Source organism: Patescibacteria group bacterium (assembly GCA_023473585.1).
Lineage (GTDB): Bacteria > Patescibacteriota > Microgenomatia > JAMCYU01 > JAMCYU01 > JAMCYU01.
This window is the reverse complement of the sequence record JAMCYU010000004.1, coordinates 1-56,943: the sequence shown is the minus strand read 5'-3', so window position 1 is coordinate 56,943 and position 56,943 is coordinate 1. Positions and strand designations below refer to the sequence as shown.

The following is a 56,943-nucleotide window of genomic DNA, read 5'->3' as shown; positions in this document are numbered from 1 at the left end:
AAAAAATATTTCCGTGAAAGACGTTTTGGAAGCGACATATGATCTTCTCCACGACAGTTTCATGAATCCTGTGAGGTTTAGTTCTTAGCGACGTTCTAATGTAGTGCCTACCGGATTCGAACCACGATAAAATTTTACCTCCTCTTAATATTTACAATTTCGCATCGGGAAAAACGATTTTACGGGGTAAACCGGTGATTTACTGGCTTTCCAAGTTTCTTATTTCTATAGCGTTTTTATTAAGTACCGCGTGTGGGATTCGAACCCACGATTTGATGGCTGAAAACCATCCGTCCTGGGCCTCTAGACGAACGCGGCGCGTTCTATTAATTTTTCTATAAATTTTCTACTTTTAAGGGATTTTAAATAATATTCTCTTTTCTTTGCTTCTGCAAGATTATTATAAATTTCTCTATATACAATTTTAAAAGGGCCTTTACTTTTAGTAAATCTGGAATAACCCTTTTTATGTTTTTCTAATCTCTTCTCTAAATCGCTAGTGCTACCAATATAATACATTCCCTTTGTATTTTGTAAAATATAAGTGGCAATCATTTTTGTTATCCTTGGCCGCTAGCCCCGATGATCGTTGTCATCGGGATCCCGATGGAATCTACCATCGGGAACGAAGGCGCCGCATAACAACAAATATTATACCTTAATTAAGATTAAGATATCAACAAAAGCCTAATCCTTTACTTATCTTTCCAGCTTCTGTCTTAGACCGTTTAAAACGTCCTTCGCCGTTTCCTGTCCGCCCAAACCAAAAGCCAAACCTCCGGCCAAGGCCAACATGGCGATAATGCCCGTAAATAATGTCTGAATCAAGACTGAAGCCACTCCCAATTGATTAAGAACAATTAAGGCCGTAAAAATTAAAATGGAATAACGGGCAATACCACCGATGGCATTAGCCGAAGTTGACCCTAAATTCCTGGCTCCGTGTCGGACAACGTCGTAGGTTAAGTTGGCAATAACAATCCCGATAAGACCGATAACGACAGCCACAAAGACATTGGGAAGATAGAACAAAAGTTTGTTCAAAACTTCCGTCACTCTGGGAACTCCCCAAGCTTCAACCGCCGGCACCAGGAATAAAATGATCGTTGTCCAGCGAATCAGTTCCGCTAAAAGTCCCGGCCAAACATTAAAGTCACCGGCTTTGGCAACTTTGGCTTTTTCCAACCATTCGGAAACCTTGACTAACTTGAAAAATTCCAAAACCACGCGGTGCAGTATGGCCGCCACGATTAAGCCAATCACTAGAACAATCAGGCCGCCTAAAAACTGCGGAAAATAGGACGCGAGTTTGAACAACGATGAAGTGATGATATTGGAAATAATCTGACTTAATCCTTGCATTTTTTTCACCTCCTCTAGAAGCTTTTAACGAGCTTGCGAGTTTTAAAGCTTCTTTTAGTCCTGCCGAAGCGCTTATCGAAAGCGGAGGCGGACAACGCTCGTATTTTTATGCTTCCATCTTTATGCTAAGTTTTTTCACGAAGCTTGTCAACTTTTTCACGAAGGGAAGGAAAAGAAGATAGTTTTTCTTTTTTGCCATTGAGCTTGGTGAGTCGCCAGGGATTCGTTTCTCCTGAGCGAAGTCGAAGGAAACCCTGAACCCAAAGCTTTAAAGTCCGTCAGCTGACGGATCTACCATTGAGCTTGGTGAGCCCGGAGCGAGTCGAACGCTCAACAAACAGCTTAAAAGGCTGCTGCTCTACCATTGAGCTACGGGCCCAGAACTGTTTTATAAATAAAATTCTTCCCCTTGAAGATTTTAACTCTTTTTCTCGTTTGAGCTAGCGACCCATGTGTGATTTATGGAATTTATTATATCATCTAGGCCAGCCTTCAGGCAACTCGGAATTTTTACGAAGTCACGTTTTTAATTAATTTTATTTCCTTTGTTTCGCCGTTTGGGGCAAGGGTGATGGCCACCACGTCAATTCTTAAACTTTCCGGCAGTTTGGGATGAAGCATTTGAAAGTATTGGGCCGTTTTGATAATTGATCTGATTTTCCAGGGCGTTACCGCCTCTTCAGGCGGACCAAACTGTTTGCTGAACCTGGTTTTGACCTCAATAAAAACAACGGTTTGCTCTTCAAGGGCGATAATGTCGATTTCCCCAAGGCGGCTGCGGAAATTTCTCTGGAGAATTTTATAGCCATTTTTTTGAAGATAAAGACAGGCTTGGTCTTCGCCTCTTTTTCCGAGGTTACTTATAAACATGCAAAAAATCTCTTAAAGCTCTTTCCTGCCTCTTAAGTAATACAATTTTGCCCGTCTAAAATGACCGGGTTTTTTAACGGTAATTTTCTTAATCCAGGGAGAACTTAGAGGAAAAATTCTTTCGACCCCAATTCCGCCGACCGCGATTTTTCTCACCGTAAAACTGGCGTTTTCACCGCTACCGCGAACGGATAAAACCACGCCCTCAAAAGGCTGGACTCTTTCTCTGACCTCTTCTTTTTCCTCGTGTTTTTTAACGCCGGAAACTTTTTCCTTTTCGATGATTTTATAGTCAACTCTAACCGTATCGCCGACGGCAAAAGAAGTCTCTTGAAATTTCATGGAATTAGCCATAGAACGTATTTTACCAAAAAAATCTAGTTAAAACAAGCCATTCATTTAGCTGCCGCTTTTAAAAGACCTAAAAAAAGAGGGTGCGGCGAAAGAGGCCGGCTTTTATATTCCGGATGAAATTGCGTCCCGATAAAAAAAGGATGTAGGCCAAGTTCGATGGCTTCAACCAATTTCCCGTCAGGAGACAAACCGGCAATAATCAAGCCGTTTTTCTCCATAAGCCCGCGATATTTATTGTTAAACTCATAACGATGACGATGCCGTTCGTAAACTTGTCCATCTCTGGCTTCTTTTTCGTAATAAAAAGCGGTTTTCGTACCCTTGACTAATTGGCAGGGCCAAGAACCTAACCTTATCGTTCCGCCGTATTGTTTTTTTTGAAGATAGGCCTCTTGTTCCGGCATAATATGAATAACCTCGTTTGCGGTTTTTATGCCCGCCTCACCGGTATTGGCGTCTTTTAAGTGACAGACATTGCGGGCAAATTCCACAACCGCCATCTGCATCCCGAAACAAAGCCCAAGATAGGGGACTTTATTTTCTCTGGCAAATTTGACCGCTTCAATTTTCCCCTCAATTCCCCGACTCCCCCATCCTTGAGGCACCAAAATGGCGTCAAATTTCTTTAAAATATCTGACCCCTTTTTTTCGATCTCTTCGCTGTCCAGCCAGGAAATAAGAGGCTTCACCCCCAAATAAGCGCCGGCATGTTTTAAGGCTTCAACCACGGAAACATAAGCATCCATTAAAAAATAATCGCCGGTTATAAAATATTTACCTACCAAAGCAATCTTAACTTCCTTAGGAGAATTTTCTATTTTATTGGTCATGAGACACCAGTCATTTAAATTAGCTTTTCTGTTCTTAATTCCGAATTTGGCAAGAATCTTTCGGCTGAAATTTTGTCTTTCAAAGTTTAGGGGCACCTCGTAGATACTTTTAAAATCTGGGTTGTCAATAATCTCTTCTTCATTTAAATTACAAAACAGCGCCAGTCTTTCCAGTCTTTTCTTGTCAATTTTCTTCTCGGAACGGGCAACTAAAAAATCAGGCTGGATGCCTAGGGAATTTAGAATATGAACTGACGTCTGAACTGGTTTTGATTTTAACTCTCCCACCGAAGCTAAAAGCGGTAGATAAGCAACGTGAAGGTGAAAAACGTCATTGGGGTTTTTGAGCTTCATGATTCGGTTGGCCTCGAAGAAAATGGAGTTTTGATATTCGCCGACTGTTCCTCCTAACTCAATCAAAACCACATCGGCTTTGTTTTTTTCGCCGCAAACTTTAATTCTTCTGATAATCTCGTCCGTCACATGAGGTATCGCCTCAACGTCTTCGCCTTTATACTCAAAAGCCCTTTCTTTGCGTATAACTTCCTGGTAGATCTGGCCTGTCGTAATATAATGGGTCCGATTCAGCGATTCATTAAGAAAGCGTTCGTAGTGACCGATGTCTTCGTCTGTTTCCAGGCCATCGTCAGTCACAAAAATTTCGCCGTGCTCCTGGGGCCTGATCGTTCCGGCGTCAATGTTTAAATACATGTCGATTTTAATCGGCGAAACTTTTAAACCGGCGGATTTAAGAAGAAGGGCGATTGAGGCCGTTGTCACGCCCTTGCCGACACCGGAAATAACCCCGCCGGAAATAAAGATGAATTTTGTCATATTCGATTTAAATTAGCAAAAAGCTATTTCCTTATCAATCTAATTCTGGAGGGATCTTTAAAGTTAACAAAACTATCAAGCATTTTTTGGGCACCTAAAAAAAGCTCCGAACGTCCATGACCAAATTGACGGTCACCGGCATCACCTAAACCGGGAATAATGTAGCCCGGAGGAAATTTTGTTTCTCCCGGTTGAGTTAAATATTCATCTAAAGAAACGGTAAAAATTTCCGCTTCGGGAATAATTCTTTTTAACTCCGCCACTCCTAATGGAGCCGAAATAAGGTTGCCTATTTTAACACCGGCGATTTTTTGCTTCCTTTTTTCCAGATATTCTTTTTTGATTACTTGCCAGACACACTCAATTGAACCACCGGCAGCATTCATGGGATCAAGGATTAAAACCGTTTTCCCGGAAATATCCGGAGGAAGATTATAATCTTCCAAAATTCCCTCAAGATTTTTTTCATCTCGATGAACGTCAAATTCTCCGATTGGAGTACCGTAGGGTAAATCTCTAGCCGCCGATAAACCCATGGTTAAGCCCGCGCGGTTAATAAAAAATATGACTACCGGCGCCTCAAACTCCCAACCTTCAGTTTTTTTCATAAGCGGAGTTATTATTTTTGTCTTGATGATTTTTAATTTGAGCATCGCCTGAAGAAGATAATCGGTCAAATGACCAACATGATGTCTGAAGGTGCTAACATCGGTATTTTTATCCCTAAGCCTTGTTAAGGAAGCCAGGATAACGTTAATTTGCATGGGTGAAAAAACATCATTTCTTTCTGGCAATAACCAGATATAAGGAAGAACGTCTTCCCGTGAAGGCTGCTTATTTAAGCGATCGATTTTAGACATACGCGTTACCTCCTTATTAAATTAAGCTTGGAAAAAATCTTTTTCTTCTGTGGGCGATTTTTGATAAAAGATTAGATTTCTTCTAGATTGATCAAAACCGGGTACTTTTCTTGAAACAATATAGTTCTGCCAACGAATATCTTCTGCTTTCAATCTTCCTGCCAAATGCTCAAAATTCCAATATTCACCTGGAGTCCCTCTATCAAGACAAATATAATGGCAACCCTGACAGACTAAAGCATCTTGATAGGTGTCTTGGGCGGCGCACCACCTTTCCTTGCCATCCGGCGCAATATCCCGTCCCATCAATGGCCTAATCATGTTTCTGTATTCTCTGCAACTTATAAGATTATTAGGGGCAAATTCCGGAATCAGCCTTAAGAATGCCGAAGAAGGAACAATGGTTCTTGGCAATCCCTTTTTCAATCTTTTTGTTTCTGTCTCTACCAGGTAATTGATAATTTTCCGTAATTTAGGTTTATTTTTATTAGTCAACCTGTTGGAAAAATTTTCCAAAGGAATCTTATTTCTTTTTCTACTGGTATAAGGCTTCCAAACTAATGGACAACAAGAATATAAAAGATTTCTTTCACTAGCCCATTTATAAAGATCAAGCGAATATTTTAAATTGTCCGATCTTAATGTTTGATGAATGCCGATATCACGATATCCTTCTTTAGCCAAAGCCTCCATTAATTTAAGTCCATAAAATGATTTAAAAGCACTACCGTCGTTTCTGATAATATCAGTCTCTTTCAGAATTAATTTGTCAACACTAGCCAAAAGATAAAGCTTCAAAAAACCAGCCGCTTTAAGTTTAAAAAATGAATCCGTAAATTTACCTTCTTTGGTAATTAAACCATATGACGAGGTGTAAACTAACGCATCAATTTTGGGTGATTGGGATAAATAGCGCAGAATTTGATGAATACCCTTAACGGTTAGCGGCTCCCCACCTTGAAGGGTAAATAAATTAACGCCATTGGCTGCGTCTTTTTCCAAGGTGGAAATAATTTTAGAGGCATCCATTTGTGGTTCTCTTTGTCCTCGATTCTGAACGTTAATGGCAGTACAACCGGGACAGGCCTTTCCAGCAGCAATTAATCCACATTGATCAGTGATCGTGAATTCCATATGATCGGTAGCGGGAGGTGTAGGTCCTGATCTGTCTTTAGATTTCATCATCTTCAACTCCAAATTGAACGCTCCCAAAAAGAATATTCGTTTAAATTCCATGCTAATTTTTGTTGAGCCCTTTTTATCACCACGTGATGTCGCTTTTGGAATTTTTTTAGGGCCGTGTTTAAATTTAAGGTTATGAGTTCTTTTTTATCAACGATTACTTGCCCGTTAATTATTACATATTCTGGTTTAATTGCTTGACAAGAGATTAGGGCCCCCCATTTATTGATTGCCCCAGCATGGTTTAATTCATCTTCGGGATTAAAAACTACTAAATCGGCCGCTTTCCCCTCTTCTATTGAACCAATGTCTTGCCTATTGAGCGTTTTAGCTCCTCCTAAAGTCCCTATATCAAAAACTTTTGAAGGAGAAAGATAATCCAAACCAAGCTTCCCCATCGAAACAACCCGTAAATAACGCATCTCTTCTAAAAAGTTCATTGAGTCATTACTGGCTGGCCCATCGGTTCCAATAGAAATATTTATTTTTTTTGCCAGTAGTTTATTTATCGGGGCAATTAAATTTCCATCAGCGGCATCACGAGTATTACAGACCGGCGTAATAATAACGTTGGTCCTCGTTTCGGCAAGCAAATCTATTTCGGAATCATTACAAACGTTACAGTGTGCTAAACCAACGTCTTTCCCTAAAAAACCCGTTTTTTCCATTAAGCCAATTGGTGAAACGCCAAATTTTTCTCGAGTGTATTCGGCTTCCCATAAAGACTCTGCGGCATGTGTCTGTAGAATTACTCCTCGATATTTTCTTGCTAAGGCGGCGGCATTTTGGAAATCTTTTTGGGTACTGGCAAAAGGAAGACATGGACCAATACCAATTCGTATCATCGAAAAAGGCGAATTATCATGATATTTTTCAATAAACCGCTGGCTTCTCTCGACAATTTCTTCGCTAGTTTCAACCACATCGTCAGGATAATGAGCACCATCTTTACGACTCAAGGTCATGCTTCCCCTAATACTGGTAAAGCGTAAGCCAATTTTTTGGGCTGCTTTAATTGTTGATTCGTTAATTTTTTCTTTCCCCTTTGGATAAGGGTAAAAATAATCGGAAGTAGTCGTTACACCTGAATATATCAATTCAGCAAAGCAAATAAGTGCCCCCAAATACATAGACTCTTCATCAATTTCTCTGTTAATCGAAGTGGTAATTTGTATCCATTGGTCGATCGGTTTGTTTTGTTGTGCCGGACAATGTCGATGAAAAACTTGCGGCGTGTGAAGGTGGGTATTAATAAAACCAGGGAAAACGATTTTTCCTTTAGCATCAATTATCCTGTCGGCTTTTTGTCCAAGACCACCAATTTTAACAATCTTTGGAGGCTCAATGTAAACCGAACTGTTTCTTAAAACATGCCGGTCTTTATCCATCGTCACCAAATAATCAGCGTTTTTAATTAAAATCGACTTCATTGTTTTTTACCGAATTTCGCGTGATAAAGTTTTTCAACCAGATGTTCGGCTACTTCGGATTCTGTAATTAAGGTCGTTCCGGTCTCAATCGCTTTTTGACGAATGATTTTACCGTCGGTCATTTCTTTTTTAACTTTGCCACCATGCGGAATATTAATAATTAAGTCGAATCTCTTTTGCACCAACTGGTCTAAAAGATTAGGCTCTCCTTTTTGACTGATCTTGTAAACCATAATACTGGGAATTCCAATCTCTTTAAGGAAAAAGTGAGTTTTCGGAGTAGCGTAAAGTTTATATTTTAATTCTGTGAGTTTTTGCGCCGCTGGCGAAAGTCGCTTTTTATCAATCATTTCTCCAATAGCCAGAAGGGCCGTTTTTTCTGCCTGTTGAGCTAGTCTCATTTGTAAAGTATAAATTTCAATAAAGCCCGAACTAGCATTTTGATTAAAAGCCGCCGACTTCATGAAGGTCGCTAATTTTTCATCAAAAATGGTGTTGGGAGTTTCTAGAGCAACCACAATAGCCGTCCCTTTATATAGTTTCAGTGTCACTTTTCCTGTTACTTTTTCGTTAACCTTATCAATATAGGCATTTAAGTCTTCCATCAACGGTTCATACCATAATCCTCCATAACAAAGATATCCCCAGCGTTCATCAATAATTTCCTTGAACTCATTCTCCGTTCTGCTGGAAACATATTTTTCCAAACTCCAATGAGCAGTAATAATTATCTCAGCCGCCGGCGCCTCGTAAATTCCTCTTACCTTGAGTCCTACCACTCTGTCTTCAAGATGATGGGTAATTCCTACTCCGTGTTTTGCTCCAATTTTGTTGAGTTTGATAATTAAATCGACAAGTTTATAATTTTCCCCATTAAGTGCAACCGGTAAACCCTTAACAAATTCAAGGCTAATAAATTCTGGTTGGTTAGGAGCTTTTTCAGGAAGTTGGCAAACTTGCAAAATTTTCTCCAGAGGAGGGATAAGAGCCGGATTTTCTATCTCACCCGACTCTCCAGTTACTCCCCACATATTGTCATCATAAGAATAAGGACGGGCTACGGTTTGTTTAACCTGAATTCCATGCTTTTTGGCGTAAATCAACTCTTCGTCTCTTCCCATACTCCATTCTCGCACCGGAGCAATAATTTTTATGTCAGGATTTAAGGTTAAAGCTGTTCCTTCAAGTCTTACTTGATCATTCCCTTTTCCGGTACAACCATGAGCAAAACAATCGGCCTCCTCTTGTTGAGCAATTTGCACCGCCCACTTAGCTAAAAGCGGCCTGCCTAAAGGCGTACTCAAATAATACTTGCCCTGATAATGAGCGTTAGCTTTAATTCCTTTAGAGATATAATCGTCGGCAAATTCATTTTTGGCGTCAATAATATAAGCTTTAATAGCTCCAAGCTTTAGGGCTTTCTTTTTGATTTCTTCCAGATTATCAGTTTGCTGACCAATATCAATGGTTAAGGCAATTACTTTGGCTTTATATTCATTTTGAATCCACCTAAGCATGACCGAGGTATCTAATCCACCGGAATAAAGAAGAATAACTCTCCGAACCTCTCCTTTTCTTCCTTCATACGAAGAAACCTTAACGTAATGTTGTTGTTCCATATATTAAAAAAACCAGAGCGGTGGCTCTGGGATTTAAGTATAGGAGATTATTCCAACCCTTGTCAAGGGGAAGATTTGGTGGGGGCGGTTAATGAAAGTATTTAGGTAATAGGGTGTCGTTTCACCCGTTTCAAAACTTTAAGATCAAATAAAGATTGACGCAGCATGACCTGGGTGGCGATTAATTCTTCGCCTTTGGGTTTTTTCGCCAAGGCCTCTTCGGCCTCTTTTTTGGCTTTTAAAACTTTTTCTTCGTCAATTTCATCCGCGTGCACGGCTTTCGTGACCAAAATGGTAACTTTCTCTTTTTGAATTTCCATAAAGCCGCCGCCTAAGCTTAAATAAAATTCCTGATTGCCTTTAAGAATTTTTAACTCTCCCTCTTCTAATTTTGTAAATAACGGCACATGATGAGGTAAAATGCCCAATGTTCCCGTCACTGACGGTACGGAAACCATTTCGACTTCGTCTTGGAAAACAATCTTGTCAGGAGTAATGATTTCTAAAAAGAAAGTGGCGTTCATTTGACCTCGTCAATTGTTCCAACCATATAAAAGGCTTGTTCGGGTTTATCGTCGTGTTTTCCTTCCAGAATTTCCTTAAAACCGCGGACGGTTTCTGAAAGGGGGACGTATTTCCCCGGCCTGCCCGTAAAAATTTCCCCGACAAACATGGGTTGAGATAAAAATTTCTGAATTTTTCTGGCCCGGGAAACAGTCAGTTTATCTTCGTCCGATAATTCTTCCATGCCTAAAATGGCAATAATATCCTGAAGATCCTTGTAGCGCTGTAAGACTTTTTGGACCCGCCGCGCGACCTCATAGTGTTCTTCGCCGACCACCTCCGGCGCTAAAATGCGCGAATTGGAGGAAAGAGGATCAACCGCCGGATAAATCGCCTGTTCGGCAATTGACCGCTCCAAAGCGATCGTTGAATCAAGATGAGCAAAAGTCGCGACCGGCGCCGGATCGGTATAATCATCCGCCGGTACATAAACCGCCTGAACAGAGGTAATCGAACCCTTTTTCGTGGAGGTAATCCGCTCCTGCAAAGCGCCCATTTCTGAAGCCAGGGTCGGTTGGTAACCGACGGCCGAAGGAATTCTCCCTAAAAGCGCTGAAACTTCTGATCCGGCCTGAGCAAAACGGAAAATATTATCGATAAACAGCAAAACGTCTTTGCCTTCTTCGTCACGGAAATATTCCGCCATCGTCAGTCCGGTCAAACCAATCCTTAATCTGGCTCCCGGCGGTTCGTTCATCTGGCCGAAAACCAAAGCGGTTTTGTCAATAACCCCGGAATTTTTCATTTCCAACCACAAATCATTACCTTCGCGGGAACGTTCGCCCACGCCGGCAAAAACCGAATAACCGCCGTGAACGGTCGCGATGTTTCTAATCAGTTCCTGAATAATAATCGTTTTACCAACGCCGGCCCCGCCGAAAATGGCAACTTTGCCTCCCTTAACAAAAGGCGCAATTAAGTCAATAACTTTAAGGCCGGTTTCTAAAACTTCCCTTTTGACTTCCTGATCAATTAATTTTGGCGCCGGCCGGTGAATGGGATAAGTCTTGGTAAGACCTAAACTCTTCCCGTGATCAATCGGCAAACCGATAACGTTAAACATCCTTCCCAATGTTTCTTTACCGACCGGAACCGAAATCGGCGCCCCGGTATCAATAACTTCCATGCCTCTTTTCAAACCATCAGTTGAACCCATGGCCACGGTTCTGACTTTTTGGTTGCCTAAATGAGCGGCGACTTCTAAAATTAATTTGCCGCCGGGTAAATTTTCACTTTTGACTTCAAGGGCATGATAAATTTTCGGTAAACTATCAGGAAACTTAACGTCCACGACCGCTCCGATAATCTGGGTAATTTTGCCAAATTTCATCATTGCATTGCCTCCCGCGCGGTCACGATATCCGCAATTTCGTAAGTGATAAGTTGCTGTCTTATCTTGTTATACTCAAGACTTAAAAGAGACATGAGCTCCTTAGCGTTATCTGTGGCCGCCTTCATCGCCATCATCCTGGCTGAATATTCCGAAGCTTCGGCTTCCAAAATAGCGGCTCTCACCTGGACCTCAAGATAATAAGGCAAGAGAGAATTAAAAAATGAGTTAGCATCCGGTTCAATCATTAAGTCGGAACCATCGGTCGTTTTTAATTCTTCCGTCTCCAGGGAATCGATAGGTAAAATAACTTGTTTGGTCGGAATTTGTTTTAAAATCGAGAAAAAATTATTAAAAACCAGATACACCTGATTGTATTTGTTCTGAACAAAACCGGCGACAGCCAAATTGGTAACCGCGCCAATATTTTCCAAAAAGGAGGTTTCGGAAAAATCAGCCACGAGATTTCTTCCCGAACGAACAATAAAAACCTCACCTTTTTTACCTAAAGTTATATAGTCGGTAGCCACCTCTTTGGGAAACCAATTCCTTATTGACCTAAAAAGATTGGTGTTTAAACCGCCGCATAAACCCTTATTGGTGGAAATAAGAATCACTAGATTTTTTTGCTCTTTCCCTTCTTGTTTTAATAAAGGAGAAATCTCTTTATCGGCCTTTATCCTTTTGGCCAATTTACCCGTTATCTCATAAATTTTTTGGGCGTAAGGCTTGCCGCTGACCGCTTTTTCCTGGGCTTTTTTCATCCGGGAGGCAGCCACCATTTCCATGGCCCTGGTAATCTGGGAAATATTGCGGGCGCTTCTTATTCTTCTTTTGATTAATCTGATGTTAGCCATTTATTTAAAAAATTTAGTTTTAAACTCCTCAATAATCTTTTTCATTTTTTCTACGGACTCATTGCTTAGTTGTTTCTCTTTGTCTATTTCTTCAATAATTTTTGCGTGATGTTTTTTCATGTAGTCAAGATATTTTTCTTCAAATTCCTTAATTTTTTCAACCGGCAGATCATCAAGAAAGCCGTTTGTTCCGGCCCAAATAATGAGGACCTGGTCGGAGAGTTTGACCGGTAAAAACTGCGGCTGCTTCAAAACTTCAGTCATCCTTATTCCCCGATCAAGCTGCGATCTGGTTGCCGCGTCAAGATCAGTGGCAAACTGAGCAAAAGTCGCCAAATCTCTATATTGAGCCAGATCCATTCTTAGTTTGCCGGCAACCTGTTTCATCGCCTTAACTTGAGCGGCCCCACCGACACGCGAAACTGATAGGCCGATATTGACGGCCGGTCTGACCCCGGCGTAAAACAAATCAGGCTCCAGGTAAATTTGCCCGTCGGTAATCGAAATGACGTTCGTCGGAATATAAGCGGAAATATCGCCGGCCTGGGTTTCAATAATCGGCAGAGCGGTTAAACTCCCGCCGCCTTCTTCTTCTGATAAACGACAGGCCCGCTCCAATAAGCGGGAGTGGACATAAAAAATATCACCCGGGTAGGCTTCACGACCTGACGGCCGCCTTAGAACCAAAGAAATCTGCCGATAGGCCCAAGCGTGTTTGGAAAGGTCATCAAAAAAAACAATGGCATCCTTTCCTTGATCCATGAAGAATTCACCGATAGCACAGCCGGCGTAGGGCGCCAGATATTGTAAGGAAACCGGATCCGAAGCACTGGCGGAAACAATAATCGTGTGCGACATAGCGCCATATCTTTCCAAAAGATCAATAACCTGAGCAACTTTTGAAGCCTTTTGACCAATGGCCACGTAAATACAAATAAGATCTTTATCCTTTTGGTTAATAATCGTATCCAGGGCAATCGCCGTTTTTCCCGTCCCCCGGTCGCCGATAATCAATTCCCGTTGTCCTCGACCAATGGGAATCATGCTGTCAATCGCTTTAATTCCTGTCTGGACCGGTGTATCCACCGGCTGCCGTAAGGTTACTCCGGGAGCAATTTTTTCAATCGGGTAGTATTTGTCTTTCTTTATTTCCGGTTTCCCGTCCAAAACCATGCCCAGGGGGTTGACGACACGCCCGATAATCTCTTTACTTACCGGAATGGAAAGAAGCCGTCCGGTAGCTTGGACCTCGTCCCCTTCTTTTAAAGATAAATAATCCCCTAAAATAATCGCTCCGACCTTATCCTCTTCAAGATTTAAAGCGACGCCTAAAATTTTTCCCGGAAATGATAAAAGCTCGCTTGAGGCTACATCCGAAAGGCCGGAAATAAAAGCCACGCCGTCGCTTAATTTTAAAATTTTTCCCGTGGAAACAAACTGGGTTTCTTGTTTAACCCTGTCAATTTCCTGGGCAATTTGAGTAGAAATGTCTTTAATCTTAATATCCATGGTTTTACATTACAATTGTTCTTTTAAAGATTTCAGTTTGCCGTCAAGGCTTAAGTCAATAACTTTGTCTTCGACTTTAATAATTAATCCTCCCATGATTTCTTCGTTGATTTCGATTTTAAGAACAAAATTTTTGCCGAATTTTCTTTTTAAATATTGCTTTATTCTTTCCTCTTCTTCGGGGTTTAAAACGACGGCCGAAATGATCTTGGCTTCGTCTTTTTTTCCTTCCTGTTCTTGGCTTAAAAGCGAAATTATCTGAGGGAGAAGATCAAGATTCCGACTTGAAGATAAAAAGTGCAAAAAACCCTCAACGATATCTTCGGCTTTTTTCATTCCTCAATCGCCTTTTTAATTAATTCGTGCTTTTCCTGATCGGAAAGTCCCCGAGATAAAACTTTTCTGGTCATAACTTCGGTCAGTCTCAAAACTTCTTCCCGAAGTTCTTTTTTGGCCTTCTCAAGTTCTTGTTTGGCTAAAACACTTCCCTTGGCAACTTCTTCAACGGCCTTCATCTTTGCCTCTTCAATGATTTTTTCTTTTTGTTCTTCGGCGAATTTCTTTTCTTCAGCGATAAGTTTAACCGCCTCGGTTTGGGCGGCTTTAAGAATTTTTGCCTTTTCCTCTTCAAGTTTGACTAATTCTTTGTTGATCTTCTCGGCATTAGCTAAACTGTCTTCAATTTTTTTCTTCCGTTCGTCCAAAACCTTCAAGATCGGCCGGTAAAGAAATTTCTTGAGAACAAACAAAAGAACTAAGAAATTGACGACTTGAGCTAAAAGTAATTTAATATCAAGACCTAAGCTTTCCATGCTCTTTCCTTTTCTCCTTCTTTTAGACAAATTTTATAATTAAAGCGATAACCAAAGCGTAAATAGCAATGGCCTCGGCAAAAGCAATACCTAAGATCATGTTTGCCTGAATCTTGGGTGTGGCTTCCGGATTGCGGCCGATCGCCTCCATGGCCTTACCGGCCAAAATACCGATACCGATACCAGGACCAATCGCTCCCAAACCAATCGCTAAAGCGGCGGCTAAAACTTTCAGATCCATATTCACCTCCTTTTTTTCATTAATGTTCTTCGTGACCTATGGTTGCCACGTTTAAGAATACCAAAGTTAGCATCCCGAAAACAAGAGCCTGAACAAAACCGACAAATAATTCTAAACCGAAAAACGGCAAGGGTCCAATAAAGGGTAATAAAAAGGCAATAACCATCAGTAAAACTTCCCCGGCAAAAATATTGCCGAAAAGTCGGAAAGAGAACGAAAGAATTTTCGAAAACTCGGAAATCAACTCTAAAAGACTGAGGAAAAATTTAATCGGACTGCCTAAATCAAAGAATTTTTTAAAATAAGACAAATGAAGATGCTTAACACCATAATATTGGATGGCCGTTAAAGAAATTAAAGCCAAAGCTAACGTTGTGTTTAGATCTGAAGTCGCCGCGCGCAAAAGGGGCACAAAAATTTCCTTCCCATGAATTTCTTCGTGGAATCCCAAAGAGCCGACAAACGGTAATAAACCAAACCAATTGGAGATAAGAATAAAGAGAAAAAGAGTAAAAGTTAATGGGAAAAAAAGTCTCGATTTGTTTCCCGCCACCGATTCGGTTAAGCCTAAAAAGGCTTCAAAAATCATTTCAAATAAATTTTGAAAGCCTTTGGGGATGGTTTTAATTTTTTTACCCAAGAAATAAGCCAGGCCGATCAAGAGCCCCATCACCATCCAGGTGGCAAGTAAAGAATTGGTGATTTTTAATCCCAAAAAATAAAAGACTGGCTCAGCGGCCAAGGAAATGTTCATTTTTCTTTTTCTTAATTATTTTTCAGTTAAATTTTATCTATTTAGCGAAGATAAGTCAAGCACTGATATTTTCAATTTTTTCGGCCAAAACCACAGGTTTTTCGTCTTTAAAATCCAACCGGCCGATGACTAAAACAACCTGATCTTTAACAAGATCGTCTTTTGTTTGCGCATAGATTTTCGGAAAAATCACGATTTCAATGGAACCGGTTAGGTCTTCTATTTTCATAAAAGCCATTTCGGCATTACTTTGTCTTGTTAAAATTTTTTTAATTTGGCTGACAACGCCGCTTATTAAGACTTTTGAACCGGAAGCAGCTTCGTCTAATTCGCTGATCTGATGGCTAATGCGATTAGCTAATGAAGCCAGAACGGGACGTAAGGGATGTTCGGTTAAATAAAATCCCAATAATTCCCGCTCAAAAGACAGAAGCTCCGCCTTTGACAATTCTTCCATATCAACCAGACAATCCTCAACCTCTCGGTCAGATGAACCGTCAAACAGGCTTGTTTGACCAGAGGTTTGCCGTTTTTGTTCCTTATGACTGTCGTCCATAATTTTCGAAAGTGAGGCCAGCATCGAAGCTCTTTTTCCAAAAGCATCCATGGCTCCCGCCCTGATTAAACTTTCCAGGGTTTTACGGTTCACTTTCTGAAGATCAACCCGTTGGCAAAAATTAGCCAAAGAGATAAAACGACCATCTTTTTCTCTGGCCGACAAAATAGTTTCGATCGCCGCTTCGCCCACGTTTTTAATGGCGGAAAGACCAAAAAGGATTTGTTTTCCTTCAATGGTAAACTCGATATTGGAAGTGTTAATATCGGGAGGTAAAAGATTAATCTTCATTTTGCGACATTCCTCAACCGCCAAAGCCAATTTTTCGTCTTTGGCCGGTCCCGAACTCCCCCGGCTTTCGGCGGTCAAAACGGCCGTCATAAATTCCACCTGGTAATGGACTTTCATGTAGGCCGTTTGGTAAGCAATCATGGCATAAGAAGCGCTGTGGGCCTTATTAAAACCGTACCCGACAAATTTTTCAATTAAGGAGAAAATCTTTTCAGTCACTTTTTCCGTATATCCTTGTTTTTTACAACCTGCCAAAAACTTTTCTTTTTCTTTTTCCATTAAACCCCGTTTTTTCTTGCCGATGGCCAAACGAAAACGATCCGCTTCGGCCAAACTGTAACCGGCCATTTTGTTGGCAATTTGCATGCATTGTTCCTGATAAACGGCAATCCCGTATGTTTCGGCCAAGATGGACTTAAGATCAGGATGGGGATATTTAATACTGCTGGGGTCTTTTTTGGCGGCAATAAAATCGTTGATCCACTCCATCGGCCCGGGCCGATAAAGAGCGACCATCGCGGAAAGATCGGAAAATTTTGTCGGCTTTAAATCCCTGGCCAGTCTTCTCATCCCCGAAGATTCCATTTGAAAAATGCCGGTTGTGTCGCCGCTAGCGATAATTTTAAAAACCGCCGGGTCGTCAAGGGGAATTTTATCAAGTTTAATTTCTTCCTGTCGGGTTACTTTAATAAATTTAATCGTATTTTGCAGAATGGTTAGGTTTCGCAGTCCCAAAAAATCCATTTTCAAAAGACCGACAGCCCGGCCCTCGGCGGCCGCATTTAAGTCAAGACAATACATGTCATATTGCGTGATAATTTTTTCGCCCTTGACCTCTTTCTGAAGCGGCGTATATTCAACCAGTGGTTTATCGGCAATCACCACGCCGGCGGCGTGCGTCGAAGCGTGGCGTGAAACGCCTTCAAGCTTACGGGATAAATCCAAAAGTTTGTGAGTTTCCGGCTCGCTTTGATAAGCCGCGGCCAGTTCGGGCGTAATCTCAATCGCCCGAGAAATCGTCATGGGAAAACCCTGGACTCCCGGCGGAATAAGCTTGGCAATGCGATCCGGTTGAGAGTAAGGCATCCCCAAAGCTCGACCCGTGTCTCTGACGGCTTGTCTGGCCTCCATGGTCCCAAAGGTAATGATTTGCGCCACTTTGTCCTTACCGTATTTTTGCGTTACGTAGGCAATGACTTCGTCTCGCCGATCATCAGCAAAATCCAAATCAATGTCTGGCGGTGAAGGCCTGTCCGGATTCAAAAATCTTTCAAAAGGAAGATTATGGAAAAGGGGATCAAGCTCGGTAATTTTTAAAATATAAGAAACCAAGGAACCCGCCACGGATCCCCGACCGGGACCCACGGCAATCTCTTGTTTTTTGGCCCAATTGACAAAGTCCTGGACAATTAAAAAATAAGTCGAATAGCCCTTTTGGGAAATGACCGAAAGTTCGTAATCCAAACGTTGCCGTATTTCCGGCGTAACCTTGGCAAATCTTTCCAGAAGTCTTTCCTCACAGAGTTTTTTCATGTAGTCGCCTGCGGAGCTTTGGTCGGGAACGGAAAAATGCGGCAAAATCCATTTACCCATGTCAATTTCCACATCGCACATCTGGGCAATTTTTACGGTATTGGCGATGGCCTCCGGATTACGGATGAATAGGCCGCTCATTTCTTCGGGTGAGCGTAAATAAAAATCAGGCGAACTAATCATGGACAAGGGTCGGTCTTTTTCCAAAAGCGTGTGTTGGGTTTGAACACAAAGCAAAATTTCCTGAGCTTCGGCGTCCTCGGGATTGACATAATGACTGTCATTCGTCGCCACCAGCGGTAAGCCGATTTTTTGGGAAAGAGCGATAATTTTCTCGTTAACTTTTCTCTGATCTTCAATTTTCGGATGAGCCTGAATTTCTAAATAAAAATGATCCTCTGGAAAAATTTCCGTAAATTGTCTGGCTTTTTCTTCGGCTTTGTTGTCCTGCCCGATCCGTAAAAGATGAGGAATTTCTCCTTCCAGACAACCGGAAAGGGCAATTAAACCCTCCGAGTAGGTCTTTAAAACCTCCAGATCAATTCGGGGTTTGTAGTAAAACCCTTCCAAATGAGCGATGGTCGTTAATTTCATTAAATTTTTATACCCTTGCTCATTTTTGGCTAAAAGGGTTAAGTGAAATTGATCTTTATCCAAACCGGGTTGCTTATCAAAACGCGAGTGGGAAGCAACGTAAGCTTCCATGCCGATAATCGGCTTAACGCCTAAATCACGGGCGGCTAGATAAAACTTAAAAGCCCCGTACATCGTTCCGTGATCGGTAATGGCCAAAGCAGTCATTCCCAGTTCTTTAGCCCGGGCTAAGAGCTCGGGAATTTTCGCTAACCCGTCAAGGAGAGAATATTCCGTGTGAACATGAAGATGAACAAAATCAGCCATAAATTTAAGAAATTGTTACTTTATTTCTTCCGCGTTCTTTTGACTGATATAAGGCATTGTCGGCTCTCGCAAAAAAATCTTTAATTTGTTCTCCTTTTTTAAATGACGTGCCACCCAGGCTGATGGTTAGCGGCGAGATACCTTCTATTTGTAATCTTTCTATTTGCAAACGCAACCGTTCGGCAATCTCCGAAAGTTTTTCCGGTTGAGAATTAATAACTAAAACGGCAAATTCTTCGCCGCCGTATCTGGCTAAAAAATCTTCAGCCCGAGAATATTGTTGTAAAGTTCGCGCAGTTTCTTGCAAAACTTGGTCACCTTTAGGGTGACCATGAAGGTCGTTTATCCTTTTAAAATGATCAATGTCTATAATTAAAAGGCCTAGGGGTTGTCCGGAACGCTTGGCTTCTTCCGTCTCTCTTTGGATTTCCAAGTCTAACCATCTTCGATTAGGAATTTGCGTTAGTCTGTCTATAAGGGAATGTCTCCTTGAAAGGTCAGCGTATCTTTCCCTGGCAACCATCGCCCTAGCGATTAAATGATCGTATTGCTCCCAAGATAATTGACCTTCTTGAGTTTGTTGTCTTAAACCAACAAGCCACTTTTTAGTTTGATCGATTCGATCTTTAATATGTTTTTGTCTTTCTGGGATACTTTTTCCATGAGAAATTTCAGCGTTTTGTTCCGTCATTTTATAAGCTCCTCTTTTATTAATGTTTTAATCTCTTCCCCGCTGGCCTGACCTTTAACCATTTTTAAAACCTGACCGACCAAAAACATTAAGGCCTGCTCTTTACCCGCTTTATAATCGCTGACCGCCTTTGGATTGTCAAGCAAAACTTTTAGCGTCGCTTTTTCCAGTTCTTCGTCAGAAATTGTTGCTTGTTGACTTTTTTGAGCAATCATTTCTACTAAATCTTCTGGTGAGTTTTTATCAATATCAACTTTTTTATTAATAAGCCAATTGGCAATGATTTTTGGCGTTATCTCTTTAGACTCAATACTTGATACTAAATACTTAATACTTTCTTCAAAATAATCGGCAACCGCTAGGGAAACCGTCAAAATCGTGGCGTCATACTCCGAAAGCCCGTACTCTTTTATAAAGCGCTTAAGTTTGGTTTCCGGTAATTCCGGGATTTTATTTTTAAGATTGTTAATTTCTTCTTTTGTCCATTTGATGGGCGGAATATCCGGTTCCGGAAAATAGCGATAATCTTTAGCCTCCTCTTTACTCCGCTGGGGGAGCGTTAAACCTTTATCGGCGTCAAATCTTCTGGTTTCCTGATGAATAACCTCGCCTTTTTCCAATAATGCCTGTTGTCTTTCAATTTCAAAATTAATGGCCTTTTCGACAAACTTAAAAGAATTGATATTTTTAACCTCGACTTTATAACTTGGTAATTGGTATTTATTGGTAGTATTGGTCTTTATTAAGGAAATATTCGGTTCCAAACGCATACTCCCCTTTTCCATATCCGCATCAGAAACGCCTAAGTAACGGATGATTTGCTGAAGTTTTTGCAGGAAAATTTTAGCCTCCGAAGCGGTATGAAGATCGGGCTCGGTCACAATCTCCACCAAAGGCACGCCGCTTCTATTAAAATCAATCAGTGTCCCTTCTTGGGCGTGTAAAAGCTTGCCGGTGTCTTCTTCCATGTGGACCCGACGAATCCGAATTTCTCCCAATTTTCCGTTAAGACAAAAGGGGTTTGCGTATTGGGAAATCTGAAAACCCTTGGCTAAATCCGGATAAAAATAGTTTTTCCGGTCAAATTGCGAAGTCTCGACAACCTGACAATCTAAGGCCAGGCCGATTACTAAACAGTCTCTAATCGCTTTTTTGTTAGGAAAAGGTAAGGCTCCCGGCAAACCCAAACAAATCGGACAACACTGGCTGTTGGGTTCATGACCAAAATAATCGGCCGAACAGCCACAAAACATCTTGGACTTGGTTTTCAACTCCACATGAATCTCCAAACCTATAATCGGCAGATATTTTGTTTTTTTGTTTACTTTTAGCTTTGTTTGATTCATTGATTTAAATCATAGTATCAAACCGATAATTATAATTTGGGTTTGATTTTAAAAAAGTTTGTTTCTCGTTCATAAGCATGTCCGACCTGAAACAATAATTTTTCCGACCAATGGGGACCTAAAATCTGCATTCCCACCGGCAACTGACAACCCTTTTCTTCCACAAAGCCGCAAGGCAAAGACAACCCCGGAATACCGGCTAAATTAGCCGTTACCGTTAAGATGTCGGCCAGATACATTTTTAAAGGATCGGCGACTTTTTCACCTAGTTTCCAGGGAAGATTTGGTGAAGTCGGCGCAATCAGAACATCAACTTTGTTGAAAGCCTCGGCAAAATCTTTTTTAATTAGCGTTCGGACTTTCATCGCTTTTAAATAATAGGCATCATAATAACCGGCCGAAAGCGTGTATGTTCCCAACATGATTCTTCTTTTCGCTTCGTCGCCGAATTCGTCTCTCGTTAGTCCGAATCTAATCCCGTCGTAACGGGCTAAATTCGAGGAGACCTCTGACGGTTGAATGATATAATAAACGGCCAGGGCATATTCGGTGTGAGGTAAAGACACCTCAATAATTTTGGCTCCCAAGGCCTCCAGTTTTTTCACGGCCTTTTTAATTGTTTCTTCAATTCTTCGGTCAATTCCTTTGCCAAAATATTCTTTGGGAATACCAATCTTTAGGTTCTTAATTCCCCGATCAAGAGAAGCGGTAAAATTTTCCGTGGCGACGTTTGGTGTCGTCGCGTCAAAATTATCCTTGCCGGCCGTGACTTTTAAAAGAAGAGCCGAGTCATAAACCGTTCTGGTAAAATGACCGATCGCGTCCATGGATGAAGCCATAGCGATAATCCCGTAACGGGAAACTCGGCCGTAAGTCGGTTTTAAACCCACCACGCCGCAAAAAGCGGCCGGAAGTCGTACCGAACCGCCGGTATCGGTTCCGGTGGCTGCCAGACACTGAGAACTAATCAAGGCCGCGGCCGAACCGGAAGAAGACCCGCCCGGCACGAGTTGTTTGTTCCAGGGATTTTTTGTCGGACCAAAATCGGAATTTTCGCCGCTGGCACCGTGAGCCCAGGCGTCACAATTGGTTTTCCCTAAAATGACGGCTCCGGCTTTTTTCAGTTTCGAAACGACGGTCGCGTCATATTGGGGAAAATAATCTTTCAAAAGCCTGGATGCCGCCGTTGTTTTCATGTTCTTAGTGCAAAAAAGGTCTTTAAGGGCAACCGGAATCCCTAAAAGGGGCTTTTCTTGAGCTAAAAGAGGGTTTTCCCTTCGTTCCTGATCGCTTTTTTCCGCCGCTTCTAAAGCCTCTTTTTCACTAATGGTAAGATAGGCCTTGATTTCTTTGTTTAATTTTTTAATCTGTTCCAGACACGCCGAGGTAACCTCTCTGGCGGAAAACTTTTTAGAGGTTAAACCGAAAATTGCTTCCTGAACGGTTAAATCATTTAAATTCATTTAAAAAATGGCCTTAACTTTAAAAAGATTGTCTTTAACCTCTCCGGCAAAGGATAAGGCCTCTTTTTGGGTTAAAGAATCTTTAATTTCGTCTTCGCGAAAGCTATTTTCCAAACCGGTAACCTGACTTGTCGGTTCAACGTTTTGAGTTTTAACCTTAGCCAATTGACTAACATAAGCCAAAACTTGGGAAAGTTGTTTTTGAAATTTTTCAATCTCGGGGCGGGTCAATTTAAGTTGAGCCAGGGCGGCAATATGTTCAATCTCAGCTGTCGTTATTTTTTGCTTATTCATTTTTATTTCCTTTTAAACTTAGTTTTGCCAAAAGACTCTCGTGGGCTTTCCATTCTACACTATCTTCAAGCTTTTTCAATTCTACCTCACCACCGGCTTTTTTGGAAAGAGCGAGTTTGATTAAGAAATCGGCCAAATGAGGATTTTTCGGCAAAACTGGCCCGTGGAGATAGGTTCCAATGGCATTTTTATAAACGCAGCCCTCTTTTCTGTCTTCCCCGTTATTGCCGTATCCCACTACCACCTCCCCTAACGGTTTCAAATTTCTCCCTAAATAAGTCCTTCCCCCATGATTCTCAAACCCCACCAGGTAATTAGTTATTGGTAATTGTCCTCCAGAGGCGGATCCGCCTTTGGCGGAGTTATTGGTTATTCGAACAACAATATTGCCAATGCATCTTGTTTTTGTTTTTCCGGGGTGAACCGTTTCTAAATCAAAAATTCCCAGGCCCGGGATTTCCTCGCCTTCTGCCGACCGATAATATCGTCCGAAAAATTGATAAGCGGCGCAAACAAAAAGACCGGGAAGATTCCCTTCAATCAGGTGCTTAATAATAGGCCCCTTATTTGTTCTTAAATCCTCACTCACGATTTTTTGCTGGCGGTCTTGAGCTCCGCCCATAAAAAGAAAGTCACAATCTAAAAGTTCTTCTCCCTTACTTTCCAAAGTAATTGATTTTATTTCAACTTCAATGTCACGCCACTGACATCTTTTTTGAAGACTTATAATATTGCCCCGATCGCCATAAGTTGACATTAAATCCGGATAAAGCCAACCGATAACAAGTTTCATAAAATCTTTCTGCCTCCCAAGATTTTTCTCACTTCAAGCATGGCCGAATAAGTAGGCAGGATATAAAAAGTTTCTTTTTTGGGGATTTCCGCTAATCCCTTTTGAAGCGCTTCTTTTAGATCGGTCTTGACTTCGGTTTTTTCCAAAGGAAAATCCGCATACTTTAATCTTAAAGCCAATTCAAAAGCTCTATCACCGCTTACAAGCAAAGAACTAACGTTTTCTTTAATGATCTCAAAGTCAACGTCCCAAATCCAGGAAATGTCCCGGCCGTCGGGGATGCGGTCATTAAGAACCAATAAAACGGTCTTTTTTTGACCGGGAAAATCTTTTAAGGTTCTTAGGCATTCGTTAAAACCGGCCGGATTCTTACTTAAAAGGATTTGGACATTTTTGCCGTTCAAATTGATTTTCTCCTGACGGCCGAAGGCGGGTTTAAATTTTTGCAAACTCAAATTAATTTTTTGATCTTCCACCCCAAGAATTTTAGCCGCTAAAACAGCGGCTAAGGTATTATATCGGTTATAAGTCCCGGGCAAAGGATAATCCCAGACAAAAAGATTTGGCGTGGGACGGCTAAACCGACAACCGGGACAAGACCAAAATCCCAAATGAGAAAAAAAGACGCCCTCGAAATCGAGTTTGGCATTACACGAAGGACAATAAACGGTGTCAACGGCATGCTCCATTTTCGCCAAAAAAAGATTTTTATCGTTGAGACCAAAATAGAAAACGCGACTGCGAAGGCCTTTTCCTAAAAAGGCAACATGGGGATCATCGGCGTTTAAAATAACCGTTGTCTCTAGGCTTAGTTTTTTGAGCGCCTGTTGCCACTTTTCGGCGATCAAATCAATTTCTCCGTAACGATCCAATTGGTCTCTAAATAAATTAAGAATGATGACAATTTTGGGCTCTGTCTCCGCAAGAGCCAAAGGTAATGTCGCCTCGTCGGTTTCAAAAACGGCCCATGACGCCTTAATCTTTCCCAACCAGTCGCTTTTGTTGATCAGAGTTGAGGCAAAGCCATTGAGAAGATTCGCCCCGCTGTCATTAATAATAATGTCGGGATTTTCCTCTTTAAGGATTTGGTAGATTAATTTAACCGTCGTCGTTTTGCCGTTTGTCCCGGCAATCAGGATTGTCCCTTTTTTCAATTGTGAAGTCAGCTGGGAGATTATTTGGGGATTAATTTTTAAAGAAACATGCCCCGGCCACGTCGAACCGGCGCCAAACTTACCCATGGAACTTATAAAGTTAATGATTTTCCCTAACCAAATCGCAAGGAGTCTTTTCATTTTTAAAATGGCCAATTTACATGGCGCGCAAAAGTCTGATTCTTTCCGCCAAAGGAGGATGAGTATCAAAAAGCCCCGAAAACCAAGCCGAAAAACTTTTATCCTTAAACGGATTAACAATATATAAATGGGCGGTCGCATTGGTCGCCGCTTCAAGGACCTCTTTGTCGCGGGCAATTTTTTCCAAAGCCCGGGCGAGCCCGTCCGGATAACGAGTTAAAAGCGCGCCTGAGGCGTCAGCCAAATATTCCCGCCGGCGGGAGATCGCTAACTGGATTAAAGTGGCAATAATTGGCGAAAGAACGGCAAAAACAATCCCCAAGATGAGGAAAAGGCCTTGCACACTTCCTTTTTCTTCACGATCACTCCGGTCACCCCACCAAAGCGAACGCATAAACCAATCGGCTAAAAAAGCCACCATGCCTACCAAAATCGCCACAATGCCCATGAGCCGCGTATCGTAATTTTTAACATGTGATAATTCATGAGCGATAACACCCTCCAATTCTATTTTTTCCAGTTTGCCTAGAAGTCCGGAGGTTACACAGATAACGGCATGTTGAGGATCGCGACCGGTCGCAAAAGCGTTGGGAGCCGAATCGTCAATTGTATAAATCTTTGGCCTTGGTAAACCGGCGCCAAGACAAAGATTTTCGACAGTCCGAAAAAGGAGAGGATTGTCTTTTTCGTTAATTTCTCTTGCTTGGGACATAAGAAGAATGAGCTTGTCCGACCAATAGTAACTCCCAAAGGAAACAAAACCGGAAATGATTAAAGCTATTCCGGCGTAAGACAAACCATAACCCGAGGCCCGACCGAAAATATAAGCCGTCAGGGTTATAAAGGCGATAAAAAAGACCATCACTAAATAAGTTCGACGTCGGTTAGAGTCAATCTGTGAATAAATTGACATACTTTTTAAGCGGAATTAAAACTTAACTTTAATTTCTTCTTTTTCTTCCGCCGCCGCCTTAAAGAATTCGACTTCGCGAAATCCTAACGGTCCGGCCAATAAAACATTGGGGAAGACCTTAATTTTGACGTTATAATCAAGCACGTTCGTATTGTAAAATTGTCGTGAATAGGCAATTTTATCTTCGGTATCCCCCAATTGCTGTTGTAAATCCGCAAAGTTTTGACTCGCTTTAAGATCCGGATAAGCTTCAGCCACGGCAAAAAGACTTTTTAAAGCGGCGCTTAACTGATTGTTAGCTTCCGCTTTCTCTTTCGGGGTCTTCGCTCCCATTAGGGCGGATCTGGCTTCAGTCACATTTTCAAAGACGCTTTTTTCATGAGTCGCATAACCCTTAACGGTTTCCACTAAATTGGGAATTAGGTCGGCTCTTCTTTTTAACTGAACGTCAATGCCGCTCCAGGACTCATCAACACGGGCTTTGGCTGTCACTAAACCGTTGTATAAACCCCAGACAAAAACGACGAGAAGAACAATTCCTAATAATAAAACAGGCAACATGCCTCACCTCCTCTCTTTTAACCATTGATAAAATTCATTATAGTCTAAAGTGTTTAAAATGTCATTTTTTTCCGCCCATCCCCGGCGAGCGACCGCAACTCCATAGGACATAAGATCCATTTCCGAAACTTTATGGGCGTCGGTTGAGATAATTAAACCGACTCCTTTGGCGATGGCTTGACGAACCAAAAAATCCGGAAGATCGAGTCTTTCCGGCCAGGCATTAATCTCCAGCGCCTTGCCGTGTTTTTGACAAAAGGCAAAAATTTCTTCCCAGTCAACCTCGTAACCCTCTCTTCGTCCGAGTAATCTCCCGGTCGGATGCCCTAAAATCTTAACCTGGGGATTTTCCAAAGCCCGTAAAATTCTTTTGGTCATTTGCTCCTTGTTTTGTTGAAAACCGCTGTGTACCGAGGCAATGACTCCGTCAAGTAAAGCCAAGCTTCTCTTTTCGATTGATAAATTGCCGTCAGTGAGAATATCCACTTCAAGTAAATTTATTACTCGAACAATTTTAGTAGTCAATTTTAATTGCTCAATTATCGCTCTCCGTCTTGATAAGATACTGAAGATCTGCTCTTTTGAATGTTGACTGACACTGGGTGCGTGTTCGGAAAAAGCCAGATATTCGTACCCCAAACTTTCGGCTTTTTCGATAATTTCTTCCATGGAAGAGACGCCCAGATCATGAGAAGGTTCGATGGGAAAATCAGAATGGAGATGCAGGTCTCCTTTAATATCGTCGAGTTTAACTAAATTGGGTAAACCATCGGGTTTGTTTTGAGCTTGTCGCAAAGCCGCCTCAATCTCTCCGGTATTTTCTCTCAATTCCGGGGGAATTAAGGGAAGACCGACGGCCTGATAAAAGCTTTCCTCGTCTTTATATTCGTTTATTTTATGGTTTTTCCCCAGTTTTTTAATGCCGTATTCGGATAACGACAAACCATGTTTCAAGGCTAATTCGCGCAAATGAACGTTATGGTTTTTCGAACCGGTAAAATATTGAAGCATCGCCCCGTAGGCTTTGGGTTTTTGCACCCGCAAATCAACCTGCCGGCCGTTATGAAGAAGCAAACTGGCGCCGGTTGGCCCTTTTTCCACTAATTTTTGTTTTCGGGGATACTTAATAAACCAATCGATAACTTCTTGGGGGTCTTGGGTAGCCACGGCAATATCAATATCTCCGATTGTCGCCACCTGTCTTCTCAAAGAACCTAACGGATCGATCCGTAAACTTTGCGGGCATAATTTAAGATAGCTAATTATTTCCGTAGCCAAAGCTGAAGCTAGTGGCAAATTGATGCGGTTTTCTTTAAGCTGTCCTTTTTTAAAGCTTTTCAGGCTCTCAAGAATATCTTGTTGGGATTTTTCTCCGAAACCCTCAATCACGGCTATTTTCCCTTTTTTAGCTGCCTTTTCAAGATCGGTAATGGCGGTCTTGGCGCTTTTTAATTTCAAAACCTTAGCTAATTTATAAGCTTTTTTGGGGCCAAAACCGGGCAAAGCTAAAAGAGAAAACATCGCTTCGGGCAGACCTTTTAAAACCTGCTCAAAATGACGAATCTTGCCTTTTTTGAAAAGTTCATCAAGATGACCGGCAATTGAAGGACCGATGCCTTGGATTTCGTCTAATTTTCCCTCTTGCCAAAGACCTTTAGCTTCAATGGGGGTATTTTCGAGACTATCGGCCGCCCGTTCGTAAGCCATAATTTTGAAGCGATTCTCGTTTTTAACAAGATAAGCGGCGGCAATCTTCTTTAAAAGCCGGGCGATTTCCTGATTGGTCATATGACACTTAAAATCATAGCAAAGGATTGACTATTTGACAATAATCTATTATTATGGCTCTGGCAGTTTCTTTTTTTGGACCCGTGGTGTAGCGGTTAACACGCGTCCCTGTCAAGGACGAGATCACCGGTTCGATCCCGGCCGGGTCCGCTAAACTGAATCTGCCTGAATTTCTGCCTGGAAAGGAGGGAAGATTAAGTTATGTGGAAAAAATTTCTTAAAAGCTTAAAACTCTCTGAATCTTACGTCTCCATGGCTTTGGGTTTATTGGTCGTTATTGTCATCGGTATTTTGCTTTTCAATTTCTTTTCCGGAGGTCGTAAAAATGGCAGTCAGGCGGGACAATCACAAACCGAAGAAAAGAAAGAAGCACAAGTTGCTTTACCAGCGACCTATACCGTCGCCGAAGGAGACACTCTTTGGTCAATTTCTGAAAAATTTTTCAAATCCGGTTATAACTGGTCAGATATTGCTAAAGAAAATCAACTCTCTAATCCTGATTATCTCGAGGCGGGACAACAGCTTAAGATTCCCAAAGTCGAACCGATCCTTCCCTTAACAGGCATAACCGAGGCAGCAACACCTTCGATTACCGGCGGAAGTTATACGGTCGTTACGGGTGACGACCTTTGGGACATTGCGGTTCGAGCTTATGGCGATGGTTATCAGTGGTCAAAAATTGCCCAGGCGAATAATTTGGTAAACCCTAACCTGATTCACGCCGGCAATGTCTTAACCTTGCCAAGATAAAAATCTGGATATTTTCAAAAGCTTAATTAAAAAAATCAACCTGAACTAGATTCAGAATTTTTTAGTGTTTACACTGAAAAATCGTTTAGATTTTTTAGTGCGGGATTAGTACACCGGTAGTATGCTACCTTCCCAAGGTAGAGAAGGCGGTTCGATTCCGCTATCCCGCTCCAATTGGGAAATCGCGGCGCTCGCTTTGCGAGCGCCCATTCGTTTAACGCCTCAAATCTGACTTTTTTATCGCAGAGTTGCCAGTTCGAGCCAATTTTTTGCAGGAAGCTACGCTTCTCTTCCAAATTTTCAGAATTTATTAATAAATTGGCTTGGTGAGCGGCTAAAATGAAATTCCTCATCGGTTCGAGCCAATAATTTCCCTTTCGCTCAAAATCAGCTAATTTTTGTTTCAGTCCGGTTTTTCGGTTTATAAGTTCTTCCTTTTTCTTTTTGTATTCCTCAAGAGAAATTGAACCATCTAGTTGCATATCAAGGACTTTGGAGAGCTTGACTTCAATTTCACCGATTTCTCTTTGGAGATTTTGGGCGAAAGATTTTGACGACTGGCTGATTTCTTTTTCCTCTTGGTCAAGTTTATTTAAGATTGGTTTCAACCAGCCGTCTGGTAAAGCAACTTTTTGAAAAATATCGTTGAGTTGAGCAAATAAATCATTCTCGTTGAGAAACTTTTGTTGACAATCAGTGTCCTTTTTGGTGCAACGGTAATAGCGGAAAACCAAACCAGATTTTTTAGTATGCTGTTCAGCGGTGATAGCTCGACCACATTCGCCACACTTAAAAATTCCAGTGTAAATAAAGTTGTAATCCTGATTTTCTTTCTTTGGTTTTCCGCGATCACTCATTACCCGCTGCACCTTTTCAAAAAGTTGCTGGGAAATTATTGGCTCATGGACTCCTTCGTAAAGCTCACCTTTGTATTGAAAACAGCCATAGTAAAAGGGGTTTTGGAGCAATCGCTGTAAAGTAGCGTTTGATAATTTTCTTTTCGATCTTGGGCTCACCAAGCCAAAAGAAAGCGCCAATTTTTGCAAATGATCAAGCGTATATTTACCTACGGCACACGCCAGAAAAAGTTTTCTGACTTTTTGCCAAGTTTCCGGGTCTTTAAGAATGGTGTGATTTTTCAATTCGTTAACATAACCAAGTGGTGCACACCCCTGGATAAATTCCTTTTCGTAGTTTTTGGCGTATGCCCCGCTTGATATTTTCCGAAAGATTATCGATGTAATATTTGCTCTGCCCAAAAGCGATTGAGAGCATAAAAAGTCCTTGAGGAGTTTTGTCAAACCAGAAAGTGGGGAATTTTAGCGTGGCTAAAAATCCTCTATCGAGAAGGTGAATAATTTTTCCAGCGTCAACCGCATTTCTGGCGACTCTATCCGGATGCCACGCTAAAATTCCATTTGCCTCACCGTTCTCTATGCCCGCTAACATTTTCTCAAAAATTTCTCTGCCTGGTTGTTTGGCTGATTTTGTCTCAATAAACTCACGAACAATCAACAGATTTTCTTTTTGAGCATACTCTCTGACTTCAGTTAGTTGCGCTTCAATTGATAAAACTTGCCTGTCCGCTTCATCTGTAGATTTGCGGGCATAGAGAAAGAATTTTTGCGGAAAGTTGTTAGTCATGTTTGTAAAACTTAAATAGCCGCCCCGGTGGTCTCAACTCAAGTCGCCCTGAATTGTCCGAGACGGCTACTAAAAAGGACGACCTTTAATGCTGAAACCAGCATTAGTATAACAAGTTTTACAAAACTTTTTCAATAGCATCGCAAAAATTCTTTTCGCTTTTGGGCAGCTCCGCCAAAGGCTGAGTAAATTGGCGCTTTCTTTCTGAAAATCTGGAATTTTCGTCTTTGACGAAAGGCAAAAAATTGGATGTCAAACGAAGTTTGATTTTGTGCTTCGCACAAACGAACTGGCAATTCTGTGATAAAAAAGTCCGATTTGAGGCGTTAAACGAATGGGCGCTCGCAAAGCGAGCGCCGCGATTTCCCAATTGGAGCTCCTTTTATCAAAAAGCTCGAACTTATTTTACCAAAAATCTGTAACAAATCATAGCGCGTCGGCGGCTGCGGCGAGGAAAAGGGGTTTAAGGGGAAAAGGAATCGCCGTAGCCGCCACCTCATTTGCTCGCCCCGCCATTCGGCGGGGCTCGCTTCCCGCAAAATTTTTCGCGCCGTTTAGATATTAGGAAGGAAAAAAGAAAATAAAAGTTTTTAAAAAGAAAACGGAGGCGTTATGCCTCCGTTCCTTTCACACCCAGTTCCTAGCTAGATTACTCAACGCCTTCAAACTGGTGGTCTGCCTGACCTTGATCCTGGTGTCCGCCGCCTGGCAGGTTTTTCTCCTGCGCCTGTTCGTTGGCGGGTTCAACACTTTCAACTCCTTCTCGTGCCTCTTTTACTTCAGTTGCACCATCGTTGGTTTCTTTATCAGCTGTTTGCTGCGTTGCACTTTGAGACTGGATAGTTGGAGTTTGAGCGTGGACAGGAGCTGCTTTCACCCTACTTATCCCAAAAGCACCGCCACCCAAAAGCACCAACGCCAAAGCAGCAAGTGGTACTGTTTTTTTGATGTTCATATATTTTCACCCCCTTTCTTATTAAAAATAAATAACAACGTCAGTATATAAAATGAGATATGGGAAGACTGTGGAAGAAACCTGGTATTTAGCGGGAAGCTCTGGGAAGTAGAACGGTAAATACCGACCCTTTTCCTAAACGAGAGTGAACCATAATACTTCCTTGATGAAGCCGAACAATAGATTGGCAGATAGGAAGGCCGAGTCCGTAACCGCTTACTTGAGAACGGGAAGAATCTACTCTATAAAAACGTTCAAAGATCTTTTTCTGATCCCCTTCTGATATACCAATCCCTGTATCTTTTATCTTTATTTGCGCATATTGCTTTTGGCTTCTCAAACTAACCCACACAGCGCCGTTTATTGGTGTGTAGTTGATGGCATTGTCAATAATATTGAGAAAAAGTTGTCTTAGCATTGTTGGTTGTCCCGAAACTACCACCGCCTCCTCTGCCGCTTCAAAATGTATAGAGATTTTCTTTTTAACGCTTTTGTCCTTCAGTGAAGCAGTGACATTTCCCAGAAGATCAGTAATGTCTACTCTTTCAAACTTTACAGTTTGTTGCCCCTCATCTTCTCTGGCAAGAAATAACAGGTTTTCGACTAAAGCTGCCAAACGGCCCACTTCCTGTTTATTGCTGGTCAGAATCTGTTTGTAAAATGTTGTCCGGCGATTTTTTTTCAAAGCTACGTCTATTTCGCTACTTAATATGGAAAGAGGAGTTCTTAATTCATGGGACACATCAGATATAAACTGTTTTTGCTGCTCATGAATTTTCTGTACCGGTTTAAGAGTTAACAAAGTGAAAAACCAGGCAATAAAGGGTACTAAAAAAATGAAGACAATATTTAATAGAAATAAAGTATCCCAAAACACTATTAAGGATGGGTCGCCTCCTAAGGATTGACCCACCAATAAATATAAAGTTGTATTAGATAGCCAGAAGAAGAAGAGAAAAACAAGAGAATAAAAAAATATCAGTTGTATACGCGCTTTTTTAAACATGATCGTCTTTCTTTAAGATATAACCTGAGCCCCGCATGGTATGGATAAGTTCACGGCTTTGCCCGTCCACTTTTATTTTTTTTCGCAAATATTTAACATACGTTTCCACCATGTTGGAAAGTCCGTCATAATTATAATCCCAGATATGCTCCAATAGCTCTGTCTTGGTTAAAACCTTGTTTGGATAGCGCATAAAGTATTCCAGAAGCGCATACTCTTTTGCGGTTAGGGTAATTACTTTATTTTTACGTTTGGCGGTTTTCGTGGCCGGGTCAAGCGATAAATCATCAAAAACAAGAATCGTGGGATCCGCTTTGCGACCCCTTCTGAAAAGAGCCCTTATCCTTGCCGAAAGTTCCGAGAAAGAAAAAGGTTTAGTGATATAATCATCGGCGCCCGCGTCAAGCCCCGTAATTTTGTCTTCGGTCCCATCTTTAGCTGTTAATATAAGAATGGGAAGATGAGAGTTGGTCTGGCGAATTTGGCGACAAACTGTAATACCGTCCACTTTGGGGATCATTAAATCCAAAATAACCAGGTCATACTCGTTGATGTCAAGTTTGTAAAGCGCTTCTTCGCCGTCGCGGGCCAGATCAACAGTATAGCGTTCTTCCAAGAGCCCCCGTCGTAAGGAATTGGCGATTTTTTCCTCGTCTTCCACAATCAGAATCTGCATACAGAGGTATTATAGTGGAAGAAATATGGGAAGAAAATGGGGAATTACAGTTTTGGCTATATGGAGTAAAGAAAGCCAAAGATATTTAAATACCACGGTTTGTTGACAGATATTGTTGATCCGTTTTGCGCATCAATCTTTGTTTCAACGTTTGCCTTAATTGGCACCAAGCCAACAAACCTTCTCTGTTGCACTCCTTTTACATCATAATAGGCTTGCCCATTTTGTGTCCCGAGTACCGCTGATTGTATGGTAGTTGGCTTATCGATAGGTTGGACACCGTTTAGTGCCTGCGAAGGAAGTGAGTTGATAACAGTCACGCCGTTTGTTGTTTTAATTGCAATTGTTTGAGTTTGAGGATCAATAACAACGGGGTAATTCGTCTGGACTGTAATACCTCCATTAACCAATGTGACTGTACCATTTTTGCTGACACTAATAGAAACACTTCCGGCCTGACTATTTTGAATGCTAATAAGAGATGCGACTGAAGAAGGGACTGTTTTTTCGGTTGAGGAACCATTTACTTTTTCAATCTTTAACGTTCCTTCCCCAGGTTTTTCTGAAGTTGGATGAAGTTCAACTTTATCCACATTATTATTTTGTATTTCCTTTTGCACTTCCTGATGGATTTTTTCTGCTTCTTGTTCATGTTCCTGTTCTTGCTCGGGAGTTTCGGTGGGCTCCGGTGCTTCTGTTGGCTCAGCCTGTTCAACTTGCTCTTTTGGCTCAGTGCCTTCTTTGTTTTCTTGATTTCCTTTCTGTTCAGTCTGTTCTCCTAATACGCGGGTAGAGTTTTGGTTCTGGACAGCAGTTACAGTGCCGAAGAAAACAAGAGAAAAAATGAGTGCAGGAAGTAGATATTTTAATTTACTACTTATAGCCTGATGGCTTTGGGGAAGATGTTTTTTCATAAATTTTCTCTATCTTTAGAGTAGAGAAATTTTTATGGAATGTCAATGGGTTCTTAACAAAATACCCCTGCTTTTTAGGGACTACATTTTTGACACGCGCGGATGGGTGACTTGAGCCAAGCGTGTCTTCCCTTCTTATTTTTTATTTCTGGCGCGAAAAATTTTGCGGGAAGCGAGCCCCGCCGAATGGCGGGGCGAGCAAATGTGGAGGCGGCTGCGCTTCCTGCAAAATTTTCGCAAACTATAAAAAATCAATATAATATGCTATATTTAGAATATGACTACATATTTACAACAAATTAAAGAAGGAAAATATACTCTTATTATTAAAAGCGGTCGGAGCGTAGTTTTTCGATCAAATCATCAAGGGATTTTGGATTTAGTCATTGCTTCTAAAAAAGGTTTTCTTAAACAGGCAACTATTTATGATAAAACAATCGGTTTGGCCGCGGCAAAAATTGCTGTTTTTTCCGGAGTTAAGGAAATCTTTAGTCTCTTAGCAAGTAGTTTAGCTCTCGTTTTCTGCCAAGAACGAAAAATTCCTTTATATGCAGAAAAAATTGTCGAGAAAATTTACGACAACAAAAAGGGAAACCAATGCCAGTTAGAAAAAATGGCCCAAAAAACCGATAAGATTTCTGATTTAATAAGTAGTGTTATCTCTTTAACAAAAAAGTGAAATTTAGAATTTTAGGCAGAACCAATTTAAGAGTTTCCGAGATCGGTTTTGGGGCAATTCCTATCCAGAGAGTTTCCTTTAAAGAGGCGGCTGATATTATTAATAAAGCTCACCAATGTGGAATAAACTTTATTGATACTGCCAGGGCCTGGACCGACTCCGAGCTAAAAGTCGGTAAAATAATTAAATCTTGCCGCTCGGAGTGGATTATTGCTTCTAAAAGTCCGGTGCTTACTTTCAAGGAAATGAAAGAGGAAATCACCCAAAGTCTTAAAAACCTTCAAACCGACTTTATTGAGCTTTACATGATTCACCATCTTAAAGATAAAAAGATGCTGGATTTGGTTCTTTCACAAAATGGAGCCTTAAAAGCTTTAAAAGAAGCTCAAAAAGAAGGGAAAATTAAATTTATCGGTGTTTCTGGACACAATCTTGAAACCCTTCTTTTAGTGGCTAAAACCGGGCTTTTTGATGTTTTAATGGTCAATTTTAATTTCAAAGAGCAAGAGGCAACCAAAGTTCTTTTGCCATTTTGCCAAAAAGAAAACATTGGCGTTATTGTGATGAAGCCTTTGGCTGGAGGAACTTTTAAAAATGCGGCTGCCGCCATACGGTTTTGTTTGATCAACCCCACTATTTCCACTGTTATTCCGGGAATTTTAAATGAAAGAGAACTTAACGAAGATGTGGTTGAAGTTTTGAAAAATCCGAATTTTACTAAAGAAGATAAGGAGAAATTAAAAAAAGAGGTGAAAAAAATCGGTCTTCCTTTCTGTCGGGCGTGCGGTTATTGTATTACTCGCGACGGCGGTTGTCCGGCGAGAATCAACATTACTTTATTTTTGCGGCTTGAGGGATATTTTGAAAAATTTGGGCCAAAAGATTGGCTGATGGAGGTCTATAATAAAACACCGGTTAAGCCAGCTTCTTGTCTTTTTTGCGGTCATTGCGAAAAGGTCTGTCCATTTTCCTTGCCAATCATAAGAGCCCTTCGGAATTTGAAAATTAGAAAAGCGGCGGAGAAAAAATGGGGTAAAGAAAAGCCTTCAATTAACATACCAGCCAGAGACTATAATGATGAGTATCAAGAATTTGTTAATCTTACTCAAAAAATCTTAGGGGAAGACCATGATATTCCCTTAGCTTATTTCAATTTTCCCAAACCAGCCAATGAAGGCCAAAAGACAACAGTTCGTAATCTTTTTAAGGAAATGGTTAAGAGGGTCCATCCCGATGAAAAAAGAATGAAAGAAATTCTAAAAAGACTTTGTCAAGAAATGGGAATAGAAAGTGAAGGAATTAAAAATTTTGAAAATTTACTAACTTTGGCTGATTATGATAACGTGGTTGATCTAATGCGAGTTTTACCACGAATAAAGGATAATTGAATTCATAGTTTTTTTCTTCTCCTGTTTTTAATTTTCTAATGGTGCGAAAAATTTTGCGGGAAGAGAGCCCCGCCGAATGGCGGCTGAGCGAAAAGCGGAGGCGGCTGCGGCGATTCCCTTTCCCCTTAAATCCCTTTTCCTCGCCGCAGCCGCCGACGCGCTATGATTTGTTACAGATTTTTGGTAAAATAAGTTCGAGCTTTTTGATAAAAGGAGCTCCAATTGGGCATTTTGCTTGTCGAAATGTAGTCAATTTTATGAGCGCAGAATTTGAATCAAACGGCGTAGATTATTTAACTATCCTTAAGGGGTATAAAGCAAAAGGACTTATTGAGCAGACATCTCCTCATTGGTGGAGTACGGATTACGCACCTGATCCAAGAGAATATTTACCTTTTGAACAATTCCAAAAACGTCTCGTTTACCTTGGGGAAATACCGACCCGTAAAGCATGGCGCTTTGCGATTTCCGCAGGAATGAGGGAACTGCCTGACGATCGTGAGGCTTATGTATACCGTGGCGCCCATGTTCCCCGATAACCGTTCTTGATTTGGAAATTGACGGTTCTCCTCTGCAGTTTATGGTCACCGCAAGACCTTATAGTCCTAAAGAAACCTTTTCAAGACATACGTATATTGGGCAGATTGATGCTTTACCATCAATTCCCAAACTTCAATCCTTTATCGCTCAAGGAGGAAAAATTGACTTACTCGATCATTTTTTCCCTCATATCCGGGGATTACTTTCGTCGCAAAGAGGTAACCATTATTTTTGGTACAAGCTTTCCTATAACTGGTGGCTTGCTTACGAAAAGAAACTGGAATTAGCTCTAAAAAAGAAGGGTGTTTCATATCTCGATATTTACATTCATACTTTTTCAAGCCAAAAATCATATCTGGAAGTTTGGGAAGAATTAGAGGCTAAACCGGGATTTGTCGATCAGAGAAAAACTTGTCGGCCTGATTTCCCTTATCAAAGAGTTTCCGCTGAAGAATTTATACAAGGATACAAAACAGAAACACAGGATTTAGTTGTTTATTATCCCTTAAGGGTTAACGGATTTATTGAAACCTTGCCGTTGTTTGTGGCGCCTCGTACAGGTCTAAAAAGCAAAGAAAGAAAACCGGTTGTTTTGGGTATTTATGCCGAAAACGGCTGCACGGGTTTTTGCCACCGCGGGGGAATTTTAAGAATTAAAAACCGAGAACTCGCGGGAGAAATTAGTTCTTTAATTTCTCGAGATTTCGGTCTTCAAGTAGATACGGTCTTGTTTACTCCTTGTCCGGGAAGGCCACTTTACGAAAGAGTCGCGGGTTATCAGGAATCAAAAAGCAATTGACGTTAGTTAACTAATCTGCTATTTTAATTTCATGAGACTGTTCTTAAATTTATTAGTTAATGGTTTAGCGGTTTTTATTACTTCCCAAATTCTTCCAGGGGTTGTTATTAGAGATTTTTTCTCAGCCATTATGGTCAGCGTTGTTTTGGGTATTGCCAACACCATTATTAAACCTATTCTGGTTTTGTTAACTTTGCCCATTACCATTATGACCCTGGGCTTGTTTATTTTAATTTTAAACGGACTTATGGTTATTTTGGCAAGCGCCATCGTCCCGGGATTTTTCGTCAGCAATATCGGCACCGCCATCATCTTCAGTTTGGTTCTTAGTCTTGTTTCTTGGTTTTTAAATTCTTTAAAAAGCGAGAAAAGATAATATCGTGAAGGATAAGATTTACTTGCCTTTTAAATCTTCTGCTGTCGGTTGATAAATACTTTCGGCACTTTTATTTGAATTTATGTTTCCTTTTAGAGTAAAATAATATCAAGTTGCCGCCTTAGCTCAGTTGGTAGAGCAATACTTTCGTAAAGTAGAGGTCCTGGGTTCGACTCCCAGAGGCGGCTCAAGCTTTGGCAGGCGGGGCAACGCTTTTTACTATGAGAAAACCCATCTCAAGATTGGCGCGTTTTGAAGAACGGAGAGCCTATCGCCGGATTATTTTTAGTGTCCTGGGCACCATTATCATCCTCGTTTCTTTCCTTTTTTTAGGGATTCCGGCTTTAAGAGAATTCAGCCTTTTTATGGCTAATTTACGAGGGGGCAGCGACCTGACACAAGACACGACTCCGCCTTATACCCCGCGTCTTGAGGCCCCTTATACGGCGACAAACAGCGCTACGATCACCATCAGCGGCTACGCTGAACCCAATACTTCGGTGGAAATTTTTCTTAACGGCCTAACTTTCAAAAAAATTCTGATCGGCAATGACGGCAACTTCATTCTCCCAAACATAAACCTTTCGGAGGGAGAAAATAAAATCACCGCTCAGGCTAAAGATGCGGCTAATAATCAAAGCCAACCGGCCGATCCTTTAATTATTATCTATAAAAAAACGCCGCCTAAATTGGAAATTACCCAGCCCAATGATGGAGAAAATTTTAGCGGCGAGAAGAAAAACGCATCGATTGTCGGTTTAACCGATACGGAAACCGTCGTGACCGTTAATAACCGCTTTGTCATGGTTAAAAATGACGGCAGTTTTTCTTATTCCTACCCTTTAAATTCCGGGGAAAATCTTTTAAAGATTATCGCCACCGATAAAGCCGGCAATCAAACCACGGTTGAAAAAAAAGTTAATTATTCTCCGTAAGACCTAAAAGAAACATGAGCCAAATCGTAATTTCGGGATAAAAGAGACTATTGGCAAAGAAAGAATGAATAAAAACCGCGGCTAAACTGGCAAGGAGAACCACGTTCTTTTTTTTAAGGTGATATTTAAGGATTTGTAAGATAAGATAACCGAAATTTAAAAAACCGATCGTTCCCGTTGTCGCCAAAACCAAAAGAAGACTCGCGTCAGCTCCTCCCCCGGCATGACTTTCCTGCCAGTTTTCCTGTAGATATCCGTAATTCCTTTGCGCGTAACGATAAGTGTTAAAACCGACTCCCAAAAGAGGACTACCTTTAAAAATCGTTAAAGATTGCTGCCAATTGATGATTCTGGCGCGAATGGTGTCTTCCCTTTCCAGTTTAACCCCGAGACTGCCTTCCGGTCGGGGCAGAAAAAGAACCGTTAAAAGGCCGATTAAAACGAGTCCGAGTAAAAATTTTAAAGACTTCTTAAACCGGGCAATCACGACTCCGGCCGCCAAAAAAGCCAAATAACTGCTGCGGGAGTAAGTTAAAGCCAAAACCAAATAACAGAGAATAAGCCCCAAAATCATCGCGTATCGTGTTAACATGTTACCACGTTTAGATTCATCCTCGAGCCGAAAGAAAACCATAATTAAAGTTAAAACCAAAAAAAGACCCAAGAAATTAGGATCCAGAAAAGTCCCGAAGCTCCGATAAAAGTGCGGGTCCCAGCCTAAATACGCTAAATTGCGCAAATTAGGATATAAGAAATACTGAGCAAGACCCAAAAAAGCCGTCGCCGTCCCTGCCAGGATTAAGCCCGATTTAAACTGCTCCGCTTCGTTTTTATTTTTGCCTGCCAATTCCCCAATCACAAAGTAAAGACCAAAATAGAAAAGCCAGCGCCAAAGATAAAGAGAAGCAATACCGATTTCTCTTACGGAATAATTGCCGAGATTGAAAAAAAGCGAGATCAGCCCGATGCTGCCAAAAATTAAAAGCGGTTTGGTAAGCAGAGCTTTTGGCCGGGGAATTTTTTTAAAAATTAACCCTGTTAAATAAAACAAAACAAGAAAAACAATAATAATATCCTGAAAATAAAGAGAAACTTCCGTTACTCCCAGGGGCACTTTGGTCAATTGACCAAACGGCAGAAAGAAAAAAAGACAAAAAATAAGGATTTTTAACGCTTTTGCCATAACTGCCACAATTTACCTCGCGTCATAAACGAATGAAAACTCATAAACATCGCCTGCAACAAACCCGCTGTTCCGTCTAAAAAACCCAAAAGAAAAAAATAGTTCTTCATAAATTTAATCAACGGATAAATAATAATCTGCCAAAAGTCAACTTTGACTCCTTCTTTGTAAAAAGCTTGCGCGTTTAAATCGGTATAGAAATTGAGGTCTTTTAAAAATTCCGTGACGGTGGGATGCGGAAAATGCAAAAGGGGAGAGGCGAGGGTAGAGACCGGGCCATTAACTTGCCAAATTTCGTGTACGGGTCTTTGCCAATTCCCCGTCCCCCTTTTGGCCAATCTTAAAAGTTTAACCTTGCTTGTCTCTCCATACTCCAGCCACTTGCCGAAAAGAAAATCGCGTCGTTTTAGGAAAAAACCGTTAAATTTATTTTGAGGATCATTAATTTCTTTAATTATTTCTTCACGAAGCGTTGGAGAAACTCTTTCATCGGCGTCAACAAATAAAACCCATTCCCCTGTCGCCTTCTCTAACCCGAAATTTCTCTGCCTCGCAAAATCCCCATCAAGATGCCTTTGGTGTACTTGATACTTGATACTTGCTACCTGAAACTTTTTCAAAATCTTTTCCGTCTCATCTTGTGAGTAGTCATCCACCACTATAATTTCGTCACACCAGGCAAGACTTTTTAAACAGTCTTCAAGATTTTTTTCTTCGTTTTTCGTTAGGATAATGGCTGATATCATTAACTTTAACTTAATTTTACTCTTTTTTTAAAAAATCCTCTCAACGACCCAGTCATAACTCCTAAGTCAGCCGTTATTTGCAAAAGGGGTAAATAAAGAAAAGCCAGCCAATGCTTAACGTAACGGTAATTTTTCTTAATCGACCAGAGAAAATAAGCAAAAATTAAGAAAAGAAAAATTAAATCGAGACGGATTGGTTTTTTGAAAGGAAGAAAATATAAAACCAGAAAAATAAGCCCGAGGAGATAACGCAAGTAAACGGTCAAGACCTTTTTACGCCTTAAACGGGCTTGTGCATCGCCTCTGGCAAAACGATAAATCATGAGGAAAAAGGAAAATAAATTGGTTCTGGGCAGCCAATAAACCAAGGCGTTTTTGGCAAAATGAATTTTTATCCCTTTTTTGACTAATCTTTGGGCAAAAACATAATCTTCGTTATCGGAACATTCTTCGGGGAAACCACCCAGTTTAAGAAAAAGATTTCTTTTAATGGCCATGGACCTTGAAGAAGGTAAAAAACTTTCCGGTTTAAGTTTGTCGGGCATGACCAAAACAAAAGGAACAACGCATTTTTCAAAAATCGTTTTTGTCTTGGCCTTGTAATAACCGGCGACAACTTCGACTTTCGGATTGCCGAAAGGACCGGTGATCTGCTTTAAAAAATTACGGTCAAGCTCACAACCGGCGTCAGTTAGGGCGATAACTTCGCCTGTTGCCTGTCTTACGGCCTCATTGCGGCCGACCGCCCGATTCCCTTTTTTAACGATAATTAAAACCTTAATCCCCTGTTTAGCTAATTTCCAATTCCTCTTTTCCAATATCTGTAACGTTCTGTCTTTTGATCCGCCGTCAACAATCACGACCTCTTCCGGCTTTTCGGTTTGTAAAAGCAAAGAATTAAAAAGAAGATCAATCGTCTTCTCCTCATTCAAAACGGTCGTAATAAACGAAATTTTCATGGTAAACCCCAAAGTTTAAGATAAAGATTAGTCATTTTTTCCCAAGTTTGATCTTTAGCCCAATTAAAACCACCTTCAATATTTTTCTTGTCTATCATGGGATTAGACAAAGATTGTTTTATTTTGTCGGCAAGTTTTTCAGAATCTTCTTCACTTATAATCCACCGACTAAAAGGAGTTAATCCTAAATAATCTTTTTCTAAAGGATTATTATAAACAGCAAAAACGGGTTTTTTAGCTGCCATCGCCTCTAAGATAGCTAAATAACTGGAAACAAAGGCAAAATGAGCTTTGGCTAAATATTTTTCCGGGTTAGAGACAAAGCCTAAAATTTTAACTTCAAGTCCGTGTTTTTTAATATAATCCTCTGCTTTTTTTCTGAATGGACCATCAGCACAAATAGTTAAATTGATGGCCACCCCCTTTTGTTTAAGGTATTTTAAAGCTTCAAGATAGGCCATGATCGTTGTCCCTTTATCAAGTCTGCCTATAAAAACAGCCTGATTATTATTAGGTAACGCCAAATCAGAAGAAATGTCTGTTGCTCCGCAAATCAAATAACTGGGTTTTGTTCCATACCATTTGGGAATATAATTACCAATGCAGATATTTCCCTTGGCTATTTTTTCGGAGATTTTTCTTATGAAAATTGCCTTCTTTGAGATTGGATACTGTTCATATCCATGAAAGGTAACGAAAAATCGTTTTCTGGGATATAAAAAACGGCAAAGGAAATACCAAAAGGCAACGTCATGAGCGTGAACGATATCGGCTTCTTCGATTAGTCTTCTGTTTTTAAAAAGCCAAACCCAAATCTGAAATTTCTTAAGTTTTTCATTTCTAGAAATCGGGATATGGTAGATTTTTAATCCATCTTTACTAGCAATTTTTTCATCTCTTCCTTCTGCAATAATACTGACGCTATATCCTTTTTCTTCTAATCGCTTGCCTACTTCGCGCACATGTTTCTCTACCCCACCGATATGCGGATAAAAAAGTCTCGTTAAAAACAAAATCTTTTTCATGAATTTTTTTTAAAGAAGCCACAATCAATTATAAAATTTGCGAAAGCATAAAACAAACAACCTACCGAAATTTCTTTCAATGGGTTATTTGAATAATCAGACTAAAGAGTAGTCCAGTGGTCATTTAGACCGAATCCTGGTGTCCCAATTTTACTAAATAGTCCGTTATGACCTGCCGACGGATCATTCAATACCTCTTGAATTATGGTGTATTGACCCCAAAGCGGACTTCCTGGTCCTGTCCATACAATCTTTACAAAGTCTGTATAGTTTTGAGGGTTTCCCTCTGCATCGGTGTAATCTCCTACAACATGGTTTGTCAACCATCCCATGCTTATTCCCCTAACTACTCCATCAACTAATCCTCGATCTAGCTTATGGTCTCCATCACAATCGACATTAGCTAGCCAAGCATCGCTCCACTTCATCATTAACTTGTCGTCTACATAGTCACCAGTGTCTCCCCAGTAAGTTCCGTCTATCTTCCTGTCTGAACTATCATAGGTCCCATTAAACATGTGTGCTTGATAGTTATAGCCATATTTATCATAACCAGAAACAACAGGATTGCCTGCACTGTCAGTTATTGTTCCGTCTTTGATGGTTGCGCAACTTTCTTTGGCATAAACTGATCCCGCAGCAAACACTGTCAAGAGAACAAAAGAAGTTATAATTGTTAGAATCTTTTTCATTTTTCACCCCCTCTCTTTTTAAAAATTTCCATTAAAAATCCGCCCACTGGCGGATCTTTAATTTGTTTTTTCGTGAAATACTAATTTTTTCCCAATAGTTTTTCACAAGACCAACATTAACATAATTTTCTATAGGGTGTCAAGAACCATAAAGTATAAACTAACTAAAAAGGGCTCAGGCTTCGGCCTTGTGGATTTTGATCCGGAGAATCCCAAGGAAGATTCCTGATACCATGATTTAAATCATGGTATCAAAACAAGGTGAATTAATGAGATAATTTATTTCGTTTTTTGTCTTGGGGTCCAATGAAGGGTTTCTACAATATCTTGCGGTAAACTGAAAAAGTCAACATTTTCCTTGGGCGGCAAATCCAGAAGGCGAAGAGCATCTTCAAGAAGACCCTTTATTTGTCTTGCAAAGTGATCTGGTACGGTACCCGGTGGAACTATCTTCATTCTTTCAGCTTCTTCTTGTTGTTTAAGTATATTTTCAGCAACTGTATCAAAAGAAATTAAACTCTCGGAAAATCTAAGCCTCTCTATCAATTCCTGGCCGCACGCCAGCAAATTCCCATTCTCTGTAACTAAAACATAGTAATCGGTTCCCCTTTCATGGGCAAAAAGAGCATATTTTACCTGACGAGGAGCAGTTTCGTTTTCAAGATCAGTCACGCCAAATCTTATACCATAAAAACAGCAGGACATCAACTCTCCCGATACTATGATTTAAATCATGATATCAAAGGTGGAGGAAAAACATTCTGTAAGTATAAGAATTTCGAAGAAGAGTGGCTTTAAAATTTAGTTGGGAAGGTTTTTATAAACCGAATCTATATTGATTTCCTCGTTTGTTGCAGTGTTGCTACTGATTTGATTCCTACTTGTATCCTCTCCTCAACTATTTTATTGATCTCTGATTGTCCTTTGCCTTGCCTATAGGCTTCATCAATGGCTCTTTTTGTCGGATAAGCTACCTGCCAAAATGGTCCCCAATCTTTCTGACCTCGGAAGCGAACCACAACCAAAAGAGGATTTGTTAAAGGTTGCCCATAAGGAGTAATTTGTTCTCTTGTTTCTCTTACGCTGTATTTTCCCAACCCTTCTTCCGTCAGCCTTTGGGCAATTTGCCCATAAGCCGGCATATATATTCTTAAAATAACATTATTTTCTCTAAGACTTTGGCGACTAGGAAGGGCTTCTCCAGTTCCTGGTTTTCTGGGAGATAGAGGAAAACCTGGCAATACAGGTTTTCGTCTTTGTCCGGATTGTCCAGTTTCTGTTTCGTGTCTTATGTTCATAATTGTTTTTATAAATCGGTTAATTAAAAAGTCTTGTGTTTGGGTTGTATTATAGCACTAAATCATTGTTTGTCAAAAATATTCCTTCTCCTGATACTATGATTTAAATCATGGTATCAAAATTAAAAAATTCCCCTTGACTATTAATCATAATGGACTACAATCATCTAATTCTGTCCGGAAAGGAAAAAATGTCTAATCATGAAAAAAGGCCGGGAGTAAAGCCGCCCAGCAAGCCTTTAAAAGAAACAGTTTTTGTTCAAAAGCAAAATGGCCGTAAGATCCATCCGGAGACAAGAAAATAAATTAGTGGGTGGTAATGGATTCGAACCATTGACTTCTACGATGTGAACGTAGCGCTCTACCGCTGAGCTAACCACCCAGAAAAACTTCCTCAATAAACTCTTGCAGAATAACTTATCCTTTATTATACTATAAATTATGGAGCTTATAAAAAAATTCACGACCTTCTTTTTTGATTTAATCGAGATTTTCGTCGTCGCCATGGCGATTTTCGTCGTCGGCTACCTTTTCTTTTTTCAACCGCACCAGGTCAAGGGAAGCTCGATGGAACCCAATTTTCACGACGCCGAATATATTTTAACCGATAAAATCTCTTATCGTTTCAGTCCCCCAAAACGGGGCGATATTGTTATCTTTCGGGCGCCTAAAAATCGTGAATTAGATTACATTAAAAGAATTATCGGCTTACCCAAAGATAAGATCAGAATTACTAACGGCAAAGTTTTTATAAACGGCCAACAACTTAAAGAAGATTATCTTCAAGGAAGGATCACTTCTCCCGGCTCCTTTTTACCGGAAGGTAAAGAATATACGGTCGGCGAAAACGAATATTTTTGCTTAGGCGATAACCGCCCTTACAGTTCCGACTCTCGGGACTGGGGAACCGTGGTTCGGGAAGACATTATCGGCAAAGCCTGGCTCAAATATTGGCCTCCACCGAATTTAGGAATTTTGGCCAACGTTAAGTATTAAGAAGTTAATTTCCGGTGAATATCCCGAAGAAGCTCCGTTGTTTTAACTCTGTTTTCGGTGATCACAATAACCAACCGGGCACTGGTGCTTGATTGCGTAATTTTCACTTTGGTTTTTCCGTCAATTTTGGCGGTAATGTCCTGTTCCATTTTTTCTAATTCATCGCTGTAAATCTTGGCCGTCACTCCCCGTGGACCTTGAGAATTTTGGGCCTTCATTTTTCGAGCCAATTCTTCGGCTCTTCGAACCGAAGCGTTTTCCGACAATAAAATCTTGTAAGCCTCAACCATTAATTTCGTCTCGCCCAAACCGGAGATCGCTCGCGCGTGTCCTTCGGTCGTTGCTCCGGAAATTAAACCATCCTTAATCGCGTCGGGCAAATTCAGAAGTCTCATCGTGTTGGAAACATAGGATTCGCTCTTCCCGATTCTCTTGGCGACTTCCGAAACCGGCAAGCCGAATTCATCAATTAACCTTTGAAAGGCTTGACCTCGGTCAATCGGATTTAAGTCTTCTCGTTGCACGTTTTCAACCAAAGCCATCTCGAGCATCCCTTTGCTGGTCGTTTCTTTAATAACCACGGGGACTTTTTTTAAACCGGCTAATTTCGAGGCCCGCCAGCGTCTTTCACCGGCAATAATCTGATAACCGGCTGGGGTTTTAGCCACGATTATGGGTTCCAAAACGCCGTGCTCTTTAATCGAACTGCTTAATTCTTCCAAAGATTCTTGCGTAAAAACAGCGCGCGCCTGAAGAGGATTTGGTTCCAAAAGATTAATTTCCAGTTCGGTAGTCGGTTCGTCGGCCATAAATTACTTCTCTTTCTTTAAACTACGGAAATAAACTTGTCTTCGTTTTTTTGTGTAAATTTAACCGTGCCTTCTTTGACGGCAAAAATAGTATGATCTTTACCCATGTCAACGCCTTCTCCCGGATGAAATCTGGTGCCTCTTTGTCTCACGATGATGTTTCCGGAAATGACTTTTTCGCCGGCATAAACCTTAACGCCCAAACGTTTGGCGATTGAATCACGATTACCTTTAGTTGTGCCGCCTGATTTAATGTGAGCCATGTTTTTTTAAGATATAAATATTTCTAATAACTCTAGCCTGTGGCCGACTATACGGATACGGTCCGGCGAAAAGAGTATAGCCCAAGGTTTCACAGATGTCAATGGGTTTTTTCACGAAAATTTGCTGGTTGCCGACTTTAAAAGAAGGCAAAGCGATGACGATTTTGCCATCATTTGTCAAAAGGGACAGCCACTCGCGGAAACAACCAAGATAAAGTTTTTCTAAACCCAAAATGATATTTTTTAGGTTTTGAGTTTCCCCCTCCATCGGTCCCAAATAAGGCTCGGTAACAATAAGGTCAATTGACTCTTTCGGTATTTTTTGAGTTAATTGGGTCGCTTCCAGTTGAAAAAGCTGATCGTTTGGATTTTGAAGTTTAAAATTATTTTTTAAAAAATCGAGGTTTTTTCTTGTTTTTTCCAAAGCTTCTCGACTTTGATCGCTGCCTAAAACTTTAAAGCCCAAAAACATGGCTTCTTGTAAAATCGTCCCTACCCCGCAAAAGGGATCAAGAAGGGATAATTCCGAATTCGGAACGTGAAATTCCGAGCCGCCCAGATTAATCATCATCCGGGCCACCTTAAGAGGCAACATGCCGTGGCCGGGATCAACGGCGGGCCGGCCGAAATCCCTCTTCCCCCAATCTTCAAAATCCGTAATCGCCAAAGTTTGGGCCAAAACAAAATTTTCGCCCTCCCCAACCACAAGAATTTCTCTGGCTTTTTGTTTCTTCAGAACCACCGAAGAAAGAGTTGTCCCCTCGGTAGGCAAAAGATATCTAGCTATTAAATTTAATTCTTCCAATCCTTCCTTAACGCTTTTGTTCCATTGTTTTAAAACATGAAAGCTGACAGTCTGATAGCCGCTTAAACCAAAAATAATTTTCCTTTCTTCCGTTTCTTGAAAATGAGAGATTATTTTGTCAATCAAAGAGTTCTCGTTAGAATTTTCAATTTTACCGAAGACTTCGGCAATTTTAACCGTTCCCCCAAGTATCCCCATAAGTACCCCTAAATCAAGAGGTGTGGTGGTGGAAAGATGAAAAATGTCCGAAGACGAGAAAATCGTCTGGTAGGAGATTTTCTTTCTGGCGAGAACACTGACCAACTCCCAACGACAAAGATCGCCGGTTCTCCCAAGAACAAAAATGTATTCAGCCATTCTTTTTGCTGGATTTTTTCCGTGGTCGGTCGCTGGTCTTTTGCGCTTTTGAAGTCTCGATCTTTTCGATTTGAACTTTGGTTAATTGAGCACGAAAACCTTTGACTTTTCGGTATCTGACTTTTGATTTAAAGCGGGCCACCCGAATTTTTTCTCCCTGAACCTGATCGATAATTTTCGCCGTCACTTTCGCTTCCGGAACCATTGGTTGACCAATTTCGACTTTGTCGCCGTCCGCAACGAGCAAAACGTCGCTAAAATCAATTTTTTGATCTTTCTTACCTTCAATTTTATCAATTTCTAAGATTTCGCCTTCAGAAACCTTATATTGTTTGCCGCCGGTTTTGATAACTGCATACATAAGATAAGCTTTGACTCCTTTTTAGGATAGCTCATTATATCGAAGAGAGGGTAAAATATCAAGAGCGCGATTTTTCCTGATGCTTTTGGAAACATTAGCGACAATCCCCAAAGTTATCATCATGGAAAGAACCGAACTGCCCCCATAAGATAAAAGCGGGAGTGTAATCCCGGTAATCGGAATAATCCCTAGATTCATGCCGATATTGATAAAAACCTGCAGGGCAATCTGGGAAAAAATACCGACCAAAAGCAGGGAGGCGAAAGGATCATGAATCTGCCTGGCAATTTGTAAAATTCTGAAAAGTAAAACAGCGTAAGCTAAAATCACCAAGAACCCGCCGATAAAGCCTAACTCCTCAACCAGAGAGGCAAAAATAAAATCAGTGTGGTATTCCGGTAAAAATAAAAGATGTGATTGTGTTCCCTGACCCAATCCCCGGCCGAAAAATTGACCGCTGCCTACGGCAATCATCGCCTGAATACTGTTGTACCCTGCCCCGCCGGGATCCAAAAACGGATTTAAAAAATGCACAATCCTGGCTTTCTGATAATCTCTTAAGATAAACCAACCAAAAGGCAGAAAGAAAAAAAAGGTAAAAAGCCCCAATAAGCCTAAATGAAAGGGAAGACCGGCCGAGTAGACAATCCCCAGCCAAACTCCCGACAAGATAATCGCATTCCCCAAATCGGGTTGGCGAAAAATAAAAAAAAGCGGGGGCACTAAAAATAATAAACCCCAAAAAATGGTTTTTAGATCGCGCGGTTCGTTCTCGGCAAAAAAATTAGCGATCACAACCGCCATTAAAGGTTTAATCATTTCCGAAGGCTGCCAACGAAAACCAAAAAGATCAATCCAACGGGTCGCTCCCCGAACTTGCGGCCCCAAAAAGGTTATCAGCAACAAAAACAGGGATAAAAGATAAAGAAGATTAGAAAGGCTCTTATAGAGCTGCCAATCAATTTGCGAAAAAAGGAAAAAAAAGAAAAGCCCGACAACGAAAAAAACCAATTGCGAAAGAAAAAGATTCTCTCCCGGAGAGGCTAAAAGACTTAAGGAAAAACCTCCCAAAAAAATGATCGGCAGAAAAATTAACCAGTCGAGATTTTTAAAAATTCTGAGCATACGATTTTTTTCGCTAAAGTTTGCTCTTTAATATAAGCTTCGTATTCTTTCGGCCATGACGGAGCATAAATGGTGATTTCTTCATCAATCCGGCAATTTTTTTCCTTTCTTAATTCCTGAATTTGGCGGATAAAATCCCTGGCTTCTCCTTCGGCCTTAAGTTCCGGGGTTATTTCTGAATCTAACTCGACTCTTAATTCCCCCTTGCCGACCTTGATGACAATCTCTTTAACGTTCAATTCGTCCCTGATAAGTTGCTGTAAATCACCGGCGATCGGCAATTCGGCATCTACGACTTGGCATTGGCCAAGCGGCTGTCTCACTTTAATCCCCAGCTTTTTTCTTTCGGCGTGTCCCAATTCACAAATCTTCCGGACCAAGTCCATATTAGAAATCAATGGGGCTTGCCCTTCCGAAGCTTGAGCGAAGGAGGGCCAGTCTTTTAAATGAACCGACTCCTCCCCGGTTAAATTCTTATAGATCTCTTCAGCTAAAAAGGGCGTCAGAGGAGCCATTAATTTGGCTAAAGTCACCAAGACTTCATAAAGAGTTTCGTAAAAAGCCCTTTTATCGTCTTTTTCATGAGCCGCAGGGCCGACTCTGTCCCTTGAACGCCTTAAATACCAGGTCGAAAGGTTAGCGACAAAAATTTCAATTTCGTGAACCGCCGAAACAGTGTTGTATGATTCCAAATCCTTGGTTAGATTACTGATTAAACTATTAAGAAGACGAAGAATCCACTGGTCTAAAACATTATCAGCTTTTACGGAAAATTTTGTTTTTACAGGAAACCACTTGTCAAGATTGGCATAACTTATAAAAAAGCTGTAAACATTCCATAAAATCAGCATTAAACCCCGGACTTGATCCCGATATTCTTCCGCGGAAATTCTGATATCCTCGCCTTTCATAACCGGACTGCCCATAAGATACAAACGCAGGGCGTCTGCCCCGAAATTCGTCAGCATTTCTTTAGGGTCAGGATAATTACCGTAGTTTTTACTCATTTTCCGGCCGTCGGTCCCTAAAATAACGCCGGTGACAACGACATTTTTAAAGGCCACAGAATCAAAAAGAGCCGTGGCGATGACATGGAGAACGTAAAACCAGGCTCTTATTTGACCGGTATATTCAACAATAAAATCCGGCGGGAAAAAATCCTCCAGTTTAATCTCTTTGTTAAAAGGATAATGACGCTCGGCAAAAGAGGCTGACCCGGCTTCAATCCAGCTGTCCAAAACCTCGGGCACGCGCTTGGCTTTTTGACCGCATTTTTGACAGGGAACGGTAACTTCGTCAATTAAGGGTTTATGAAGGTCTTTGATTTTAACGCCCGAAGCTTTTTCCAGTTCGGCAATCGAACCGGGAACAAAACGCTCCCCGCAAACGCATTCCCAGACAGGCACCGGCGAACCCCAATAACGGCTCCGGGAAATACACCAGTCAGGAGCCATTTCTAAACTCTTAAGATAACGGCCGTACTTAAAATGCTTCGGAAACCAGTTAACCGACTCATTGGTTTTTTTCATCCTGCCTTTAAGTTTCGCGATGTTGACATACCAGGCGTTTTGGGGAACATAAAGAAGACGCGTGTGACAGCGCCAACACGTTGGGATACTATGAGTATAATGGTCAACGCGATAGATAAGATTTCGGGATTTTAGATCTTCAACGACCAAAGGATCAACGTCCAAGTAGTACCTCCCGGCCCATTTCGGCACCTCTTTTTTCACGATCCCTTCCTCGTCAACATGCAGAACAATTTGGACGTTCTCCTTAAGCATAAGGCTTAAGTCTTCCTCGCCGTAAGCGGCAATCGTCACAATGCCCGTCCCCTCATTCGCCGTCACAAAATCCCCGCCCAAAACCAGAAAAGCTTTTTTGTCTTTTTTGATGGGATAAAAATCGTAATGCGGCACAAATTTTTGCTCAAGAAGCTTGGTGCCCTCAAACTCTTCAAGAATTTCGTAGGTCTCATCCTTCAAAATCGCCATTGTCTCTTTGGCCAGAATATATTTTTCCTGACCCTGTTTAACCTTAACGTATTTAAGTTTTGGGTTAACGGCCAAAGCCATGGTCGCAATTTTATTCCAGGGTGTCGTTGACCAGGCTAAAAAATAGGTGTCTTTTTGATCTTGCAACTCGTATTTGAAAACCGCGGTTGGTTCAGTAAGGTCTTTGTAATTATCGGCATCCATGGCGACTTCAAAATTGGAAATCGGCGTCACGCAATGAGGACAATATAAAGAAATGCGCAAGCCCTTATAGACATAACCCTTCTTATACATTTGCTGAAAAACCCACATCACCGTTTCCATGTATGACAAATCCATGGTCTTATAGGCATGACGAAAATCAACCCAGCGGCCGATATGGTCAACGTACCATTCCCAATCATGAGAAACATTTTGAACATAACTTTTGCACTCGTCAATGAATTTTTTGACCCCGACTTTTTCTTCAATGTCCCGTTTTCTTTTAATCTTTAATTTCTCTTCGACTTTATTTTCCGCCGGCAAACCGTGACAATCCCAGCCCCAAACCCTTCTTACCCGATAGCCTTTCATCGTCCAATAACGGGGGAAAACATCTTTGGGGATACTGGAAAGTAAACTGCCGTAGTGGGGCAAGCCGGTAATAAAAGGCGGACCGTCCAAAAAAGTCCAGGTTTTGTTTTCCGGCCGAAGCTTTATGGATTTTTCAAAAATTTGGTTTTCCTGCCAAAACTCAAGAATTTCTTCCTCAAGCTTGGGGAAATTAACTTTTGACGAAACACTTTTAAACATGATCTTCCCTTATTGTACAAAAAATCGTCCTCTAGTTAAAGGACGATTCATAAAGTTGCGGTTTTTCAAGCCGCAGCTTCTAGTACTTAATGATAAAATTTTCGATTAAAGCTTTGATTTTGGCCAACAATTTTTTCATGAATAAGTCATTCTATCACAAATGAAGAAAATGTTATAATCTCCAAAGATGAAAATAAAATCAGCCGTTTTTGTCAAGGGCATTAGCGGGACCGACGAAATCTTATATGATGGGAAATTCCAGGTCGCTTTAATGGGAAGATCAAATACCGGCAAATCCACTCTCATTAATTCACTGGTGATGCGAAAAAATCTGGCCCGTTCAAGCTCGTCTCCGGGCAAAACCATCAGGATGGATTTTTTCCTGATCAACGGCTCTTTTTACTTTGTCGATTTTCCCGGCTACGGCTATGCCAAACACTCCCAAGATCGAAGGGAAAAACTGGCGAAAATGATCCTGTGGTATCTCATGTATTCGGGGGTAAAAAAGAGGCTTGTCGTTCTTGTTATTGACGCCAAAGTCGGAATGACCCCTTACGATTTAGATATGGTCAAAACCTTCCGGGAATACAAGATCGATCATCTGATTGTGGCCAATAAAGTGGATAAATTAAAGATTGGTCAAAAACAAAAACAGTTGGCGAAAATACGAAGTGACTGTCAAAATTCCGAAGTCATCCCGTATTCCTCAAAAGAAAGAAACCAAAACGATGAATTAATAAAAAGAATTTCCTCCTCTAAGGAATTATCTTCTCCTTCTGACATGATATAATTTGTTTACCAATTTATGAATTTTTTAAAAGCAAATTCCTTAAAAATTCTTTTTTTCTTCGTCTTAATAATAAGCTTTATTTACGCCTCTTGGTATGTTTCTCACGGTGATATCAGTTTTCAGGCAGACAGTGCCAGGGATTTTAATTTGCTTCGTGAAATTGATGAAAAAAAATTCGTTTTAATCGGGCCCCGAGCCAGCGGTAATCTTTTCCACGGTCCGTTATGGCTTTATATGAATTACCCGGCTTTCGCACTGGGGCAGGGAAACCCGATCACTGTCGGTTGGAACTGGGTTTTGTTATGGGCTATTTTTACCTTAATTTGCTTTTTGGTGGCCGATGATTTGTTTGGACAAAAAGTCGCCTTAGTGTTTACTTCATGGGCTACCCTGTATTTTGCTTCCTATACTAAATTTATGATCAATCCCCATGGAGCCATGGTTCTTGTTCCTCTTTATCTTTATTTTTTTGTTAAATACTTAAAGACTTTGAAAGTAAAATTCCTGATCTTTTTTTTATTGACGATCGGCGCCATAACCAATATCGAAATTGCGATTGGGACTCCAATTGTTATTCTTTCGTTCCCGATAATCCTTATGACCGTTATTAAGAAGAAAAAGCTGAATCATCTTTTGGCTTATGCCGTCATCCCTTTAATGCTTTCGAATTTTATTATTTTTGATTTGAGACACGATTTCTTAATTTTTCGCCGGATATTGGAATTTATCTCCCCAAAGAGCAATAATCAAATCTTTAATTATTTAGGTTTAATTAATAATCGGATGGATTTTGCTTTTTCTACGGTAAATTTTATAACTACCAATCTGGGTCAGGCTAATTTATTTTTATTCCTTGGCCTTCTGGTTGCTCTTTACTTTCAGATCAAAGCTAATAAAGATAAACTTTTTTATACTTCCGTTCTTTATTTTTATTTTGGCTTTTTCGTCTTAAGTTTTATTGATAAAGGGCCGATCTTATATTTTTACGTTTTTCCCTTGTCGCCTCTTTTATTATTAGCCGCCGCTTCTCTGATCACAACCCGCTATAAATTAATTATCTACGGATTATTTTTATTTATTATGGGCATGAATATAAAAGCCGCCGTCAGTGAAATAAACACCTCCGCTAAGCACTTTGGGGAGAGCATCTACTCCTGGAAATTTTTAGAGCAGATGTCAAAGACAGTCTTTCAGGGGAAAGAAAACGAATTCGGTTATTTCGTCTATGCGCCCGATGCGTTTGCCTACGATGGCAAATACGCCATGTATTATCAAAGCAGGAATTCCCCAAAAAAAGCACACTATTTTAAAAAAATGCCGGTTACTTATGTGGTCGCTCAACCGCCGCCACCGGATCTTCCCTATATGACGGAAAATTGGTGGATTGAAAATCAGGTAAAGATCAAGGTTAAACCGATCTCGATAAAAACTTTTTCCAACGGCTATAAAATATATAAATATAATTTGAAAAAAGAAGAAACCGAAGTTAGTTTCGATCCGGCCATCGACCCAGGGATTACTTTTAGATAGAACCTTATCTTTTAGCTTCAGCCTAAACCAAATAACCCCAAAAGAATTATTTCCTTTTTAAGTCTTTAGAGAAAATTTAACAGGAATTTACCACGAAGTCAAGATAAAGAGGTAATAAACAAAAAACCTGGGGAAGGGTAGGTAAGTTTATCAAGAACCCTGGCTATTTTTATGTATTATAGAAATGAGGTTTTTGTTCTTAACAATCTCAATGTTTTTAAAAGTATCGTCTGCTCTGATAAATTTGCGCTGAATCATTTCGTAAACTGTGAGTTTGTCAATTGAGGGGTCGTTTTCCATCTTTGTTTCTATGTTTATTGCTAATGACGGCCAAATTAATGAACCATACGAGGTATATTCGCCGTGTTCATCAGTTTCGCCGAATGAATCACAAATGACGCCGCAAACTCCTCCGGTTGAGCCGTTGAAGATTGGACCACCGCTCATCCCACCTTCAAATCTTGCATCAGTTTGAAAACATGGAAAATTCATATGAAAATTATCCCTTTGAGGAATAAATGATTCTTTAACAAAACCTTGCGTGAAAGCGGTTTCTTGAGAATAACTGACAACTTTCCTTCCCTTTATTATTTCACCTGTGAAAAAGGATTGTTCTTTATAATAACCGAAACCTAATACATGTTCACCAATCTTCGGTATCCCAGGACTAAGGGATAAACTTGAGTGAAATTTAAAAGGTTGTCCATCAACAATTGCTGGTCTAAGCCAACAATAAGCAATATCCAATTCGTTTTTATACCATGCTCTGTCTATTGGCCAATTACCACCGATAAAATTCCCTGGATAGTCTTTATTTTTGGCATTAGTGACATATAACGCATAAGGCTCTACGTTTTTATAAAGCCTTCCACTTCCGTCTCTTCTTTTAAACCTTTTTTCAAAAACCTCATCTATAACATGTTTTGCTGTTATCATAAATCCGTCTTGAGAAATAATAAATCCTGTTCCCAACGGAATAATATCTCCTTCGGCAATGGCAAAAATTGGCATAATAATCTGTTGGATTCTATGTCCAAAGATTTTTAATGGAGAAAATTTTTCAGTTACTGTAATGGGTTCTAAACTTCCTTTCATACGATAAAGATTATACTACAAGGTTTTTCGGGTGTTAAAATCTAACAAGAAGTCGCATAACCATTGTTATGTGTCCTCCTTTTAAAGCTACATGAATACGGATAAATATGCCTTGAGGCTAGATTTAAAACTATAGGTCTCAAAAAGGTCAGTCCCCTATCATGCTTTAAAACCTAATACTAAGGCTTGAGTCGGTTTTAGCTATTTAGTTTGTACTTTTTCCTCATCTCTTTTCTGATACTATGATTTAAATCATGAAATCAAAATCAGAGAATAGTTAATTCCCTTCGGAGGTGTAGGGAAAAAGATATTATCGTCCTTGGCGAAGAAATGCAGGAATGTCCCACTCGTCATGTTCCGGGGGGTTTTCATCCGGCGGCGGAGGCGGTGGCGGCGTTGGTCCGCCTTCTGTAACCGAGGGCATCTGTTGTTGAACCGGCGTCGGCGTCACCATTTCTCTTAATCTTTTTTTCGTTTCGTCAAAGCCGGTCGCAATCACGGCAATCTTCACCTGATCAACCATCTGCTCGTCAATCGTGGCTCCGAAAATAATATTGGCGTCGGCGTCAACCGATGAAGCGATCAGCTTGGCGGCTTCATCCACCTCCGTCATCGTCAAATCCGGTCCGCCGGTAATATTGAAAAGCACGCCTTTGGCTCCGTCAATGGAAATTTCCAAAAGCGGCGAAGCCACCGCGGTTCTGGCCGCCATGACCGCCCGATTTTCACCGACCCCGGTCCCGATGCCCATTAGGGCTGAACCGGCATTGGTCATAATGGCCCGAACGTCGGCAAAATCAACATTGATCAATCCCGGCATGGTAATTAAATCGGAAATCCCCTGAACGCCTTGTCCTAAAACGCTGTCGGCAACCTGGAAAGCTTCCAAAAGAGTCATTTTTTTGTCAACGACTTCCATAATCCGCTGATTGGGAATAATGATTAAGGTATCAACCTTTTCTTTAAGATTTAAGGCTCCTTCTTCGGCGATGACCATTCTCCTTGTTCCTTCAAAAACAAAAGGCTTGGTCACGACGGCTACGGTTAAAGCGCCTAAAGATTTTGCCATCTCGGCAATAATAGGCGAAGCGCCTGTCCCGGTTCCGCCGCCCTCGCCGCAGGTTAAAAAAACCATATCGGAATCGTTCAGGATCTCTTTAATTTTTTCCTTGGATTCTTCAGCGGCTTGACGGCCGATCTCGGGATTGCCGCCGCAACCTAAACCCCGAGTCAGATTCTCGCCGATTTGAATTTTCGTTGGGGCCTGGCAGGTCAAAAGAGCCTGGGCGTCACAATTGATACCGATAAAATCAACGCCTCCAATTTGATTAACGGCAATCATGGAGTTAATGGCGTTGCAACCGCCGCCACCGATACCAACGACTTTGATTTTAGCGAAGCGTGAAATCTCCGGTTTTATTAACATATTTAAATTTGAAGTTTTATCTGGGGCAGTAAGATTAAAGACAAGTTACAACAAAGTTACCAAAATGTCAACCTGCTGTGCTGGACCCATAGATAGAGAACGGTTGTTCTCCTTTCTTTGCCTCTGCAATATAACATATTCTTGAGGGGTTAGGTAACCTAGACTTTGATGGAATCTTTTGGTGTTGTACTTGTTGGAAAATA

58 protein-coding genes and 6 tRNA genes (1 of these 64 only partly in view) are annotated in these 56,943 nt (G+C 40.9%); 14 read left to right on the top strand and 50 right to left on the bottom strand.

The window, feature by feature from the left end; genetic code table 11:
* A protein-coding gene (locus tag M1575_01295) for a glycosyltransferase family 9 protein (protein ID MCL5095351.1) crosses the window boundary here: on the top strand, positions 1 to 88 show its final stretch. It extends 947 nt beyond the left edge of the window; only the last 88 of its 1,035 coding nucleotides appear in the window; its start codon lies beyond the left edge, outside the window; the stop codon is at positions 86 to 88.
* A 156-nt stretch (positions 89 to 244) separates the two neighbouring features.
* Here the strand turns inward: M1575_01295 and M1575_01290 are convergent.
* From M1575_01290 to polX, 29 genes are all read right to left on the bottom strand, one after another.
* Positions 245 to 318, bottom strand: a tRNA-Glu gene (locus tag M1575_01290).
* The gene (locus M1575_01285; GenBank protein MCL5095350.1) at positions 304 to 555 is read right to left on the bottom strand and encodes a GIY-YIG nuclease family protein; all 252 of its coding nucleotides are present in this window, start codon (positions 553 to 555) and stop codon (positions 304 to 306) included. The genes M1575_01290 and M1575_01285 overlap by 15 nt, the downstream gene beginning before the upstream one ends.
* A 144-nt stretch (positions 556 to 699) precedes the next feature.
* Entirely contained in the window at positions 700 to 1,362 is a 663-nt protein-coding gene (locus M1575_01280) for a hypothetical protein (protein ID MCL5095349.1), read from the bottom strand.
* 304 nt (positions 1,363 to 1,666) lie between these two features.
* A tRNA-Lys gene (locus tag M1575_01275) sits at positions 1,667 to 1,741 on the bottom strand.
* 131 nt (positions 1,742 to 1,872) lie between these two features.
* A complete protein-coding gene (locus M1575_01270) occupies positions 1,873 to 2,232 on the bottom strand; it encodes a YraN family protein (GenBank protein ID MCL5095348.1) in 360 nt (119 codons plus the stop codon).
* A 12-nt stretch (positions 2,233 to 2,244) separates the two neighbouring features.
* Positions 2,245 to 2,586, bottom strand: coding sequence for a 50S ribosomal protein L19 (gene rplS, locus M1575_01265; protein MCL5095347.1), 342 nt, complete (start codon positions 2,584 to 2,586; stop codon positions 2,245 to 2,247).
* A gap of 41 nt (positions 2,587 to 2,627) precedes the next feature.
* Positions 2,628 to 4,250, bottom strand: coding sequence for a CTP synthase (locus M1575_01260; GenBank protein MCL5095346.1), 1,623 nt, complete (start codon positions 4,248 to 4,250; stop codon positions 2,628 to 2,630).
* A 23-nt stretch (positions 4,251 to 4,273) separates the two neighbouring features.
* Positions 4,274 to 5,110: a uracil phosphoribosyltransferase gene (gene upp / locus M1575_01255; protein MCL5095345.1), complete on the bottom strand. Its 837-nt coding sequence runs from the start codon at positions 5,108 to 5,110 to the stop codon at positions 4,274 to 4,276.
* Between the two features lie 21 nt (positions 5,111 to 5,131).
* Positions 5,132 to 6,292 carry a hypothetical protein gene (locus M1575_01250; protein ID MCL5095344.1) on the bottom strand — a complete coding sequence of 387 codons (1,161 nt, stop codon included), beginning with the start codon at positions 6,290 to 6,292 and terminating at the stop codon, positions 5,132 to 5,134.
* 5 nt (positions 6,293 to 6,297) lie between these two features.
* The gene (locus M1575_01245; protein MCL5095343.1) at positions 6,298 to 7,722 is read right to left on the bottom strand and encodes an amidohydrolase family protein; all 1,425 of its coding nucleotides are present in this window, start codon (positions 7,720 to 7,722) and stop codon (positions 6,298 to 6,300) included.
* Positions 7,719 to 9,341, bottom strand: a complete 1,623-nt coding sequence (locus M1575_01240) for an argininosuccinate synthase (protein MCL5095342.1) — start codon at positions 9,339 to 9,341, stop codon at positions 7,719 to 7,721. Before M1575_01240 ends, M1575_01245 begins: the two co-directional genes overlap by 4 nt.
* Before the next feature lie 101 nt (positions 9,342 to 9,442).
* Positions 9,443 to 9,865, bottom strand: a complete 423-nt coding sequence (gene atpC, locus M1575_01235) for an ATP synthase F1 subunit epsilon (GenBank protein ID MCL5095341.1) — start codon at positions 9,863 to 9,865, stop codon at positions 9,443 to 9,445.
* Positions 9,862 to 11,235: a F0F1 ATP synthase subunit beta gene (gene atpD, locus M1575_01230; protein MCL5095340.1), complete on the bottom strand. Its 1,374-nt coding sequence runs from the start codon at positions 11,233 to 11,235 to the stop codon at positions 9,862 to 9,864. Before atpD ends, atpC begins: the two co-directional genes overlap by 4 nt.
* Positions 11,235 to 12,092: an ATP synthase F1 subunit gamma gene (gene atpG / locus M1575_01225; GenBank protein MCL5095339.1), complete on the bottom strand. Its 858-nt coding sequence runs from the start codon at positions 12,090 to 12,092 to the stop codon at positions 11,235 to 11,237. Before atpG ends, atpD begins: the two co-directional genes overlap by 1 nt.
* Positions 12,093 to 13,601, bottom strand: coding sequence for a F0F1 ATP synthase subunit alpha (gene atpA, locus M1575_01220; protein ID MCL5095338.1), 1,509 nt, complete (start codon positions 13,599 to 13,601; stop codon positions 12,093 to 12,095).
* 9 nt (positions 13,602 to 13,610) lie between these two features.
* On the bottom strand, positions 13,611 to 13,937 hold the full coding sequence (atpH, locus tag M1575_01215; GenBank protein ID MCL5095337.1) for an ATP synthase F1 subunit delta: 327 nt from the start codon (positions 13,935 to 13,937) through the stop codon (positions 13,611 to 13,613).
* Entirely contained in the window at positions 13,934 to 14,413 is a 480-nt protein-coding gene (gene atpF, locus M1575_01210; GenBank protein ID MCL5095336.1) for a F0F1 ATP synthase subunit B, read from the bottom strand. Before atpF ends, atpH begins: the two co-directional genes overlap by 4 nt.
* Before the next feature lie 22 nt (positions 14,414 to 14,435).
* The gene (atpE, locus tag M1575_01205; GenBank protein MCL5095335.1) at positions 14,436 to 14,654 is read right to left on the bottom strand and encodes an ATP synthase F0 subunit C; all 219 of its coding nucleotides are present in this window, start codon (positions 14,652 to 14,654) and stop codon (positions 14,436 to 14,438) included.
* Positions 14,655 to 14,673: 19 nt separating this feature from the next.
* Positions 14,674 to 15,408 carry a F0F1 ATP synthase subunit A gene (gene atpB, locus M1575_01200; protein ID MCL5095334.1) on the bottom strand — a complete coding sequence of 245 codons (735 nt, stop codon included), beginning with the start codon at positions 15,406 to 15,408 and terminating at the stop codon, positions 14,674 to 14,676.
* 55 nt (positions 15,409 to 15,463) lie between these two features.
* Positions 15,464 to 18,688, bottom strand: coding sequence for a DNA polymerase III subunit alpha (locus M1575_01195; protein MCL5095333.1), 3,225 nt, complete (start codon positions 18,686 to 18,688; stop codon positions 15,464 to 15,466).
* 4 nt (positions 18,689 to 18,692) lie between these two features.
* A complete protein-coding gene (locus M1575_01190; protein ID MCL5095332.1) occupies positions 18,693 to 19,379 on the bottom strand; it encodes a GGDEF domain-containing protein in 687 nt (228 codons plus the stop codon).
* Complete coding sequence (gene gatB, locus M1575_01185; protein MCL5095331.1) at positions 19,376 to 20,725, bottom strand: Asp-tRNA(Asn)/Glu-tRNA(Gln) amidotransferase subunit GatB; 1,350 nt, start codon at positions 20,723 to 20,725, stop codon at positions 19,376 to 19,378. Before gatB ends, M1575_01190 begins: the two co-directional genes overlap by 4 nt.
* 29 nt (positions 20,726 to 20,754) lie before the next feature.
* The gene (gene gatA / locus M1575_01180) at positions 20,755 to 22,188 is read right to left on the bottom strand and encodes an Asp-tRNA(Asn)/Glu-tRNA(Gln) amidotransferase subunit GatA (protein MCL5095330.1); all 1,434 of its coding nucleotides are present in this window, start codon (positions 22,186 to 22,188) and stop codon (positions 20,755 to 20,757) included.
* On the bottom strand, positions 22,189 to 22,482 hold the full coding sequence (gatC, locus tag M1575_01175) for an Asp-tRNA(Asn)/Glu-tRNA(Gln) amidotransferase subunit GatC (protein MCL5095329.1): 294 nt from the start codon (positions 22,480 to 22,482) through the stop codon (positions 22,189 to 22,191).
* A complete protein-coding gene (locus M1575_01170) occupies positions 22,475 to 23,275 on the bottom strand; it encodes a hypothetical protein (GenBank protein MCL5095328.1) in 801 nt (266 codons plus the stop codon). Before M1575_01170 ends, gatC begins: the two co-directional genes overlap by 8 nt.
* Entirely contained in the window at positions 23,272 to 24,570 is a 1,299-nt protein-coding gene (locus M1575_01165; GenBank protein MCL5095327.1) for a Mur ligase family protein, read from the bottom strand. The genes M1575_01170 and M1575_01165 overlap by 4 nt, the downstream gene beginning before the upstream one ends.
* Positions 24,571 to 24,586: 16 nt before the next feature.
* Positions 24,587 to 25,483, bottom strand: a complete 897-nt coding sequence (locus M1575_01160; GenBank protein MCL5095326.1) for a M48 family metalloprotease — start codon at positions 25,481 to 25,483, stop codon at positions 24,587 to 24,589.
* A gap of 15 nt (positions 25,484 to 25,498) precedes the next feature.
* Complete coding sequence (locus M1575_01155; protein ID MCL5095325.1) at positions 25,499 to 26,044, bottom strand: LemA family protein; 546 nt, start codon at positions 26,042 to 26,044, stop codon at positions 25,499 to 25,501.
* A gap of 3 nt (positions 26,045 to 26,047) precedes the next feature.
* The gene (gene polX / locus M1575_01150; protein MCL5095324.1) at positions 26,048 to 27,832 is read right to left on the bottom strand and encodes a DNA polymerase/3'-5' exonuclease PolX; all 1,785 of its coding nucleotides are present in this window, start codon (positions 27,830 to 27,832) and stop codon (positions 26,048 to 26,050) included.
* Positions 27,833 to 27,909: 77 nt separating this feature from the next.
* On the opposite strand from polX, the gene M1575_01145 reads away from it, so the two are divergent.
* The 3 genes from M1575_01145 (at position 27,910) to M1575_01135 (ending at position 28,755) form a co-directional block, all read left to right on the top strand.
* A tRNA-Asp gene (locus M1575_01145) sits at positions 27,910 to 27,982 on the top strand.
* A gap of 51 nt (positions 27,983 to 28,033) precedes the next feature.
* On the top strand, positions 28,034 to 28,582 hold the full coding sequence (locus M1575_01140) for a LysM peptidoglycan-binding domain-containing protein (protein MCL5095323.1): 549 nt from the start codon (positions 28,034 to 28,036) through the stop codon (positions 28,580 to 28,582).
* A 99-nt stretch (positions 28,583 to 28,681) separates the two neighbouring features.
* Positions 28,682 to 28,755: transfer RNA gene (locus M1575_01135), tRNA-Gly, on the top strand.
* Positions 28,756 to 29,728: 973 nt separating this feature from the next.
* Here the strand turns inward: M1575_01135 and M1575_01130 are convergent.
* The 5 genes from M1575_01130 to M1575_01110 form a co-directional block, all read right to left on the bottom strand.
* Entirely contained in the window at positions 29,729 to 30,226 is a 498-nt protein-coding gene (locus M1575_01130) for a recombinase family protein (protein ID MCL5095322.1), read from the bottom strand.
* Between the two features lie 649 nt (positions 30,227 to 30,875).
* Complete coding sequence (locus M1575_01125; protein MCL5095321.1) at positions 30,876 to 31,181, bottom strand: hypothetical protein; 306 nt, start codon at positions 31,179 to 31,181, stop codon at positions 30,876 to 30,878.
* Positions 31,182 to 31,269: 88 nt separating this feature from the next.
* Positions 31,270 to 32,187, bottom strand: coding sequence for a HAMP domain-containing histidine kinase (locus tag M1575_01120; GenBank protein ID MCL5095320.1), 918 nt, complete (start codon positions 32,185 to 32,187; stop codon positions 31,270 to 31,272).
* Positions 32,180 to 32,863, bottom strand: a complete 684-nt coding sequence (locus M1575_01115; GenBank protein ID MCL5095319.1) for a response regulator transcription factor — start codon at positions 32,861 to 32,863, stop codon at positions 32,180 to 32,182. The genes M1575_01120 and M1575_01115 overlap by 8 nt, the downstream gene beginning before the upstream one ends.
* 56 nt (positions 32,864 to 32,919) lie before the next feature.
* Positions 32,920 to 33,777 carry a hypothetical protein gene (locus M1575_01110; protein MCL5095318.1) on the bottom strand — a complete coding sequence of 286 codons (858 nt, stop codon included), beginning with the start codon at positions 33,775 to 33,777 and terminating at the stop codon, positions 32,920 to 32,922.
* Between the two features lie 277 nt (positions 33,778 to 34,054).
* Between M1575_01110 and M1575_01105 the strand changes: the two genes are divergently transcribed.
* The 7 genes from M1575_01105 to M1575_01075 all read left to right on the top strand — a co-directional run bounded on the left by M1575_01105 (position 34,055) and on the right by M1575_01075 (position 38,494).
* Entirely contained in the window at positions 34,055 to 34,456 is a 402-nt protein-coding gene (locus M1575_01105) for a DUF1893 domain-containing protein (protein MCL5095317.1), read from the top strand.
* Positions 34,453 to 35,844 carry an aldo/keto reductase gene (locus M1575_01100; GenBank protein ID MCL5095316.1) on the top strand — a complete coding sequence of 464 codons (1,392 nt, stop codon included), beginning with the start codon at positions 34,453 to 34,455 and terminating at the stop codon, positions 35,842 to 35,844. Before M1575_01105 ends, M1575_01100 begins: the two co-directional genes overlap by 4 nt.
* 38 nt (positions 35,845 to 35,882) lie before the next feature.
* Positions 35,883 to 36,383, top strand: a complete 501-nt coding sequence (locus tag M1575_01095; GenBank protein MCL5095315.1) for a hypothetical protein — start codon at positions 35,883 to 35,885, stop codon at positions 36,381 to 36,383.
* 41 nt (positions 36,384 to 36,424) lie between these two features.
* Complete coding sequence (locus M1575_01090; GenBank protein ID MCL5095314.1) at positions 36,425 to 37,183, top strand: hypothetical protein; 759 nt, start codon at positions 36,425 to 36,427, stop codon at positions 37,181 to 37,183.
* A gap of 31 nt (positions 37,184 to 37,214) precedes the next feature.
* Positions 37,215 to 37,559 (top strand): phage holin family protein, encoded by a 345-nt coding sequence (locus M1575_01085; GenBank protein MCL5095313.1) that lies wholly within the window; start codon positions 37,215 to 37,217, stop codon positions 37,557 to 37,559.
* Positions 37,560 to 37,674: 115 nt separating this feature from the next.
* A tRNA-Thr gene (locus tag M1575_01080) sits at positions 37,675 to 37,747 on the top strand.
* Positions 37,748 to 37,780: 33 nt separating this feature from the next.
* Positions 37,781 to 38,494, top strand: a complete 714-nt coding sequence (locus M1575_01075; protein MCL5095312.1) for an Ig-like domain-containing protein — start codon at positions 37,781 to 37,783, stop codon at positions 38,492 to 38,494.
* Here the strand turns inward: M1575_01075 and M1575_01070 are convergent.
* From M1575_01070 to M1575_01035, 8 genes are all read right to left on the bottom strand, one after another.
* Positions 38,478 to 39,677: an O-antigen ligase family protein gene (locus tag M1575_01070; GenBank protein MCL5095311.1), complete on the bottom strand. Its 1,200-nt coding sequence runs from the start codon at positions 39,675 to 39,677 to the stop codon at positions 38,478 to 38,480. The two genes, M1575_01075 and M1575_01070, sit on opposite strands and share 17 nt — an antisense overlap.
* Entirely contained in the window at positions 39,662 to 40,423 is a 762-nt protein-coding gene (locus M1575_01065; GenBank protein ID MCL5095310.1) for a glycosyltransferase family 2 protein, read from the bottom strand. The genes M1575_01070 and M1575_01065 overlap by 16 nt, the downstream gene beginning before the upstream one ends.
* 5 nt (positions 40,424 to 40,428) lie before the next feature.
* Positions 40,429 to 41,382: a glycosyltransferase gene (locus M1575_01060; GenBank protein ID MCL5095309.1), complete on the bottom strand. Its 954-nt coding sequence runs from the start codon at positions 41,380 to 41,382 to the stop codon at positions 40,429 to 40,431.
* On the bottom strand, positions 41,379 to 42,407 hold the full coding sequence (locus tag M1575_01055) for a glycosyltransferase family 4 protein (GenBank protein ID MCL5095308.1): 1,029 nt from the start codon (positions 42,405 to 42,407) through the stop codon (positions 41,379 to 41,381). The genes M1575_01060 and M1575_01055 overlap by 4 nt, the downstream gene beginning before the upstream one ends.
* Before the next feature lie 101 nt (positions 42,408 to 42,508).
* Positions 42,509 to 43,099, bottom strand: coding sequence for a hypothetical protein (locus M1575_01050; protein MCL5095307.1), 591 nt, complete (start codon positions 43,097 to 43,099; stop codon positions 42,509 to 42,511).
* Positions 43,100 to 43,378: 279 nt separating this feature from the next.
* Positions 43,379 to 43,771: a hypothetical protein gene (locus M1575_01045; protein ID MCL5095306.1), complete on the bottom strand. Its 393-nt coding sequence runs from the start codon at positions 43,769 to 43,771 to the stop codon at positions 43,379 to 43,381.
* 158 nt (positions 43,772 to 43,929) lie between these two features.
* Positions 43,930 to 44,397: a hypothetical protein gene (locus M1575_01040; protein ID MCL5095305.1), complete on the bottom strand. Its 468-nt coding sequence runs from the start codon at positions 44,395 to 44,397 to the stop codon at positions 43,930 to 43,932.
* Positions 44,398 to 44,707: 310 nt separating this feature from the next.
* Positions 44,708 to 44,779, bottom strand: a tRNA-Val gene (locus tag M1575_01035).
* 59 nt (positions 44,780 to 44,838) lie between these two features.
* Here M1575_01035 and lepB point away from each other — a divergent pair.
* Positions 44,839 to 45,393, top strand: a complete 555-nt coding sequence (gene lepB / locus M1575_01030) for a signal peptidase I (protein MCL5095304.1) — start codon at positions 44,839 to 44,841, stop codon at positions 45,391 to 45,393.
* Here lepB and M1575_01025 read toward each other — a convergent pair.
* Genes M1575_01025 through ileS form a run of 6 tightly spaced genes read right to left on the bottom strand, consistent with a single transcriptional unit; the run spans position 45,390 to position 51,899 of the window.
* Positions 45,390 to 46,202 carry a ParB/RepB/Spo0J family partition protein gene (locus M1575_01025; GenBank protein ID MCL5095303.1) on the bottom strand — a complete coding sequence of 271 codons (813 nt, stop codon included), beginning with the start codon at positions 46,200 to 46,202 and terminating at the stop codon, positions 45,390 to 45,392. The two genes, lepB and M1575_01025, sit on opposite strands and share 4 nt — an antisense overlap.
* A 17-nt stretch (positions 46,203 to 46,219) precedes the next feature.
* Positions 46,220 to 46,465: a 50S ribosomal protein L27 gene (gene rpmA / locus M1575_01020; protein ID MCL5095302.1), complete on the bottom strand. Its 246-nt coding sequence runs from the start codon at positions 46,463 to 46,465 to the stop codon at positions 46,220 to 46,222.
* Positions 46,452 to 47,627: a methyltransferase domain-containing protein gene (locus M1575_01015; GenBank protein ID MCL5095301.1), complete on the bottom strand. Its 1,176-nt coding sequence runs from the start codon at positions 47,625 to 47,627 to the stop codon at positions 46,452 to 46,454. The genes rpmA and M1575_01015 overlap by 14 nt, the downstream gene beginning before the upstream one ends.
* On the bottom strand, positions 47,620 to 47,988 hold the full coding sequence (rplU, locus tag M1575_01010) for a 50S ribosomal protein L21 (GenBank protein ID MCL5095300.1): 369 nt from the start codon (positions 47,986 to 47,988) through the stop codon (positions 47,620 to 47,622). Before rplU ends, M1575_01015 begins: the two co-directional genes overlap by 8 nt.
* A 21-nt stretch (positions 47,989 to 48,009) precedes the next feature.
* The gene (locus M1575_01005; protein MCL5095299.1) at positions 48,010 to 49,113 is read right to left on the bottom strand and encodes a rod shape-determining protein RodA; all 1,104 of its coding nucleotides are present in this window, start codon (positions 49,111 to 49,113) and stop codon (positions 48,010 to 48,012) included.
* Positions 49,080 to 51,899 (bottom strand): isoleucine--tRNA ligase, encoded by a 2,820-nt coding sequence (ileS, locus tag M1575_01000; GenBank protein MCL5095298.1) that lies wholly within the window; start codon positions 51,897 to 51,899, stop codon positions 49,080 to 49,082. The genes M1575_01005 and ileS overlap by 34 nt, the downstream gene beginning before the upstream one ends.
* A 187-nt stretch (positions 51,900 to 52,086) precedes the next feature.
* Between ileS and yihA the strand changes: the two genes are divergently transcribed.
* Both yihA and M1575_00990 read left to right on the top strand, forming a co-directional pair.
* Positions 52,087 to 52,689 (top strand): ribosome biogenesis GTP-binding protein YihA/YsxC, encoded by a 603-nt coding sequence (yihA, locus tag M1575_00995; GenBank protein ID MCL5095297.1) that lies wholly within the window; start codon positions 52,087 to 52,089, stop codon positions 52,687 to 52,689.
* A gap of 15 nt (positions 52,690 to 52,704) precedes the next feature.
* Entirely contained in the window at positions 52,705 to 54,219 is a 1,515-nt protein-coding gene (locus M1575_00990; protein MCL5095296.1) for a hypothetical protein, read from the top strand.
* A gap of 150 nt (positions 54,220 to 54,369) precedes the next feature.
* Here the strand turns inward: M1575_00990 and M1575_00985 are convergent, their stop codons facing one another.
* Complete coding sequence (locus M1575_00985; protein ID MCL5095295.1) at positions 54,370 to 55,314, bottom strand: serine protease; 945 nt, start codon at positions 55,312 to 55,314, stop codon at positions 54,370 to 54,372.
* A 310-nt stretch (positions 55,315 to 55,624) separates the two neighbouring features.
* Positions 55,625 to 56,740 (bottom strand): cell division protein FtsZ, encoded by a 1,116-nt coding sequence (ftsZ, locus tag M1575_00980; protein ID MCL5095294.1) that lies wholly within the window; start codon positions 56,738 to 56,740, stop codon positions 55,625 to 55,627.
* Positions 56,741 to 56,943 lie beyond the last annotated feature (203 nt).

Coding starts and splice junctions, on each gene's coding strand:
- M1575_01165 (MCL5095327.1), bottom strand. CDS start 24,570: ATGAAAAGACTCCTTGCGATTTGGTTAGGGAAAATCATTAACTTTATA.
- gatB (MCL5095331.1), bottom strand. CDS start 20,725: ATGAATCAAACAAAGCTAAAAGTAAACAAAAAAACAAAATATCTGCCG.
- M1575_01280 (MCL5095349.1), bottom strand. CDS start 1,362: ATGCAAGGATTAAGTCAGATTATTTCCAATATCATCACTTCATCGTTG.
- M1575_01170 (MCL5095328.1), bottom strand. CDS start 23,275: ATGAAACTTGTTATCGGTTGGCTTTATCCGGATTTAATGTCAACTTAT.
- rplS (MCL5095347.1), bottom strand. CDS start 2,586: ATGGCTAATTCCATGAAATTTCAAGAGACTTCTTTTGCCGTCGGCGAT.
- M1575_00990 (MCL5095296.1), top strand. CDS start 52,705: ATGAATTTTTTAAAAGCAAATTCCTTAAAAATTCTTTTTTTCTTCGTC.
- atpG (MCL5095339.1), bottom strand. CDS start 12,092: ATGGCTAACATCAGATTAATCAAAAGAAGAATAAGAAGCGCCCGCAAT.
- M1575_01070 (MCL5095311.1), bottom strand. CDS start 39,677: ATGGCAAAAGCGTTAAAAATCCTTATTTTTTGTCTTTTTTTCTTTCTG.
- M1575_01085 (MCL5095313.1), top strand. CDS start 37,215: ATGAGACTGTTCTTAAATTTATTAGTTAATGGTTTAGCGGTTTTTATT.
- M1575_01250 (MCL5095344.1), bottom strand. CDS start 6,292: ATGAAATCTAAAGACAGATCAGGACCTACACCTCCCGCTACCGATCAT.
- M1575_00985 (MCL5095295.1), bottom strand. CDS start 55,314: ATGAAAGGAAGTTTAGAACCCATTACAGTAACTGAAAAATTTTCTCCA.
- M1575_01005 (MCL5095299.1), bottom strand. CDS start 49,113: ATGCTCAGAATTTTTAAAAATCTCGACTGGTTAATTTTTCTGCCGATC.
- M1575_01260 (MCL5095346.1), bottom strand. CDS start 4,250: ATGACAAAATTCATCTTTATTTCCGGCGGGGTTATTTCCGGTGTCGGC.
- lepB (MCL5095304.1), top strand. CDS start 44,839: ATGGAGCTTATAAAAAAATTCACGACCTTCTTTTTTGATTTAATCGAG.
- atpA (MCL5095338.1), bottom strand. CDS start 13,601: ATGGATATTAAGATTAAAGACATTTCTACTCAAATTGCCCAGGAAATT.
- M1575_01110 (MCL5095318.1), bottom strand. CDS start 33,777: ATGAAAAAACATCTTCCCCAAAGCCATCAGGCTATAAGTAGTAAATTA.
- M1575_01195 (MCL5095333.1), bottom strand. CDS start 18,688: ATGGCTGATTTTGTTCATCTTCATGTTCACACGGAATATTCTCTCCTT.
- M1575_01160 (MCL5095326.1), bottom strand. CDS start 25,483: ATGTCAATTTATTCACAGATTGACTCTAACCGACGTCGAACTTATTTA.
- M1575_01065 (MCL5095310.1), bottom strand. CDS start 40,423: ATGATATCAGCCATTATCCTAACGAAAAACGAAGAAAAAAATCTTGAA.
- M1575_01060 (MCL5095309.1), bottom strand. CDS start 41,382: ATGAAAATTTCGTTTATTACGACCGTTTTGAATGAGGAGAAGACGATT.
- M1575_01040 (MCL5095305.1), bottom strand. CDS start 44,397: ATGAACATAAGACACGAAACAGAAACTGGACAATCCGGACAAAGACGA.
- M1575_01025 (MCL5095303.1), bottom strand. CDS start 46,202: ATGGCCGACGAACCGACTACCGAACTGGAAATTAATCTTTTGGAACCA.
- M1575_01115 (MCL5095319.1), bottom strand. CDS start 32,863: ATGCAGATTCTGATTGTGGAAGACGAGGAAAAAATCGCCAATTCCTTA.
- M1575_01120 (MCL5095320.1), bottom strand. CDS start 32,187: ATGTTTAAAAAAGCGCGTATACAACTGATATTTTTTTATTCTCTTGTT.
- upp (MCL5095345.1), bottom strand. CDS start 5,110: ATGTCTAAAATCGATCGCTTAAATAAGCAGCCTTCACGGGAAGACGTT.
- M1575_01285 (MCL5095350.1), bottom strand. CDS start 555: ATGATTGCCACTTATATTTTACAAAATACAAAGGGAATGTATTATATT.
- M1575_01125 (MCL5095321.1), bottom strand. CDS start 31,181: ATGAACATCAAAAAAACAGTACCACTTGCTGCTTTGGCGTTGGTGCTT.
- M1575_01240 (MCL5095342.1), bottom strand. CDS start 9,341: ATGGAACAACAACATTACGTTAAGGTTTCTTCGTATGAAGGAAGAAAA.
- atpH (MCL5095337.1), bottom strand. CDS start 13,937: ATGAAAAAAGCCGAAGATATCGTTGAGGGTTTTTTGCACTTTTTATCT.
- M1575_01130 (MCL5095322.1), bottom strand. CDS start 30,226: ATGACTAACAACTTTCCGCAAAAATTCTTTCTCTATGCCCGCAAATCT.
- atpB (MCL5095334.1), bottom strand. CDS start 15,408: ATGAACATTTCCTTGGCCGCTGAGCCAGTCTTTTATTTTTTGGGATTA.
- rplU (MCL5095300.1), bottom strand. CDS start 47,988: ATGTATGCAGTTATCAAAACCGGCGGCAAACAATATAAGGTTTCTGAA.
- atpF (MCL5095336.1), bottom strand. CDS start 14,413: ATGGAAAGCTTAGGTCTTGATATTAAATTACTTTTAGCTCAAGTCGTC.
- atpC (MCL5095341.1), bottom strand. CDS start 9,865: ATGAACGCCACTTTCTTTTTAGAAATCATTACTCCTGACAAGATTGTT.
- gatA (MCL5095330.1), bottom strand. CDS start 22,188: ATGAATTTAAATGATTTAACCGTTCAGGAAGCAATTTTCGGTTTAACC.
- M1575_01015 (MCL5095301.1), bottom strand. CDS start 47,627: ATGGCTGAATACATTTTTGTTCTTGGGAGAACCGGCGATCTTTGTCGT.
- M1575_01050 (MCL5095307.1), bottom strand. CDS start 43,099: ATGAAAAAGATTCTAACAATTATAACTTCTTTTGTTCTCTTGACAGTG.
- M1575_01095 (MCL5095315.1), top strand. CDS start 35,883: ATGGTGCGAAAAATTTTGCGGGAAGAGAGCCCCGCCGAATGGCGGCTG.
- polX (MCL5095324.1), bottom strand. CDS start 27,832: ATGACCAATCAGGAAATCGCCCGGCTTTTAAAGAAGATTGCCGCCGCT.
- M1575_01075 (MCL5095312.1), top strand. CDS start 37,781: ATGAGAAAACCCATCTCAAGATTGGCGCGTTTTGAAGAACGGAGAGCC.
- atpD (MCL5095340.1), bottom strand. CDS start 11,235: ATGAAATTTGGCAAAATTACCCAGATTATCGGAGCGGTCGTGGACGTT.
- ftsZ (MCL5095294.1), bottom strand. CDS start 56,740: ATGTTAATAAAACCGGAGATTTCACGCTTCGCTAAAATCAAAGTCGTT.
- M1575_01245 (MCL5095343.1), bottom strand. CDS start 7,722: ATGAAGTCGATTTTAATTAAAAACGCTGATTATTTGGTGACGATGGAT.
- atpE (MCL5095335.1), bottom strand. CDS start 14,654: ATGGATCTGAAAGTTTTAGCCGCCGCTTTAGCGATTGGTTTGGGAGCG.
- M1575_01155 (MCL5095325.1), bottom strand. CDS start 26,044: ATGTTGCCTGTTTTATTATTAGGAATTGTTCTTCTCGTCGTTTTTGTC.
- M1575_01105 (MCL5095317.1), top strand. CDS start 34,055: ATGACTACATATTTACAACAAATTAAAGAAGGAAAATATACTCTTATT.
- rpmA (MCL5095302.1), bottom strand. CDS start 46,465: ATGGCTCACATTAAATCAGGCGGCACAACTAAAGGTAATCGTGATTCA.
- ileS (MCL5095298.1), bottom strand. CDS start 51,899: ATGTTTAAAAGTGTTTCGTCAAAAGTTAATTTCCCCAAGCTTGAGGAA.
- gatC (MCL5095329.1), bottom strand. CDS start 22,482: ATGAATAAGCAAAAAATAACGACAGCTGAGATTGAACATATTGCCGCC.
- M1575_01140 (MCL5095323.1), top strand. CDS start 28,034: ATGTGGAAAAAATTTCTTAAAAGCTTAAAACTCTCTGAATCTTACGTC.
- M1575_01055 (MCL5095308.1), bottom strand. CDS start 42,407: ATGAAAAAGATTTTGTTTTTAACGAGACTTTTTTATCCGCATATCGGT.
- yihA (MCL5095297.1), top strand. CDS start 52,087: ATGAAAATAAAATCAGCCGTTTTTGTCAAGGGCATTAGCGGGACCGAC.
- M1575_01190 (MCL5095332.1), bottom strand. CDS start 19,379: ATGACGGAACAAAACGCTGAAATTTCTCATGGAAAAAGTATCCCAGAA.
- M1575_01090 (MCL5095314.1), top strand. CDS start 36,425: ATGGTCACCGCAAGACCTTATAGTCCTAAAGAAACCTTTTCAAGACAT.
- M1575_01270 (MCL5095348.1), bottom strand. CDS start 2,232: ATGTTTATAAGTAACCTCGGAAAAAGAGGCGAAGACCAAGCCTGTCTT.